The 57,671-nt window shown below is 38.4% G+C and carries 45 protein-coding genes and 1 pseudogene (2 of these 46 running past the window's edge); 21 read left to right on the top strand and 25 right to left on the bottom strand.

Translation table 11 applies throughout. From position 1 onward, the window contains the following. The 3 genes in view from AC012T_RS09025 to AC012T_RS09015 are tightly spaced (at most 51 nt apart) and all read right to left on the bottom strand, a layout consistent with a single transcriptional unit that may run on beyond the window. A protein-coding gene (locus tag AC012T_RS09025; RefSeq protein ID WP_487064986.1) for a glycosyltransferase crosses the window boundary here: on the bottom strand, positions 1-152 show its 5' portion. 853 nt of this gene lie to the left of the window's left edge; only the first 152 of its 1,005 coding nucleotides appear in the window; its start codon is at positions 150-152; its stop codon lies off the left edge, out of view. After that, a complete protein-coding gene (hpsE, locus tag AC012T_RS09020; RefSeq protein WP_487064984.1) occupies positions 152-1,117 on the bottom strand; it encodes a hormogonium polysaccharide biosynthesis glycosyltransferase HpsE in 966 nt (321 codons plus the stop codon). The genes AC012T_RS09025 and hpsE overlap by 1 nt, the downstream gene beginning before the upstream one ends. A 51-nt stretch (positions 1,118-1,168) precedes the next feature. Then, the gene (locus AC012T_RS09015) at positions 1,169-2,791 is read right to left on the bottom strand and encodes a DUF2264 domain-containing protein (protein WP_487064982.1); all 1,623 of its coding nucleotides are present in this window, start codon (positions 2,789-2,791) and stop codon (positions 1,169-1,171) included. A 237-nt stretch (positions 2,792-3,028) separates the two neighbouring features. On the opposite strand from AC012T_RS09015, the gene AC012T_RS09010 reads away from it, so the two are divergent. Continuing rightward, on the top strand, positions 3,029-3,850 hold the full coding sequence (locus AC012T_RS09010) for an alpha/beta hydrolase (protein ID WP_487064980.1): 822 nt from the start codon (positions 3,029-3,031) through the stop codon (positions 3,848-3,850). Positions 3,851-3,892: 42 nt separating this feature from the next. Here the strand turns inward: AC012T_RS09010 and AC012T_RS09005 are convergent, their stop codons facing one another. Together AC012T_RS09005 and AC012T_RS09000 are read right to left on the bottom strand one after the other, a co-directional pair. Then, entirely contained in the window at positions 3,893-4,948 is a 1,056-nt protein-coding gene (locus AC012T_RS09005; protein ID WP_487064978.1) for a J domain-containing protein, read from the bottom strand. Positions 4,949-5,638: 690 nt separating this feature from the next. After that, positions 5,639-7,030, bottom strand: coding sequence for a carotenoid oxygenase family protein (locus AC012T_RS09000; RefSeq protein WP_487064976.1), 1,392 nt, complete (start codon positions 7,028-7,030; stop codon positions 5,639-5,641). A gap of 304 nt (positions 7,031-7,334) precedes the next feature. Between AC012T_RS09000 and AC012T_RS08995 the strand changes: the two genes are divergently transcribed. Continuing rightward, positions 7,335-7,973 (top strand): histidine phosphatase family protein, encoded by a 639-nt coding sequence (locus AC012T_RS08995; RefSeq protein WP_487064974.1) that lies wholly within the window; start codon positions 7,335-7,337, stop codon positions 7,971-7,973. A 675-nt stretch (positions 7,974-8,648) separates the two neighbouring features. After that, positions 8,649-9,623, top strand: a complete 975-nt coding sequence (gene era, locus AC012T_RS08990; RefSeq protein ID WP_487064972.1) for a GTPase Era — start codon at positions 8,649-8,651, stop codon at positions 9,621-9,623. A gap of 55 nt (positions 9,624-9,678) precedes the next feature. Here era and AC012T_RS08985 read toward each other — a convergent pair whose 3' ends face one another. Then, complete coding sequence (locus AC012T_RS08985; RefSeq protein ID WP_487064970.1) at positions 9,679-10,305, bottom strand: DUF3611 family protein; 627 nt, start codon at positions 10,303-10,305, stop codon at positions 9,679-9,681. 443 nt (positions 10,306-10,748) lie between these two features. Between AC012T_RS08985 and AC012T_RS08980 the strand changes: the two genes are divergently transcribed. Further along, positions 10,749-11,222, top strand: a complete 474-nt coding sequence (locus tag AC012T_RS08980) for a TspO/MBR family protein (protein ID WP_487064968.1) — start codon at positions 10,749-10,751, stop codon at positions 11,220-11,222. A gap of 53 nt (positions 11,223-11,275) precedes the next feature. Here AC012T_RS08980 and AC012T_RS08975 read toward each other — a convergent pair whose 3' ends face one another. Continuing rightward, on the bottom strand, positions 11,276-11,944 hold the full coding sequence (locus AC012T_RS08975) for a 2OG-Fe dioxygenase family protein (protein WP_487064966.1): 669 nt from the start codon (positions 11,942-11,944) through the stop codon (positions 11,276-11,278). 345 nt (positions 11,945-12,289) lie between these two features. Continuing rightward, on the bottom strand, positions 12,290-13,408 hold the full coding sequence (locus tag AC012T_RS08970; protein ID WP_487064964.1) for a sensor domain-containing diguanylate cyclase: 1,119 nt from the start codon (positions 13,406-13,408) through the stop codon (positions 12,290-12,292). 138 nt (positions 13,409-13,546) lie between these two features. On the opposite strand from AC012T_RS08970, the gene sfsA reads away from it, so the two are divergent. After that, complete coding sequence (gene sfsA / locus AC012T_RS08965; protein ID WP_487064962.1) at positions 13,547-14,272, top strand: DNA/RNA nuclease SfsA; 726 nt, start codon at positions 13,547-13,549, stop codon at positions 14,270-14,272. Between the two features lie 83 nt (positions 14,273-14,355). Here the strand turns inward: sfsA and AC012T_RS08960 are convergent, their stop codons facing one another. After that, entirely contained in the window at positions 14,356-15,378 is a 1,023-nt protein-coding gene (locus AC012T_RS08960) for a DUF2235 domain-containing protein (protein ID WP_487064960.1), read from the bottom strand. 284 nt (positions 15,379-15,662) lie between these two features. On the opposite strand from AC012T_RS08960, the gene AC012T_RS08955 reads away from it, so the two are divergent. Continuing rightward, positions 15,663-16,145 carry a gluconokinase gene (locus tag AC012T_RS08955; protein ID WP_487064958.1) on the top strand — a complete coding sequence of 161 codons (483 nt, stop codon included), beginning with the start codon at positions 15,663-15,665 and terminating at the stop codon, positions 16,143-16,145. Here the strand turns inward: AC012T_RS08955 and AC012T_RS08950 are convergent. Further along, complete coding sequence (locus tag AC012T_RS08950; RefSeq protein WP_487064956.1) at positions 16,142-17,122, bottom strand: carbohydrate kinase family protein; 981 nt, start codon at positions 17,120-17,122, stop codon at positions 16,142-16,144. The two genes, AC012T_RS08955 and AC012T_RS08950, sit on opposite strands and share 4 nt — an antisense overlap. A 431-nt stretch (positions 17,123-17,553) precedes the next feature. Between AC012T_RS08950 and pedR the strand changes: the two genes are divergently transcribed. The 12 genes from pedR (at position 17,554) to AC012T_RS08890 (ending at position 27,279) form a co-directional block, all read left to right on the top strand. Then, the gene (gene pedR / locus AC012T_RS08945; protein WP_015213071.1) at positions 17,554-17,829 is read left to right on the top strand and encodes a photosynthetic electron transport-dependent transcriptional regulator PedR; all 276 of its coding nucleotides are present in this window, start codon (positions 17,554-17,556) and stop codon (positions 17,827-17,829) included. A gap of 466 nt (positions 17,830-18,295) precedes the next feature. Beyond that, the gene (locus AC012T_RS08940) at positions 18,296-19,009 is read left to right on the top strand and encodes a DUF6391 domain-containing protein (RefSeq protein WP_487064954.1); all 714 of its coding nucleotides are present in this window, start codon (positions 18,296-18,298) and stop codon (positions 19,007-19,009) included. A gap of 95 nt (positions 19,010-19,104) precedes the next feature. Next, positions 19,105-20,100, top strand: coding sequence for a glycosyltransferase (locus tag AC012T_RS08935; protein ID WP_487064952.1), 996 nt, complete (start codon positions 19,105-19,107; stop codon positions 20,098-20,100). Positions 20,101-20,821: 721 nt separating this feature from the next. Beyond that, positions 20,822-22,075 carry a DUF4912 domain-containing protein gene (locus AC012T_RS08930; protein ID WP_487064950.1) on the top strand — a complete coding sequence of 418 codons (1,254 nt, stop codon included), beginning with the start codon at positions 20,822-20,824 and terminating at the stop codon, positions 22,073-22,075. 117 nt (positions 22,076-22,192) lie between these two features. Continuing rightward, complete coding sequence (locus AC012T_RS08925) at positions 22,193-22,315, top strand: hypothetical protein (protein ID WP_487064949.1); 123 nt, start codon at positions 22,193-22,195, stop codon at positions 22,313-22,315. 79 nt (positions 22,316-22,394) lie between these two features. Continuing rightward, a complete protein-coding gene (locus tag AC012T_RS08920; protein ID WP_487064947.1) occupies positions 22,395-22,562 on the top strand; it encodes a ribbon-helix-helix domain-containing protein in 168 nt (55 codons plus the stop codon). Between the two features lie 23 nt (positions 22,563-22,585). Next, positions 22,586-23,011, top strand: coding sequence for a hypothetical protein (locus tag AC012T_RS08915; RefSeq protein WP_487064945.1), 426 nt, complete (start codon positions 22,586-22,588; stop codon positions 23,009-23,011). Positions 23,012-23,304: 293 nt separating this feature from the next. After that, positions 23,305-24,231 carry a phosphodiester glycosidase family protein gene (locus tag AC012T_RS08910; RefSeq protein WP_487064943.1) on the top strand — a complete coding sequence of 309 codons (927 nt, stop codon included), beginning with the start codon at positions 23,305-23,307 and terminating at the stop codon, positions 24,229-24,231. A gap of 130 nt (positions 24,232-24,361) precedes the next feature. Beyond that, positions 24,362-25,402, top strand: a complete 1,041-nt coding sequence (locus tag AC012T_RS08905) for a nucleotide kinase domain-containing protein (RefSeq protein WP_487064941.1) — start codon at positions 24,362-24,364, stop codon at positions 25,400-25,402. A 242-nt stretch (positions 25,403-25,644) separates the two neighbouring features. Further along, positions 25,645-26,205: a hypothetical protein gene (locus AC012T_RS08900; protein ID WP_487064939.1), complete on the top strand. Its 561-nt coding sequence runs from the start codon at positions 25,645-25,647 to the stop codon at positions 26,203-26,205. Next, positions 26,202-26,861: a dCTP deaminase domain-containing protein gene (locus tag AC012T_RS08895; RefSeq protein WP_487064937.1), complete on the top strand. Its 660-nt coding sequence runs from the start codon at positions 26,202-26,204 to the stop codon at positions 26,859-26,861. Before AC012T_RS08900 ends, AC012T_RS08895 begins: the two co-directional genes overlap by 4 nt. Positions 26,862-27,033: 172 nt before the next feature. Beyond that, positions 27,034-27,279, top strand: a complete 246-nt coding sequence (locus tag AC012T_RS08890; RefSeq protein WP_487064935.1) for a hypothetical protein — start codon at positions 27,034-27,036, stop codon at positions 27,277-27,279. A gap of 32 nt (positions 27,280-27,311) precedes the next feature. Here the strand turns inward: AC012T_RS08890 and AC012T_RS08885 are convergent, their stop codons facing one another. Further along, positions 27,312-27,761, bottom strand: a complete 450-nt coding sequence (locus AC012T_RS08885) for a hypothetical protein (protein ID WP_487064933.1) — start codon at positions 27,759-27,761, stop codon at positions 27,312-27,314. A gap of 397 nt (positions 27,762-28,158) precedes the next feature. On the opposite strand from AC012T_RS08885, the gene AC012T_RS08880 reads away from it, so the two are divergent. Next, positions 28,159-30,000 carry a tetratricopeptide repeat protein gene (locus AC012T_RS08880; protein WP_487064931.1) on the top strand — a complete coding sequence of 614 codons (1,842 nt, stop codon included), beginning with the start codon at positions 28,159-28,161 and terminating at the stop codon, positions 29,998-30,000. A 362-nt stretch (positions 30,001-30,362) separates the two neighbouring features. Here AC012T_RS08880 and AC012T_RS08875 read toward each other — a convergent pair whose 3' ends face one another. Then, a complete protein-coding gene (locus tag AC012T_RS08875; RefSeq protein WP_487064929.1) occupies positions 30,363-31,250 on the bottom strand; it encodes a succinate--CoA ligase subunit alpha in 888 nt (295 codons plus the stop codon). Positions 31,251-31,405: 155 nt separating this feature from the next. Continuing rightward, positions 31,406-32,626, bottom strand: a complete 1,221-nt coding sequence (locus tag AC012T_RS08870) for an ATP-grasp domain-containing protein (RefSeq protein WP_487064927.1) — start codon at positions 32,624-32,626, stop codon at positions 31,406-31,408. Positions 32,627-33,114: 488 nt separating this feature from the next. Between AC012T_RS08870 and AC012T_RS08865 the strand changes: the two genes are divergently transcribed. Continuing rightward, a complete protein-coding gene (locus AC012T_RS08865; protein ID WP_487064925.1) occupies positions 33,115-35,100 on the top strand; it encodes a hypothetical protein in 1,986 nt (661 codons plus the stop codon). Between the two features lie 260 nt (positions 35,101-35,360). Here AC012T_RS08865 and AC012T_RS08860 read toward each other — a convergent pair whose 3' ends face one another. From AC012T_RS08860 to AC012T_RS08825, 8 genes are all read right to left on the bottom strand, one after another. Continuing rightward, positions 35,361-36,518 (bottom strand): tetratricopeptide repeat protein, encoded by a 1,158-nt coding sequence (locus tag AC012T_RS08860; protein ID WP_487064923.1) that lies wholly within the window; start codon positions 36,516-36,518, stop codon positions 35,361-35,363. Beyond that, positions 36,515-37,852 carry a tetratricopeptide repeat protein gene (locus AC012T_RS08855; protein ID WP_487064921.1) on the bottom strand — a complete coding sequence of 446 codons (1,338 nt, stop codon included), beginning with the start codon at positions 37,850-37,852 and terminating at the stop codon, positions 36,515-36,517. Before AC012T_RS08855 ends, AC012T_RS08860 begins: the two co-directional genes overlap by 4 nt. Before the next feature lie 78 nt (positions 37,853-37,930). Continuing rightward, positions 37,931-41,182, bottom strand: coding sequence for a CHAT domain-containing protein (locus AC012T_RS08850; protein ID WP_487064919.1), 3,252 nt, complete (start codon positions 41,180-41,182; stop codon positions 37,931-37,933). Positions 41,183-41,354: 172 nt separating this feature from the next. Beyond that, positions 41,355-44,045 carry a CHAT domain-containing protein gene (locus AC012T_RS08845; protein ID WP_487064917.1) on the bottom strand — a complete coding sequence of 897 codons (2,691 nt, stop codon included), beginning with the start codon at positions 44,043-44,045 and terminating at the stop codon, positions 41,355-41,357. 79 nt (positions 44,046-44,124) lie between these two features. After that, on the bottom strand, positions 44,125-46,437 hold the full coding sequence (locus AC012T_RS08840) for a caspase family protein (RefSeq protein ID WP_487064915.1): 2,313 nt from the start codon (positions 46,435-46,437) through the stop codon (positions 44,125-44,127). A 39-nt stretch (positions 46,438-46,476) separates the two neighbouring features. Next, positions 46,477-47,742, bottom strand: a complete 1,266-nt coding sequence (locus tag AC012T_RS08835; protein ID WP_487064913.1) for an IS701 family transposase — start codon at positions 47,740-47,742, stop codon at positions 46,477-46,479. 116 nt (positions 47,743-47,858) lie between these two features. After that, positions 47,859-48,200, bottom strand: coding sequence for a DUF5615 family PIN-like protein (locus AC012T_RS08830; protein ID WP_487064911.1), 342 nt, complete (start codon positions 48,198-48,200; stop codon positions 47,859-47,861). A gap of 3 nt (positions 48,201-48,203) precedes the next feature. Continuing rightward, positions 48,204-48,530 (bottom strand): DUF433 domain-containing protein, encoded by a 327-nt coding sequence (locus tag AC012T_RS08825; protein ID WP_487064909.1) that lies wholly within the window; start codon positions 48,528-48,530, stop codon positions 48,204-48,206. A 134-nt stretch (positions 48,531-48,664) separates the two neighbouring features. Between AC012T_RS08825 and AC012T_RS08820 the strand changes: the two genes are divergently transcribed. Further along, the gene (locus tag AC012T_RS08820) at positions 48,665-51,199 is read left to right on the top strand and encodes a CHAT domain-containing protein (RefSeq protein ID WP_487064907.1); all 2,535 of its coding nucleotides are present in this window, start codon (positions 48,665-48,667) and stop codon (positions 51,197-51,199) included. A 462-nt stretch (positions 51,200-51,661) separates the two neighbouring features. Here AC012T_RS08820 and AC012T_RS08815 read toward each other — a convergent pair whose 3' ends face one another. From AC012T_RS08815 to AC012T_RS08800, 4 genes and pseudogenes are all read right to left on the bottom strand, one after another. Beyond that, entirely contained in the window at positions 51,662-53,017 is a 1,356-nt protein-coding gene (locus AC012T_RS08815; protein ID WP_487064905.1) for a restriction endonuclease subunit S, read from the bottom strand. A 669-nt stretch (positions 53,018-53,686) separates the two neighbouring features. Continuing rightward, the gene (locus AC012T_RS08810; RefSeq protein WP_487064903.1) at positions 53,687-55,423 is read right to left on the bottom strand and encodes a type I restriction-modification system subunit M; all 1,737 of its coding nucleotides are present in this window, start codon (positions 55,421-55,423) and stop codon (positions 53,687-53,689) included. 149 nt (positions 55,424-55,572) lie between these two features. Next, positions 55,573-56,045, bottom strand: a pseudogene (tnpA, locus tag AC012T_RS08805) (IS200/IS605 family transposase). Positions 56,046-56,341: 296 nt separating this feature from the next. Beyond that, positions 56,342-57,671, bottom strand: the 3' end of a protein-coding gene (locus AC012T_RS08800) for a type I restriction endonuclease subunit R (protein WP_487064901.1). The gene runs 1,403 nt beyond the window's last position; 1,330 of the gene's 2,733 nt are visible here — the last part of the coding sequence; the start codon falls outside the window, past its right edge; the stop codon is at positions 56,342-56,344.

Genomic DNA, 57,671 nt, shown 5'->3' with positions numbered 1-57,671 from the left:
TGAGAAATAACTTCTAACGTTGAATCTGTTGAATCAGAATTTATTACTATTAACTCGAACTGACCAAATGTTTGATTTAAAACTGAGTGAATAGTTTCATGAATAGTTCTTTCAGCATTAAATACTGGAATAATTACAGATATAATAGACATTATTTTATTTTTAGTAATCTTTTGATTTTTATCCATCCTAAATAGAAAGGACTAATAAAAGTGGCAAAAAGTCTTTCCATTTCACAACCTGCCACAACTTCACTTTCAATTATTTGACAATGACGAATATAATATGATATTAATTTACGTCCATCATTGAGCAAGTATAAAAAAAATAAAAAAGGTCTTTGCCAATTTGTAAGCAGTAACATTCGCAGGTAAAAGCGGCTCAAACCAATTCCACGCATCAAGGAAATTAAGTAATCTCTTTCTAATCTCCAGGATGGGATAATATGTTCTATTAGCATTTCTGGATTATACCAAATTTCCCATCCGGCTCGATAAATATACAACATAGCTTCTACATCTTCACCAGCTAACATTGATGACCCAACCCTACCTACTAGAAAAAGCTTTTTGGGGACATAGTTTTTCCACAGATGACGACGTACAACCAAACCTGCACCTGGGGGAAAACCTTTTTCACGAGGTTCATACAAGAGGGGTTGGGAACCTCTTTCAGTAATAGCTAGGTAAAACAGGATTGGTTTGAGATCTTCTGGGGGTGGGACTTCAAATAAGCCATGAATTTGACTAGCATATACTCCTGCTTTAGGATGTTCTTGTCCAAATTTATAGGATTCAATCACCCAGTTAGGTGCTGGTAAGTTATCATCATCTAAAAAACCAACTAATTCACCTCTTGCTTCTGTGATGGCTTTATTTCTAGCAAAAGCTAATCCTTGTTCCGGTTCAAATATGTAACGTAAGGGTATGTCGTTAGGCCAATTAGCTTGGTATTCCTGAATCAGCTTTGCTGTACCATCTGTACTATTATTATCAACGATGATAATTTCCCAATTAAGATTTTCAATACCTCTTTGAGTTTGCAGCCGTTCTAAAACTTGAGGTAAACGGCTTTCTCCATTGTAAGTAGGTATAGCTACAGTCAAGTTAGGAGACATATTTACTAATACTTACTCGTTTTTCAAAAACAAAAGGGATCATAGCATACATTAATCTTGAGAATTATTTTTCCGGCACTTTGATATTGGGGAAGCAGTTGAATATGAAGGACGGTTATATAGTGCTTCATAATTTTTAGGACGGAAAGGGCGTTGTGCTATGAATTCTTTTATTTGGTTGATCATTCCATATTCCTTTATTTTTGGTGCTTTCTTTCCTTGTCTTTTTAAAAGTTGTAATTCAATTGTTTGTGTTGATTTTTCACCTTTAATCTGCCACCCAATAGACTTGTTGACTACAGAAAAATCAGAAATTTCAATAGGTAGTTTTTCTGGAGATGAATTCCACAAAGGAATCGACTGATTTACGTAAAAAGCAACTATCAAAGACCGCAGAGACCACAAGCAGCTACCTGCTCCTGAATATGAATCAAGAATGCTCAAATCTGTAGAACAGTAACCTTGTGTAACTGTACCTTTTTGTAGTGCATTTTGCTCTACAAAAAAACGCCAAGTTAAGTCTAATGCTTTGTAAGCAAAACCAGGAGATACTATATTTGGCGCTAATAAAGTTCCAGTTAATAGTGGTGTTGGTGCTGCCATACGATAACATAGACTTCTTCCCATTGCAGGAAATCCATTTTTACTGAAGAAATAACGGTAAAACTTTAAAAACTCTTCGTGGGTTTTTCTAATAAAAACAGGGTCAAACTGAGGATCGATTTGGTCTAGCCAGAAAAGACTATAGTGGATAGCCCAAGCGTTATAATAGTCCACTCCTGTGGGTGGGTCATCAAACCATCCCTCACCTATATAATGCCGTTGTTTATAATCTTTATACATATCTTCAATAAATTTATCATATTTTTTGTTACTTACTCCTAGACTTTCAAGAGATTTATGAATAATGATAGGGAAAAGAATCCAATTACTATCAGGTAATTTTGTGACTATTGCTTGCTCAAGCCAAGCAACAATATTGTGGCGTTCTTGAGGCGAAAAGGTAGTCCAAAGATGGTCACGACTAATCCAAAGCCCAAGAGCAATATCAGATGCTTCTACAGTGCGTTGATTTATATTTTTTATTTCGCCCCAGTACTCTGAATTCTGTATATCAGTACCAGCAACTATACCTTGATGCAAAAGTTGAATGAGATCACTTTTATTACCATTAATATCTACAATATGGCTATTTCCAGATGATATCCATACAGCAGCAAGAGGAAAAAAACGGGCAAATCCTTCTATCGCATCTACATTTTTGCCATTAAAGCTACCCACGCCTGGATAATAAACAAGCGCTCCATTAGGAGAACGATATTTTATAAACCCAGTGGTGAAATATTCAAATATAGCTTGGTAACGCAAAAAGGGAGATTGCTGATTTTGATTTATAAAGGTATCTTTAATTTTTGCATCTATTTCTTCATAGCCCTGAAATGGTTTGCTTGTTTTAGACCACCCAGGAACTGCTCTGCTGGAAAGATTTTTTACTTTTGCTTCAATAAACACTACGCACATAGCTATGATCAGCAAAATTGCTATCCACTTCATAGTCTTTTTTGTAAAAAGGTTCATTTTGTGATTAGTTAAAAGGGAAATCACCTTTTTCAATAATAAATTCTTAATATCAATATTTAATTGATTATTGATTTGATTGAATTGATCATTCAATACGGTTTAGTCAAAGCAATTTTGACATTATATTCAATAACTTAACGTAAAAATGAATTTTTTATGATTACCAAATTTGATATTTGGTAATTTTCTTGCTGAATAAGCTATCTGTATTAAGGTAGCTTACGGGAAGGATCGCTCCGATGAATAACTAGCAACTTGAGTCATCACCATGTTTAGCATAATATCATACTTGTGATCATTACTGAAGTACATCAATTTTACACTGAGATCATGGATAAACAACGACTAAAAAAACTGCTAATTGGTGATTTTACCTGGAAACGGATGCTCAAATCTTTAATTTTTATCTACACTTTGTTTGCTGTCTATGTATATTTTCGGGCAGATAGTATGATCTTTCTGCCTCAACCATCTAGCTATGAAGATACAAAAGACATTATCAAGCTGAAGACTAGGGGAAAACAGCAAATTTCAGCAGTATATTTACCAAACAATCAAGCTAAATACACAATTCTTTACGTTCATGGGAATGCGGAAGATTTGGGAGATATCAAAGAAACATTAAAAAAATTACGCGATTTAGGTTTCAGTGTCTTTGCTTATGACTATCGCGGTTATGGTACGAGTGAAGGAACACCTACAGAAAATCATGCTTATCAGGATATTGAAACTGCTTACAATTATTTAATTGAAGATTTAAAGATTAAACCAGAGAAAATTATTGTTTTTGGGCGTTCAGTTGGGGGTGGTTCAGCAGTAGATTTAGCGGTACGAAAACCGTTGGCTGGTTTAATTCTTGAAAGTGCTTTTACTTCAGCTTTTCGGGTTGTTGTACCTTTTTCGATTTTACCTTTTGATAAATTTACTAATTTGGATAAAATCAAAAAAATAAAATTTCCTGTGTTGGTGATACATGGTAAATCAGATGAAATTATTCCTTTTGCTCATGGTGAAAAATTATTTGCTGCTGTTAATTCACCTAAACTTTATTTGTGGGTAGAGACAGCAAATCATAATAATGTACTTTCGGTTGCAGGAGATAATTATGGAAAGATTTTGCGCGAGTTTACTGATTTGCTTTTAAAAAATTAGAACTTATTTCAAATTACAAACTAAAGCTATAATATTCCCATTTTAAAAAATAATTACTCCCCCTAATTCTTGCATCATTTCTTCTAGCAGTTCTTCCATCATATCCTTTCTCGATGAGCGCAAACTGGGGGGACCTGCGAGAAATTCTTTAATGGTAATTTTTTGCTCTCTAAAGTCTTTGATAAAATCACGAATATCCACAATGATATTAATCTGAGATTCTAAAGTTTCTAACATTAAATTAACAGAGTTAATTCCTTGTTTTGCAGCTTTGCGAGAATCAGAAACCATTGTTCCTTCAGGGGTATTTTTAGCTAGACGTAGTTCTTTTTTTAATTTCTCATATTGAGTTTTAAGAATTTCATTCTGTTGTTCTAGATTGTTACATCTACGAGTTAAATCATCTTCACTATTGCTATCAATAGATTCTCCTAGTTGATGCTGACGTTCAATTTCTAAAAGTCTTGCTAAATCTCCTTCTTGGTAGGCTTTATTGATTTCTTTCATGATCTCTGTATGAGACTTATGGGTTTCACTGTCTTGTACTTTATCTGGGTGAAAGATTTCTGCTAATTTCAAAAATGTCTGCCGAACTTTTCTTGATTCTTCTGTTCTGCTTGCAGAAGTAGACTCTGATTCATTTCGTGATTCCCAATAGTGATGACGATTTTGATTATGTTCATCATCATTTTCTGAATTTTCAAACAATTCATCTAGTTCCGTATCATTATCATCTTGTTTTTGGGCAGAGTTGGGGCTAATTATCCCTGACATCTGAAGATTTAAATAAAGCTGTTCTATATTTTTTTGGGTTTGTTTACCAAATTTTCTGGTAGTAAAAATTTCCTTGAAAAGTGCATGAATTTCCTGGTCGAGGTCTGCCATTTTTTTGAAGCATGGGGTGGCTTGATGAAATACCTCGGTGGCTAAAGAACGCATTTGTTCAACAAAGTTATTTAGTTCTGTGCGTTTTCTCTTGATCTGTTTGAGTAGTGATTGGTGTTCTTTTTCTAAACCTTCTAAATGGATATGTAGTTCAGAAAGTGCAAGTACAGGTGTTGGGTTGGTAGGAGATGCAGACTTGGTTTTTCTAGCCATGACAAAGGTAAGTAAGTTTCAGGTTTACAAGATTGCTGTGAGTGGACAGAAGAAATTATAATTATTTAGGGTTTGCTGTAAAGCCCTGCGGGCATAGCTTCGCTTACTGCGTAGCGTGCCGTTAGGCATAAAAGTTATCTGTGTTCGCGCAGCGTGACGTAAGTCATGGGCTAGGAGTCAGAATTCAGGAGTTAGGAGGAAGAATTAGAAGAAGAGAAGAATCGTCTTGAATCTGGTCAAGTGATAGGTAAATGAACAGTTTCAACGCTTATTCCTTGCAACTGATTCACCTTTTTAACCTTCAAACTCTTGATATATCTAAGTTTTAGCTTTATTAAGCAAGCCCTATTTAGTGAATTGATATTTTTACTTTACTATTTTTTGAACAGGTAATTGTGTTAATTAAATTTAATCTATCTAATGGTTTATTTTATCTCTTGGGATGCTATTTTATCAAAGGAAGGCAGAGCCTTCGAGAATTCATTCCCATACAGAGTATGGGAACGAGAAGTGATGAATTAGAGTAAGTATTCAGGATAGAGAATACAAAAGTCAGGAGAATAAAGCTTTTTTAGTCAACTTTGATGATTTTGCTAAAATCTCACTTCTGTCTATTCTTGATGTCATAAGCATTCTGAACCGCAGGTCTGCGTAGCGTCTCCTGACTCCTGACTCCTGAATTCTTACGAATTAGATAGAATTTCTCAACTGTGATTCTGATATCCAAGCACCGTGGAAACCATAGGGTATTCGTTGGGGAATGATGACTCGTGCGACGGGTTCGCTGGTGACATCTTGAGCATTTATTACTATTAATTCGGAAGTTTCTGAATTTTGATCATAAATAAAGGTTATAAGCCAGCCATCATCTTCTGTAGTTGCATGAAGACGGGGTGCAAATACTGCTTCACCGCCATAGCGTCCTTGTCCAAATTCATGGGTTTGGGATTTGCTATTACTGAAATTGTACTTAATTACCCCTTCAAATAAAGGTACAGGACTGTTGGCCATTTTTCCAGCGTAGCCATATTGGGTTTTTCTTCCTAAAGCATTTTCGTTAATGCGAGGAAATTCGGCTGGTACGTCATCTAGCATTTCTTCTTTGACTACACCTGTGCTGAGGTTAAAGCGCCAACGGTGTAGTAGGGGTATGTCTGCTGTGGGATCTGTTGATTGAGTCATTAAGAGGTTTGTGGAACTCATGCGACAAGCAATAAGTACTACTTCGTCACCATCTTCGTAGGCGTTGAGGGTGTGAAAGATGTAGCAGGAAGGAGTTTCAAACCAGCGAATATTGCTGTTGTCGCCGTGACGTGGGACAATGCCAAAGCGACTGGGACGTTGGCTCTCAAACATCATCATCGGTTCTCCCTTTTGCATTCGTTCTGGACTAAATGTCAAGGGTAAATCCATAAAGATGGTGTAATTTTCAGTAATGGCGAAATCATGCATCATTACTCTCATTGGGATGTCAATGGGGACGGTTCGCAATAACTCTCCTTGGGCTGAAACTACGCCATATTGCAGGTATGGTGGGGCAAATGAGTAGCCAAAGAACATCATTTCCCCTGTCACTGGGTCTACTTTAGGGTGAGCAGTAAAAGGAGAAACGAGTTGATTATTGTAAGTATATTCACTAATGGTTTCTAATTGAGGAAGTTGGATATTATGCGGCGCACCCCCTTCCCACAGTGCTAGAAGTTGTCCTGCGTGCCATACTAACGCAGTATTAGCTGTATTTTTACCAGGCCCGTGAGGGTTATCCATTTGGGGTGGTTCTAACAATCCACTCCAGACAGCTTTACCTGCTTCATGTTCAATATTCCAGCCTCTGGTGCGGACAAAGCGATTGCGATAAGTGGCTTTACCGTTGCTAATTTGCACGCCATGTAACATTCCATCACCGTCAAACCAGTGATACTGTCCTATAGGTGAATGCTGGGGGTTAGGGCCATTACGGACAAACATCCCAGAAAGATCAGAGGGTAATTCACCGATAACTTTTAGGCTGTCTGTGGTGATTTCTTGGCGCACTGGGGCAAAATTGCCATCAAGATAGGGATTTACTGCGGTTACTACCATTGTTAATATTGAGTTTTATTACGGTACTTTCTTCTTTAATATAATTGAGCAAAGTGTGCGATCGCTATACCCCCATAGGCATCGTACTTTCTCCTGGACAGTAATACGACGTGAGTTCGACATAAGAGAATTTGTGGAAAACTCGCCACAAGTAGGAGTCTCAAACCCTTATTCTCTCGCTCTTAAAAATCATAACTCCGTTCGCGTAGCGTCTCCGCAGGAGAAACTCCTAACACCGAACTCACGTTAATACGGTTATTCTGAAGATTGAGACTGCTAAATTCAACCTCAGTGAGAATATACCGTGAGCCTAACTCTTTATCTACTCCGTCATGGACAAACAGAATCTAGTCGCATGAATGCATATTGCGGTGCAATAGACTCAGAACTCACCCCTGACGGGATAGAAATGGCAAATGCTTTTGCAGTTGCTTATAGTTCTACCCACTGGAAGGCAGTTTTTTCTAGTCCTATGCGACGAACCATAGCGACAGCGAAACCTCTATGTACAGCCATAGGAATGCAACCTGAACTGCGAGATGGTTTAAAGGAAATTAACTATGGTGAATGGGAAGGTAAAACCCCAGAAATTATTAGCCGTGAATATCATGATGATTATATCCGTTGGTTAGCCGACCCCGCTTGGTATGCTCCCACTGGTGGAGAATTAGCGGTAACAATTGCTTCTCGCGCTATGCAAGTAATTGAAGAAATTAAGCATCTTTACAACGATGGTAATGTTTTAATTGTTGCTCATAAGGCAACTATCAGAATCATTCTTTGTAGTTTATTAGGAATTGATGTGGGACGCTTTCGTTATCGTTGGGGGTGTCCGGTTGGGTCTTTAAGTATTGTCCAGTTTACAGATCATGGGCCAATGTTACAGGCTTTGGCTGACCGGACTCATTTAGATGATAGATTGCGGAATTTACCCGGAACTTAATAGTTATAGCTGTTTTTGGGTGAATGCAATCGAGGGTTGGGAAACCCATTGAGTCAACTTAACGTAAAAGCCTTGTAAAAACTGGGTGTCATTCCTCTGATCCTTTCGTTCCCATATTCTGTATGGGAATGAATTCTAGAATACTCTACCTTCCATGAAAGTAGAGGCAGAGCCTCTCTTGATATCATTCCCAGTTAAAAACTGGGAACGATATAACGAGATAAAACTTAAAAGTTCAGTGGTTGAACAAAATTAAATTCATTGCTGGAGATTCTTAACGGGGAACAAATATCTGTCTAGGGAAATATTATCTGTTTTTCTAGATTTATATATACTCAAAAAGATTAAAAATTAACTTTTGCAAAAATGCTTTTGGGTTGATTTGAGAAATCCGGGTTTAGCATTTAATTGTACCCATAGGACAAATTTAGGTTTTTTTGTAATCTTGTAAAACTTCTTATCTCAATCAAAAGGAGTACATTTAAGGTGAGTTAGTTTGAAAACTATGGAAGTAGTGAAACAATAATTATGGGCTTTTTGGTTTTTGATGTTTGAAAAAGTATATTATTTAAATAGGTAGCGTAAATTTAAGATCAGAAAATATCTGGAATTTCCAGGTGATTTTATGTTTATTTTCGATTACAGCAAGAAACCCATTTATCCCAATCGTGAAATATGAAGGTGGAGTCTAAGGTGAGTAGTATTGATAATTATACATTCTCTTTTGCAGGAGAAGTGACAATTCCCCAAGCTCCTCCTGAATTTAAATCAGGTTTTATCGGCATTATTGGTCGTCCTAATGTCGGTAAATCTACTTTAATGAATCATTTAGTCGGTCAAAAAATTGCAATCACATCACCAATATCCCAAACTACACGGAATCGGTTACGGGGCATTTTAACTACGGAAGCAGCACAGTTAATTTTTGTAGATACCCCAGGAATTCATAAACCTCATCATCAATTAGGGGAAGTATTGGTAAAAAATGCCAAGCTGGCAATTGAGTCAGTAGATGTGGTGTTGTTTGTAGTTGATGGTACAGTGGCTTGTGGTGGAGGCGATCGCTATATTGCTGAATTACTCAGTCGTAGTCAAACCCCTGTGATTTTGGGGATAAATAAAATCGACGAACAACCCTCAGATTTCCAAAAGCTAGATGATAGTTACACCCAGTTAGCAACTGAACATCAATGGCAAATGGTCAAATTTTCTGCCAAGACTGGGGTAGGATTACCAGAACTGCAAGAATTATTAATTGGTAATTTAGAAACTGGCCCGTTCTACTATCCACCTGATTTGGTTACAGACCAACCAGAACGGTTTATTATGGGGGAATTAATCAGGGAACAGATTTTGCTGTTGACCCGTGAAGAAGTACCTCATTCAGTTGCGATCGCAATTGATCTAGTTGAAGAAACCCCAGCTATTACCCGTGTCCTCGCTACCATCAATGTTGAAAGAGACTCCCAAAAAGGAATCCTCATTGGTAAAGGTGGCACAATGCTCAAAGCGATCGGTAGTGAAGCTCGTCAACAAATTCAAAAGCTAATTACCGGCAAAGTGTATCTAGAATTATTTGTCAAAGTCCAACCAAAATGGCGACAGTCAAGAATCAGGTTGGCAGAATTGGGGTATCGCGTGGAAGAGTAAGAGATTAGGGATATGGGGAGGTTAATAACCCAATCACTAATTACCAATCACCAAACTAATGCTGATGGACTCGCTCTAGCAAGAAGATAGAACCCACAGTTCCCACAAAATGAGCCGCAATAGCATTGACATTTGCCACTGCGACAAACACATCCATAGCGCGAATAATTCTGTAAGGGTCGGTAATTGCTACTCCTGGGGGTTGGGATACAGATTTGGCTACCAGCACACTCACTGTAGCTCCTGCACCAAAGATGCTTAACAACATCCCTACTAAACCGACCATGATTCCCAGTCGGATCGCTCTAACTGTTTCTGCCTTACTAGGATGCAAGGTTGGATTAGAATTTGCGAGGCGTTTACCGAAGCGTGTATAACGAAAATTCCAAAAAATACTGAAAAATAGCACTAAAATTCCCCAACCACACCAAAATATGCCAACTCCTAAACCAGTATTTTGTTGTTGAGCAAAATCACGACCAGTAATAGTAAATAACAAAGCCAAGCCGCAAACCATAGACAAAGCCAATTGAATCCAGAAAGTCATCCAACCGGTGAGACGAATAGTTTTGGCAAGATCTTGTACTTTTGGTTTTAGTGCCAGGGATGCTTGGTGCTGGTTGTGCGATCGCTTTTTGGAGTCTGATTCGTGCGATCGTACTTCGGGTTCATCAGTGTGCATATTCATTACTGGTTGCACGGTATATCTTCTATTTGTAAAGGTTAGTTCCATTAGCCGACTCCATACCCCCATCTCCAGACATAATTAGGGCTAGAAGTCAGGAGTCAGGAGTCAGGAGGAAGAATTAGAAGGAGATCAGAAGATTCTCAAATCTGGGTAAATGAATGGTTTTTGATGATTTCATCGCTTATTTCTTGCACCTTTTTCTACTTTTTCAGCTTGTAACTATTGATATATCTAGGTTTTTGGTTTATATGCCTAACGGCACGCTCTTCGCGTTCAGCAAGCCCTAATTACTGCCAAATATTCAAGCGCAAAGCAGAAGACAGGAGGAAGTAAAATATTCTCCTTTATCTTCCATAATATGTACAATTCACCACATCATTAACTGATAATATTACTGTATCAGTCCTCTTGAAAATCAGCGCCAAGGATCGGAAACTATGATTAAATCTTGGATGGTAATCGGGGGTGTGGCTTTTTTAGTAGCCTTAGGGGCTAACCAGATTACACCAAGCGATCGCCAGTGGTTCAAGCACTTAAAAAGACCCAAATGGCTTACGTTTGAGTCCGCAATTCCATTGATTTGGACAGTAATATTTATTTGTGGCGCTTGGTCAGCTTATATTATCTGGGAACATAGCCCAGGTACTGGTGTAACTTGGTTAATGATGATTTTATACCTACTTCTGGAAATATTTACAATTGCTTACACACCTGTAATGTTTCGATTTCGCAGTTTAACGGTAGGTACAATTCTTGGGGGTACAGGTTTTATAATCTGTCTTTTAGTAACCATAGCCGTCTTACCTGTTTCTGTTTGGGCTGCAATATTACTAATTCCTTATTTACTGTGGAGTCCCATTGGCACATATACAACTTGGGAAATGATTCATCTCAATCAACAAGATGCTTAAAATCATTCAATTGAGAGTTCATAATTGCTCTAAAATCAGGGAAAATTTACTATCTATTCAGAGATTAAACTGGGAGAAGTAAGTACAAACACATCCCTAGTTCCTGGTGCTGGATTGAGAGATTTAATGGGAGTTGTAAAGTGGAAAAAGTCATGGTCATTGACTACAACTAGTTCTCCTGGTTGCAAAATTTTGTTAAAAACTGGCTGATCTTTTTTAGCAGCATATAAATGTGTTTCTCCACCTTGAATATTTTCTCTAGAAACAGAAAATATGCCAATAAAATCACTTCCATCTTGATGAATGCCTTCAGGTGCAGGATTTCCTAAATGACCTGGTGAACAAGCAGTTCTAATTTGATGAATACCAATTTCGGCTTCTGGGTGTAGTTTACAAGCATCGCTAAAAGCTAAAACCAGGTTCTTAAAAATATCTAGTTCTACAAGTGCATCTTCTAATTCTGCAAAATCTCTTTTTATATCACCCAATAAGGGATTATAATCTCGGCTTTGAAATAGGTATCCATGTGGAAGTTTAATTAACTTATTTTCAGAAACCGTAACCCGTGATAACCTTCTTGAGCGATATTTACCTTTAATATAAGGATCAACAGGTAAGTTTTGAAAAAATGGCTGAAAACCTTCAGTATTGATCGAATTTACTTTTCTCAGGGTAAACAGAAAAGCATATTCTAATTCCGTAGCATATGAGACTTTTTGCATAGGACTTTTTTCCTTGCATTTTAAAATCCTTCCCAATTTTTTAATGTGGAAGGCCTGTAATATCTATTATATGCAACTATTATTTAACTGTCGTAAATTTAACTACAAAACTTGTTAAGTTACTGAAACATTTCATCAAGCCCACCTACTTAGCTGTACCTGACCAATTATCGTTAATTCATTGAACCTGAGTTCGACATAAGATAATTTGTGGAAAACTCCCCCCCAGTAGGAGTCTCAAACCTTTATTCTCTCGCTCTTAAAAATCATAACTCCGTTAGGCGAAGCCGTGCCGTAGGCATAGGAGAAACTCCAAACTCCAAACTCCAAACTCCAAACTCAGGTTCATTGAGGGTTTTCAGATTTGGCTAATTTTCTTTGATGGATATTCAGATGAGCTAATGCAACCAGGTCATCTAGTGAAATAGTCTGACTGGAATCATAGGGATAGACACCTATATTTACAGATAGCGGAAATGGTAACTGTTGAGTCTGATTAAATTGGTGGATATTAGTTTCCATTCGTTGCTCTATCACTTCACAAGCAAGCTGGTATCCCTGTACGAGGACAACAAATTGATCTTCTTCTATCCGTCCTAGTGTATCAGAATTGCGTAAACTCCGTTTGAGCAAATTTGCAGCGATAACAATAGCGTCTTCAGCAAATTCATAACCAAAGGTTTCATGAATGTAAGTAAGTGTACTCAGTTCAATAAACATGAGACTGGTGTACATTTGCGATCGCTTGGCTAATCGTAGCTGCTGTTCGGCCATCAGGTAAAAGCCGCGTCGATTATGCAGTCCAGTCAGTTCATCGGTGTGTGAGATGCGGCGAATTTCAGCCTCAATAGCTTTGCGTTCTTGGGTTTCTTGTAGTAAAGTGATTTGAGCAATTTCTAAGGCTGTAGTGCGATCGCTCAACTTTTTCTCCAGTTCTGCATACATAGCCACATTATCCATTGCGATCGCTGTACTATCTGCAAGTAATTGCAGCAACTTCACCTCTTCATGAGTCGGTTGATAGTGTTTTCCCCAATAAGTACCAATAGCACCAACAGCATCAACACCTCCTTGCGGACAAATGGCAACCATAGCCATACTTTTGATAAATGTGTTTTCATAAAAATAATGGGAACTCCTTTGATCAACAGATACATCTTCAATAATCCCTGGTTGACAATTCCTCATTACCCAGCCACTAATAGTTGTATCCATTGGAAATCGCTGACCTTTCCACATCGGACTTATAGCATCTTCATCCACGTAGTAGGAAAAGCCATTGTCGGATAGCACAAAAGTAGCACCATCAGAACCCGTCAGTTTTCGTACTGCTACTAGTACAATTTTTGTAATCTCTTCTAAAGAATGTACTGAACAAAGTTCTTGAACTATTTTCAGTAAATGTTCCATTGAATGCACATAGTACTCAGTAGCAGTAAGTGCAGAATTATATTCGTTGCTCATAATATTTTTTAACGAGTATTTTTATAGTTACCTAATGTGAGTCACCATATCAAAATATTCTATAAAATTATGATGATATTTATTTTTAGTTTAATCGTATTATTACTAATATCTTAAATAAATATTTAACATAATTACATGATTGATTGCCTTTATAACTATCCAGTACTCTACCCTGGTGTATTGTTAAAACGCTACAAACGTTTTTTTGCTGATGTTCAACTTACTTCTGGGGAAATGGTGACAGCCCACTGTCCCAACACAGGGCCAATGACTGGAGTGTCTACTGTTGGTAGTCCAGTACAAATTTCTAAAAGCGATAATCCTAACCGTAAATTAGCCTACACCTTAGAGTTAATTCAAGTACAAGAGCCAGAACCGACTTGGGTAGGTGTGAATACAGCCTTACCCAATAGAGTGGTAAAACTAGCTTTAGAAAAATATCTTTTTCCAGAACTAAGTGAATATACACAAGTTAAGGGCGAAGTGGTTTATGGAAAAGATAAAAAAAGCCGTGTAGATTTTTACCTAACCGGAATTGATCAACAACGTCCGATTTATTTAGAAGTTAAAAACACTACTTGGACACAAGGAAATTTAGCATTATTTCCCGATACAGAAACCACAAGAGGACAAAAACATTTACGTGAATTAATGGAGGTGTTACCCCAAAATCGTGCAGTCATGCTGTACTTTATCAATCGGGGTGATTGTCCAGAATTTGCTCCCGGTGATAGCACAGATCCTATCTATGGTCAGTTGTTACGACAAGCTATAGCCCTTGGTTTAGAAGTTTTGCCCTGTCGTTTTGATATTTCTCCAGAAGGTATCCGTTATTTAGGTTTGGCAAAATTGAAAATTTAATGTAAGAGAATATTTGAAAAGTATGAAAAAGCAGTTGAGTAAATTTTAAAGGAAAATTTCCCCTATCTTTACCATAAAAATTATTATGGTTTCCAGTTATCAAGTTGCTCTTGGAATTTCTTCAAGTTTCCAGGTCTATAATTGAGCGAAGAATCATGCCAACGCTTCTTTACACTGTCATGCAACTCTGAAAATTGATCATCAACGTTGCGTAAAATAGTTGGCAAAATTTTATCAAATACTTTTTGATCATGGTGAAAAATAGTTTGATAATTTGCTTCAATTCCATCTTCAACATAGCTTCTATCTAAGTCTAGACCAATTTCAGATACTTGATCCATTATCCACTGTAGAGCCGCATCCGATAAACCTCTGGTTGATTGAGTTCCTCCTCCAACACAACCATGAACACCAGGAAACCATAGTTGTGTTACTTGCTGGGGATGATGAGGTGTCATAGGAGTTACATCAAATGCCTTGCGGGTTTCGTCAATTGCCACTGCATGAAAGGCTTTTTTAATATAGCGGTTGAGCTTAGTATCAAAAAACTTATATTTCTCATTAATCCAGTTATCTATGGGGATATAAGGAATCAGATCTGGAACACCTAAGGAACCTACAGTATCCCAACATCCTAAGACTTCAATAGGGACATTCTCTCCATATTGTTTGCGAAAATTAACTGATTTTTCACCATTAGGTCGAGCATTTTCATCTCTATTTCGATAAAGTTCATAAGCTTCTGGAATCTTCCGAATGTATTGTCTTTTCAATAATCCTGAACAATAAATTAATCCAGCCAAGCTACGTGCAGTATAAGCACCACGACTGAAACCAAATAAATAAATTTCATCACCGTTTTCATAGTTGAGACATAAAAAACGGTAGGCTTTCTGAATGGCTTGGTCAATGCCCCAACCAAAAACACCTCCTCCAATCTGATCAACTAAGTTACCAGTGCCAAGACCTTCATCATAAAATAACAGTTGGTAAATGCGCTCATTAGAGACTGGTTTAATAGCTTGAGCCATTTTGACCACATTCGTTGGATATGGAGTTTCTAAGGTTTGCCAAGTTCCATCACAGCAAATAATAATCCGTTTCATTTGCATTCACTCTTCTAGAGAATACTGAATTTTAATCAAGCTAGATTTTCTGTATATTACCGCCTTATATGGTAAATATACTGCAAAATACACGATATTTAAACTTTAGTACTTCTTCTTACAGGGATGGAAATACGTATAGTTTTTAATGATCTCGATACTTAGACAGAATTAATTACACAAGTTATTGTTCTATTCTCTTCCCTCACTGATAAGTTCTCAACTCAAATAGGATTGCTATATAGTTTGGGCAAAGGTTAATTGTTGTTTCTGGCTGTAATTTAATGATTATTGTTTTAATGGGTGTTTCTGGATCTGGTAAAACTACTATTGGTAAACTTTTAGCAGAATCACTAAACTGGGAATTTTATGATGGTGACGCTTTCCACTCACCACAAAACATTGAAAAAATGCTGCTCGGTATTCCCCTCAATGATGCTGATAGAATGCCTTGGTTACAAGATTTACAGACCAATATTAAAATTTGGTTGCAAGAAAATAAAAATGTAGTTTTAGCTTGTTCTGCTCTTAAAGCCAGTTATCGCCAAATTCTCTTATGTGATAGTCGCATCCAGTTAGTCTATTGCCAAGGATCTTTCGATATTATTCAAGAACGGCTGAAAAAGCGGCAGAATCACTTTATGAATAAAAAACTCCTCAAAAGTCAGTTTGATGACCTTGAAGAGCCAGATAATGCTATTTATGTTGATATTTCCCAGCCGAATGAAGTGAGTGTAGATAAGATTAGAAAGGCTTTAGGATTTTAGGCGAGTTGATGAGAAGCTAGAAAAGCATCAACTTCAGCAGGGGTAGGTTGGGATGCGATCGCACCTGGTTTAAGAGTAGTCAGCGCCCCCACAGCACTGGCATAGGTGACAACTCGTTTTGCAGTTTCTCCATCCCTCAAACTTTGAATTCCAGATTGACATAATTGATGGATAAACCCAGCCAAAAAGCTATCTCCCGCACCAGTTGTATCAACAACAGATATAGAAAATGCAGGTAATTTGCCCTCGTTTTCACCTAAACAATAGGAACAACCATTTTCACCATCTGTTACTAAAACACCTTCCAATGAATTCAGGCGATAAGTAATAGCTCCTGGATCTGTGGTATCAAATAACCATTGGGCTTCTTCTTTAGTTAATTTGAGAAAATCAAATCTCTTCAATAACGCCTGAATTTTTGACTTAGCTGTATTTTCATCTTGCCAAAATACTGGTCGCCAATTTACATCCAGAATAATTTTCAGATCATATTGTTCTGCTAAATCTAAGGCTCGCAAAACAGCTTGCTCACTTTCAGGATAGGCCAGTTCTAAAGTTCCTACTACCAAAAAGTCTGCTTCATCAAACAGCGAATTTGGCAGTTGTTTAGCTTGAAGACGGGTATCAGCAAATTCTGAAGAATCATATTTACCAAATCCGGCAAAAGTGCGATCGCCCCCCGAATCCCTAATCACATAAACTTGTCGCGTTGGTGCTGTAGGATGACGTTGCACACCCGTCGTATCCACGCCTACATCTTGTAACAGCTTCACCAGAGTAGTACCAGGTTCATCCTCTCCCACCGCACCAATAAATCCTGCTGGCGTTCCCAACTTTACTAAAGCACAGGCCACATTAGCAGGCGCTCCACCTGGATAGGGAGTCCAAGACTGCACTTCTTCCAACTTTAGCCCCAATTGATCAGCTAAACAATCAAACAAAACTTCGCCAAGGCACAAAACACGGGGATTACTCATCTCATTTTTGATTTACGACTTGGGATTAAGAATATGTTTGACCTCTCTCTGGGCTAAAGCCGTAGAGATTTTCAAGCAGTTCAAAACTCTTAAAGGTGTAGTCAATTCACCTCTAGACATTCACAAGAATATTACCTGTTCACATCCCGAAGGGCTGGTCATAGAATACAATAGCAATTTTTATGCCTAAATAGAGTGTATATGCTTTTAAATTCCTAAATTTATTACCTCAGTAAACAAGGGAATTTTCATACAAAAACGTACCATTTAATACAAAATATTTAATGGGCTAGATGAAACTCCAGATCAAATCCAAAGAAAATATGGACTTTAGTATTACTCGGAACATTTGTAATGTCTGCCTCTGAGAGAATCTTTTAGAATTAGAAAGAGCGATTGAGTACATATACCAAGGGAGAAATAAATAAGTCATGGCTGCTAATGAGTCTCAGACCCCTGTTAGTCTGTCAGACAGAGAACTGCAAATTATCGACTTAGTGGCCGCAGGCTTAACTAACCAAGAAATTGCAGGAAAACTGGAGATTAGCAAACGTACAGTAGATAACCATATCAGCAACATCCTCACCAAAACTAAAACGGACAACCGAGTCGCTTTAGTTCGCTGGGCTTTACAATGGGGTAAAGTTTGCTTAAATGATGTCAATTGCTGTACCCTCCCCATCCATAACGATGAAACCATTGGTTAGTCGATTGCTATTACTCCCATCTGGTATGCTGAAAAGTCAATTTTGAGGTTTACTGATTGTTCTCCTCCTCACTCCTATTTTTCAGTGTGAACCTCTACCACAAGTTCCGCAACTTTCACTTAAGCGAAAGTTGACGCTAAGGAATCAACTTTCTTTCCACTATCGGAACTTGTATATCAGAATTCCTCTTAGAATTCAGCACAACAGATAACCGAGGAAAAGCTCAAAGAATCAATAGACTTTATTCAGAAGTCAGGGAAGGCATAAGGGGAAAAGGGCATAATTGTTCTTGAATAGAGTGACCTTTAGAATCCCCATCTTTAACGTAAGTAAGATGGTGAGAATGTCAATCTTTCCCCCTTGCCTTCATCTTTTTCCAAAAATTATCCACAAAAATTAGCAATAATACAGCGGTGCAAACGCTACATTGGAAAGAAATCTATGTTGCTTTATCAGCTGAGGGAAAATGAATACTACTAATTCTTCTTTTCCAGATGCCTCATCTCCCTTTAACTTTTTTAACCTTGACTTTATCGCACCATATTCTCAACAAGACGCGGAATTACTTAAACAGCTATCCTTTTTGCCTGGGTTACAAGAAATTCTTATGCTGCGTCAGGTTCATGCCCTAGAACACGCTACTGTTTGGGTTCTCAGTGAAACTAAAAGCGCCTATTCCCCTCCAGGAAAGCCGACTAATGTGCAATTGGATAACGAACTATTAGGTGGTTTGTCCACAGAACATGGATTTTATCTATATGGTGACGTGAATATAAGTCATTTGCGACGCGCGGTAACACTAGCCCAACATCGTCTCACCAGCGGAGAATGGGATTTAGCCGTGCATCCCCGTTGCGGTACAAATTTATCTGTAGCAATGCTTTTAACTGCTGGACTGGCTATAGGTGTGCATTTATTGTTACCATTTCGACCGTTTGAACAACTGATAGGCTTAGGTTTAGCGGCCACAACAGCATCTGAACTTGCACCCGATTTAGGTTTTATAGCCCAACGTTATCTAACAACAGCTATCCCATTTAACCTAGAAACTGAAAATATTACCCGCACCCGTGACTCCTGGGGACGTGAAGCGCATTTTATTAAAGTAAAATGGTGTGATTCAGGAGTTAGGAGTCAGGAGTCAGGAGTCAGGAGTCAGGAGTTAGGAGTTAGGAGTTAGGAGTTAGGAGTTAGGAATAAAAGTCTTTTTCTGTGTGGTTTTTACCGTAAATTTTGTATCTTCTTCAAGTGAATACTGCTTATATTAATTTTCTGATGAGAAAACTTTATTTTTTAGTTCCTGGTACAGATAAAAAATTTTCCTGTGGTGGTCTTTGGGCAGAGTTAAAAACAGTTGGTTTAGCTCAACAGATTTGTCATGCTGATGTTGTTACTTATCGTCAACGCGAAAAAGATAAACTATTTCTTGATGATCTACTCAAAGAAAACAACTTAAATGATGTGATATTTATCATTAGTTGGGGATTTGATATCGCTAAATTAGCGCCCAAACTACAAAAATATAATGTTATTTATCATGCTCATACTGCTGGTTATAATTTCAATTTACCGTCAGATATTCCCATCATTACAGTCAGCCGTAACACAATGGGATATTGGGGACAAAAATCACCTAATTCATTAATTTATTATTTACCTAATCAAATTGCCGATGAATTTACAAATTTGCATCTTGAGCGAGATATTGATATTTTAGTTCAAACTCGAAAATCTTCTGAATATTTAATCAAAGAATTAATTCCTGCATTGCAGAAAAAATGTAATGTCTTTGTCGTTGATTCTTATATCGAAGATTTACCAGGATTATTCAACCGAACTAAAATTTATCTTTACGATTCTGCTGAATATTGGGCGCAACAAGGTGTTAGTGAAGGTTTTGGATTACAACCAATGGAAGCCCTCGCTTGTGGATGTCAGGTTTTTTCTAGTATTAATGGGGGACTTTCTGATTACTTAGATCCTGGCTTTAATTGTTATAAAATTGCTGGATATTCTCTAGAGTATGATGTGCAACGTGTTCTTAAATCTCTAGCATCTCCAGTTTCTTTAACTTTATCATCAGAAATTTTATCGGAGTACCGGAGTGAAAATATTATTAAGAGATTTACATTAATTTTAACAGAAATAAATGATTTTTTTGATTACAAAATCTATTCGTCTTTAAAGATTCCAGATTTAACAAAATGGCGTTTAACAAAACTATTTGTCAAAAGAGTATATGGTAAACTCAAGCAAAAATATTTTTCGTAATTCAAACATCCTCTTACGCAACTGGCTTGCTTTATAGGGTGTGGTTCGGCAAGCTCACCAACCACGTCAGACTTCATAAATCCTGTAAGAGACTTATAACTAAAAAAATATCCCGTCGTTGTGACGGCAGGGGGGCAGGGAGCAGGGGGAAGAAAAGTCGCTTTGATTTGGTGAAATTGGATCATCTTTTTTGTGGAGTTCTGTAAGTAAAAAGGTATTTAATATCTGACGCACCATAGTTGTCAGTAAAACCCTGACAGCGCAAGGATTTTCCACTAAATTTTGTCTGAGTAACCAGATCCCCGATTTCTCAAATCCCCAACTAATTTGGGCTTGTGGATAGAAATGTCATGAAATCTTGATATATATCTCCCCGAAAACTGATTATGTCATGGTTTCCTGACATAATGATCCCCAAAGAGCTGATAAATACGTCAAACAGACGAAAAACCGTCTTCAGACCCCTTGCTCACTAGGCATGATTACCGGTTAATATCTATTTAACGAAAGCACGCCGCTGATCCCGAAGAAATGCTAATGACGGCAAGACTAGGAATTAAGCAATTCGTGTATCTCCATTTAAAAACAAACTAAAACACTTATAAACTGGGCAAAACCAGGAGTCAGGAATAAGAAATTCATCTGGGATAGATGACATTTTATAAACCATTCTATAACCCAGGGATATCATTTACCTTTACCACTACTGGAGGCCAAATAAATGGCAAAAGAACGCCCCCCGCTAGAGGAGATGACATTACGGCAACTTCGTAAAGTTGCTAGTGAATATAGCATTTCTCGCTATAGCCGAATGCGTAAATCTCAATTGTTGGCATCAATTCAAGAAGTCCAGCGCAACAAAGTTTCGCTCAGTCCATCTCGTTCACTGGAGGCACAGGAGACCGTGGAAGCAGCAAAGTTTGAATTAGGTCAGGAAGATCGTACTGGTGGTTCTCTCGCTGATGTAGATGAGGCACTTGCCGATTTACCAGCGGGTTACGGTGATAGCCGTATAGTTCTATTACCCCGTGATCCCCAATGGGCTTATACATACTGGGATATTCCCAATGATCACAAAGAAGAACTACGCCGTCAAGGTGGACAGCAACTAGCGTTGCGGATTTATGATGTTACTGACATTAATATCGAACATCAAAGCCCCCACAGTATCCAGGAATATCCTGCTGATGAACTAGCCAGAGAATGGTATTTACCAATTCCTGTGAGCGATCGCGATTACGTCATTGATATCGGTTATCGTACCGCAGACAGTCGTTGGTTGGTATTAGCTCGTTCTGCAAGAGTTCACATTCCTCCCGTCTATCCTTCCGACTGGATTGAAGATGTCTTCATCACCGTAGACTTTGAAGAAGAATTGCGCGGTACGACTAAGTACGAACTAGTTCCTCCAGCTAAGAAAATTGCCACCACATCTGCCGCTGCTGGATCTGCAAATGGCAACCCCATTTATGACCAAATCTTTGGTTTAGCAGAATCTGCTGAAGCTCAACGAGTTGCAGGTTCTCTCTTCGGTTCCATGCAACAAGTACCCAGTTCTGCACGTCCAGAACAAGCTATTAGTTCCTATGTCTTCCCATCTGGTGTGGGTATGTGGGCAGTTCCTACCGTATCTGGTTTAACCATGTCCGGTGTGGGTATGTCTGGTGTTGGCTTCTCCGCTTCCGCAGTACCTGTACGTCCTCGTCAATTCTGGTTAATTGCTGACGCTGAATTGATTGTATACGGTGCAACTGAACCAGATGCAACTGTAACAATTGGTGGCCGTCCCATTAAGCTCAATTCAGATGGTACATTCCGTTTCCAAATGTCCTTCCAAGATGGTGTAATTGATTACCCAATTTTGGCTGTTGCTGCTGATGGTGAACAAAGCCGTTCTATTCACATGAAGTTTGAGCGGGAAACACCATCTCGCAATACCAATACCAAAGAAGAAGCTGTTCTTGAATGGCTTTAGTAAATTTTGAATTTCCCCATTGAATTTTACATTACGCCATAACTGCAATTTGTAATCAGCCCCGCTATAGTCATCCTGTAGCGGATTTTTTGTATGATATGTACTTAAAAACCTGCTTTGCGAGCCGCAACATCTGTTGATACTAATAGTTATGAGGGGATTAGTGAGCGATCGCTGACAGATACTTGTCTAATTGGCTTATCTGTTGTTATGTTATCTATAGCTTCTGAAGTTATCTAAAGTTTCTAACAGCTTCTAAAATATTTGGTTTTTGACTGAGCGAGAATGTAACCTTAAGTTATCTATAGTTTCTGAAGTTATGGGTCAAACTAAAAAGGCAAAAATTACATTTACTTGCTCACATGAACTACGGGAAGAGTTAGAAAGTATCGCAAATGCCGAAGATCGTACATTATCCAATCTTGTAGAACGGATGATTACACGAGCAATTAAGAGCTACAAACCTCAAGACCAGAAAGCAAGTTAGCCGCACGCACAGCAAAAATCGGCATGACCAACCCACAGCCAGTAGACACCAACACCCGTTTAACCAACATCGACTCACACCTACAGCAATTAGATGATGAGTTTGAGACTGTCAAACAGCTTCTGATATCAGCCGCTTCCTATGCTGAATCAGCCAATAATCGCATTGACAGACTATCAGAAAGACAAGATATCACCCAAAGACAGCTTGACGGGTTATCCGTAACAGTTCAAGTCATGGGCGAAAAAGTTGACAACTTTATTGTCAAAGCAGATGAGCAGTTTGACCGCTTAAGCCACAAAATTGACGATTTTGTGGATACAACCAAAGCACGTAATGCTGTAGTAAATAATGTAGTTCTCGAATTACGAGATAGCCAACAATCAACAAATGCTGCTATAGAGAGGCTAGAGAGGATTTTAGAGCAATTGCTGAAGCAAAAAGATTAAAGAAGACAGTGAATTCATTTACTGTCATTTTTTGGTATCGGACAGTTAGCAGGTAAGATATTACAGAGGATGATATAGCCTTTCCCACTCTAATTAGATACAAAATTACCTCTCCCCAACCCTCCCCTTACCAAGGGGAGGGTGCGCGACAGCGCGGGTGGGGTGTATTTAATGAGCTTGGGAATTGCTATAAGGCAAGAAATTCAATGATTGATTTGTTAGATCCAGTAATAATCCCCGCTATAGTAATTCTGTAGCGGTTTTTTTGTGATCATAACCGCAGATAAACACAGATGAACGCAAATAAATTATTTTTGATATCTATTCCCATAATTAGCGCTGCTTTATTATTAGGTTGTCAGGATATGGTAGCTAATTCAGCACCAAAAGCATCCACTAATTGTCCTGGCAATAATTCTCAGTTTAGTATTGAATTTTTTAAGACTAATAATCAAGGTGAAAGATATTCTAAAGGCATTAATCATGTGATTATTTTTAATCCTAAATCAGCAGAACTAGATTTTAAAGTTAATGTTGGTTTAGCTCATAAAATATATGCTAAAGATGGTAGAGGAAACTTTCGTAAAGAATATATACCCAAACAATTTAGTCAATTAATATTAGATGGCAATTCTAAATTAAATGGTAAATCACCAATTGCAGCCATTAATGCTGACTATATAGATACTGTTAATAAACCCCAAGGTTTAAATATTTCTCGTGGGATAGAGTATTCAGGTGCATTTAAAAATAAACGTTCTTCATTTGGAATCTCAGGAGGAAACCCCAGGGAACGTAAAGCTACTATTGATACTGGCAGAAGAGGAGCGAATATTCTTAATTACAATTTAGTGGGAGGTAATGGCAGATTCTACCGTCAGGGTCAGTTTAAAGATATTTGTAAAGCCTTGGGAGAATTTGCTTGTAAAGGCGCAACTAATCGCTCTATGGTAGCAGTTACTAGTAAAGGTTATGTGATTTTGTTAGTTAATGATGTGAAAGCTAATTCTAGTATTCAAACTTCTGCAATTAATAAAGAGTTGCTACCAAGTCAGTTTGATAATGTTTTAGAAGGAATTTCTAAAAATAATTGTTTAGGAAGAATTCAAGAAGGGATGTTATTTGATGGAGGGATGTCTCCGGGATTGTTTTATAACAATAAAATCTATTTGGAAAACTTTGGGCCAATTGGTTCGGTGTTTTTGATTTATAAGAAGTAAAGTTACATTAAAAAAAGGTAGCAATGCAACAAAAACTTTGATAATGTTGGTTTTTAGGCTTAAATAAACTGCCTTAACCAATAATTTAGGCAAAATTAAAATTAATGATGATAAGTCAGGAGAAGAGTGTATGCAAGTAAGACAAGAGATTTTTGATACCTATTGGCGATTTGCTGCTATGCGTCAAGAAGTATTTTTCAACAAACTTAAAAATGTACCACCACCTTGGACGAGCGATCCTATCCTTAATACTTATAAATTTTGTAATGCTTATCGAGTAAGTGATCGCGTTTCTCAATATCTGATCAAGAATGTAATTTATGATGAGAATAGAAGTCAAAACGAAGAAGATGTGTTATTTAGAATCCTACTATTTAAAATATTTAATAAAATAGAAACTTGGGAATATTTAGAAACCAAATTAGGAGATTATATTACACTCGCCAACTTTAATTTAGATGTATATTCCCAGATATTACAAGAGGCTATGGATTTGGGATATGTGATTTATACAAGTGCATATATGTCTTGTGCTAGTAAGGAGTTTGGTTATGATAAAAAACACCAGAATCATTTGGCATTAATTGATAAAATGGTTTGCCAAGATAGGGTGATTAATCCCATAATCAAAGCTAAAAGTTTGGCAGAAATTTTTCATATTCTTGAATCATATCCATTGTTAGGTAAGTTTATGGCTTACCAATTAGCAACAGATATTAACTATAGTGAAGTTATCAACTTTGATGAAAACAGTTTTACTATAGCAGGTCCAGGAGCAGAACGTGGTATTAACAAGTGTTTTCTTGATACAAATGGCAAAAATTATGCTGATGTCATTCATTGGATGACAGAAAATCAAGAAAATGAATTTCAACGTTTGGGGTTAAATTTTCAATCGCTTTGGGGTCGTCCGCTACAAGCTATAGACTGTCAAAATCTTTTTTGTGAAACTGATAAATATTGTCGAGCCGCATTTCCTGATTTGAAAAGTAATCGCAAAAAGATAAAAGCAAAATTTACTGCAACTCCTCAACCAATTGATTATTTTTATCCTCCTAAATGGGGTATTAATGATAAAGTTAAAGAAACTTTAGCCCAGAGATTACCATCATTAGAGATTCCTAATTTACAAGAACTGAATAATCGTGCTAAAATAATTGCCGTTCAATAATATCTTTTTCTATTAGCTATAAGAATAATCTAATGAAAAATACTATAATCTAGCCATGAGTCGTCATATTAGAGATGACTTTCGTTAAATTTATGTCTATCGATAGTTTATAGAAAAAAAGCTATCAGTTTATAACTCAGAGAGTGTTGTGCAGATAACAGTCTGTTTTCTAACCAGTCTGCGGTTGTTCAATAGAAATTTGTTAAGTTAATTTTCTATGTGCTTCAATCTAAGGAGATATTATGAAGAGTAAGACCAGTTTAAAAGTCATGTTAGATCAAGTAATTTCATCTGAAGCATTAAATGCTTATCAACGCTTGCAAATGAAACATGATGAAATCTATCATCCTGAAATCATTGCACTTGGCGTTTCCCGGCGAATGAATCATATCACGCTGCATCTCGTTAAATATCTTGGAATTCTTTCCTCCACGCCTGTTTCAGCAGAAGAAAACAAGAAGGTATTTATTGATTCATTTATAATGATTATTTCAGCAAGTAACCTATTAGCAATTCCTTTAGCAAAAGAGTTAGAGATTGATAACATCAATATAATTGATGTTAACTTTATTGATGAATATATTCGGCTTCTAGCTCAACTTGCTAAGGCTTGTGAAGCAACAGATCACCAAGAAGATTACCCAATTCGAGCTACCTGGAATAAGAACATAAAAAGATTTTTTTCCCTCCTTGTGCGTGAATCACACTCACGAAGCATTCCTATTTTGGAAGAATCTAGTAAGCGTTTAGACTTTGTGGAAAGGAAACATTCACTTAACGATATCTTGCGAGGGCAAAGATGAGTTTTTGGTCATCACAAACTTTGAGATCTCGTCTTCCTAATTTAATTGAACCGTTTAATAGCGATCAAATTCAGTCTGCATCATACGAATTATGTTTGGGAGAAGAAGTTTATATTTCAGCCCTTCCTGATACACCTTTGAAAGAACGGAAAAAAATTATTCTTGGCGAAAAAGAAACTGTTCCTATTCCGCCAGGACAGTTTGCATTTCTAATAACTTCCGAAATAATCCAAGTGCCTAATAATGCGCTTGCGTTTATTTCGATGAAATTTAAATTTAAATCACATGGGCTGATTAATGTTTCAGGTTTCCATGTAGATCCTGGTTATAGTGGGAAATTAATTTTTGCTATTTATAATGCTGGACCTCTTAATTTTTATGTAGGAAGAGGTGAGAGAGTTTTTTCTATATGGTATACAGACTTAGATCAAGATGATGAAAATCCACGAAATAAGATAGGTTATGATTCAATTCCTACTGACTTCATGAATAGTCCTGATTTAGTTTCTTCTCTTCCTTATTTAGTAAAACGTTTGGATGATCTGGAGAAAAAAATAGATAATTATTCTATTAAACAGGCTTTTGTTTTTACTATTGCTATTGGTATTCTACTCGCTTTTGCCAAAATAGTATTGGATATCTTCATAAAGCTATGATGGAAGATAATTAAAAATTTTGAATAATTAAGAGCAAGCAACCATTTATATAAATTGCTAAAACAGGAATAGAGAAAGCCAATGAACTCACAGCAAAAGCTTTGATAAATCAACAACTTATTGGATTGCTCTACCAAATTCTAATGATGAATTGCATCTGAAAGCTAGAAGTGTGACTGAATCTTTATTGCCTAATGTAAGTATAGTTACAAGTGAAATGGTATTTAATGAATTGTTGAATGCTTTTTCTAAAAAAGGAAGTTTTTTAAAAGTAGCAGCAGTTAGTCTAATTAATAAATCTTTTAGCAACCCTAATATTGAGATTGTTACCCAAACGAGTGAACTGTTTATCAGCGCACTTGAATTGTATAGTGAACGTTCTAGATTAAGATTGGGGTCATACAGAAAATTAGTATAATAGCTTTAATTTTTATGCTTAATTAGGTAAATTTACCATCTAATTTCACCACAATTTTGTAGAGCATTTTCAAACTTCATTTTTCTTGATTGTTGACTGGCTTTATCATCTAGATAATGTACCTCAAAATTAAGAACTATGGCATCACCAGAATTATATCCAGTGATGCGATCTAAAAAATCAGGTGGTGGAAGGTCAGTGCCTAGCTCAGGATTTACTTGGCAGCAATTCGGATTTTTGCGGATAAACTCATCAAAATTTTCGTACTTAATGTATTTGTAATACTGAGTTCCTTTATGAGCAGTTTCTATTGGCATACTTTCCCTGCTGTTGTGATAATTGAATGCCATTTGAATTTTTTCTGTGTCAGTTAAATAACGCATTTGCTTAAAGCAAAGTTTTGAATGATTTAGACCAAAAAATAAAGCAGCAATGAAGACCATCGTACTACAGGCAGTGGTTAGCCACACCCTAATATCCATACTTGTTTCTGATTGTTGTATCCTAATATAGGAATTATATTTGATTTTTGAAAAAATACCTAGGGTGTGTAAAGCCCTTGCAGAAATGGCTATGCTTAGAGCGACAGCGTAACGTACAATTAATCAAATTTACAGTGCGTTACGGCTTTGCCTAACACACCCTACAAATATTTAGATTGTTTAAAAACTCAAATACTATTGCTATAGCAATCCTAAATAGTTTATGAGAAAAAACCATATTCATGAAGTTTGGAAAAGTCAAAAATCTGACAATGTGTAGATAATATTTGCTCATTTGATATAGATGGTAGCTAATTGAGGTGGCACAAATTATGTATCTGTAACACTCTCAGTCACACTAGAATTAGAATTGTTGTGATGTACTCTATTAGCTAAAGTGTCAGATTCCCTACCTCTGCGCGAGCATTATCTCGCTTTAATTGATGAAATTGTTGAAACCACTCTCAAGGGTAAGATTAGCTCTGTAGAGCAAGTATATCAAATGCTGCTCAAAGGTATTACTTCCGGTACAGGGGAAGTGTTTGAGTTAGCTTTGAGCGATCGCTTGACAACCCTGCAAACCCAAGTAGATAGTGAAAAAGACGAACTAAAAAAGTCTAAAGCTACGCGTGGTTTAAGAGCAATTAAAACCATTCAAACACAATGGCAACGCTGGCAAGAGCAAAACAAAGCCACGGAAGCTATAATTCTCGCAGTCCGAGAAATTACCATTGCCAGTAATGATGAGCGTTTAGCCGTATTTTTGCGTTTAACTGACCCTAATTTAAAATATCAATTAAATTTATCCCAATTACAGCAATTAGCTAAATCCTTACAGCAATTTGGTGAAGCTAATTCCGATTTAGCGCAAATATCAACAGGAATTACTCGTGGTGTCGCTTCTTGGCAACGTATCCAAGAAAATCTACTGAGTTGGATGTATGAACAAAAAGGTTCTCTAGGATTTGGTGGTGTACCCGGAGAAAGTGGTCCTTGGGCAAGTTGGGCAAAGTTAGTTAAAAGCGAATTCCCCGCAGCATTTTTCCGCACCTTAGCACTTGAAGAATCTGCAATTGAATTTGTTCAAAAACAACAAAATATTACCCTCGGTGATTGGGTAGAATTAGCAATAGTTTTACAATTTTTACAACGAGGTTTAGTTACTTGGTTTGACCAACAAGCTTATGATATCCAAGCTGGCCCCAAATTATCAATTTCTACATTTTTGACCTTTGCGGTAATTTGGAGTCAATTAGCAAATGCTTTTCAAACCCAAGGAATAGTTTACAGCAATGGAGCTTCACAAATTATGCTCCAGATTTTAAGAACTTTTGCCCAGCGTCCTTATTTCCCTCTCTACGGTGGGATTTTTGCTTCGTTTTCTGGTAGTTCTTTGCGAGATGCCTTAGATTATTTAGATGAACCTCTGCGTTCGGTGGAGAGAACTCAGGAAAAAGCCAGAATTTTGACACTTTTAGGATATTCTCAACGTGCTTTAGGCAAATATCCGCGCTCAATTAATTTTCATCAGCAAGCTTTGGAAATAGCGAGAAATGCTAAGGATAGTTATTGTGAAATTGCTAATCTTAATCATCTCAGTCGTACCTATGTCCAAGAAAAAAATTATGCCGAAGCGATTAACTACAGTCAAAGGGCATTAATTTTAAGTAGACAAGCCGGTGATAAAACCGGAGAAGCTAACGCGCTGGTAAATTTAGGTTATAGCGAAGTTATGCAAGCCCAGCAGTTGGAAAATATTGAACCAGAAGTTTATGAATCAGCAATTAATTATCTTGAACAAGGTTTAAAGTTAGCCGAAAAATTAGGTGATGTTCAAAGTCAAGCTTTATGTTTTAGCAGTTTAGGTATTGCCTATTTAGTAACTGGACAAAACGAAGCAGCAATTAAATATTTAGAGGTAGGTTTTAAAACTGCACAAGTTTCTGGTGATTTGTATCTTCAAGGTCGTAATTTAGCTTATTTAGCCGAAGCTTATTATCACCTCCTTAATTTTGAAAAGGCTGTTTATACTGGTGGGTTGGGAATGTATCTGCTAGAGCAAATTTCTTCCCATGAATGGCGACAAGCCGCAGGTTTATTGACCATAATAAAAGGACAAGTTGGAGCAGATAATTTCCAAGTTTTACTTCAACAAAATCGCCCGAAAATGATTTCTGTTATCGGTGTTGATGGGTATGATTATATTCCCCAATTACTAACCAGATATCAAGATTCATAGTTTTTTTCAGATCTCCAACTTCTTAGACAAATCGGGGATCTTTTTGTTTATGTTTGCCAAAAATATGAGGTGAGGTGTTGACTTCAGCCTCAAAATCTGATATTATTAATCTTGATAAGGAAGAACTATTTCATAAACATTAAGTCACTATAGCAATCCTAAATAAGATATGAACACCTCTTTTTTTCCACCTCTGCGCTCTCTGCGTCTCTGCGGTTAGTTTTAAAAAATCCGTTCATAAATCAAATAGGATTGCTATATAAATATAAGTTATTAAAAACCCTTGGTAGAGACGTTACAGGAACTGTCTCTACGTTCTGTTACTAGATGTCTAATGTTGGTGGGCATTCCCCAATTACGAATTACGAATTACCCATCACCTTTTTCAATAGTTCGGGAATTTGAGAAGGACGTTCAGCTATAGGAATGTCTGCTGATTGGAAAGCTGCTAATTTATTTTGTGTTGTGCCAAAAGTGGAATCACGTCCAACAACGGTTGCTAGGGTTCCTGTTGACCGCCAATGTTTAGTTAATGGTGCGTGTCTACCGGCAATGTAGGCAATGACTGGTTTATCAATAGCTTCAGCTATATATCGTGCGGCTGCTTCTTCACTTCCACCGCCTGGTTGACCGACTAAAACGATCGCTTCTGTAGTTTCATCCTCATCCAGAATTTGCAACCATTGCAGGAACGATGAACCCACAATTGCATCACTACCAATGCTGACACTAATGGACTGACCTAAACCAGCTTTGGTTAATTCCCAAGCCACTTCATAAGTAAGAGTGCTGCTGCGGCTGACAATCCCCACTGATCCAGGTGTGTAAAATTCGCTTGGTTGAGTTCCTAAGAGAATTTTGCCAGGAACGATAATTCCAGGACTGTTGGGTCCAACTATCAAAATTTCACGAGTTTCTGTTTTGCGGAGTAATGCCACCATATCCAAAGGTGGCACACCAGCGGAGATAATAATGATCTGTCGAATATTAGATGCGATCGCTTCCAATGCAGCATCTAATACTTGATAAGGGTGTACACAAATAATCGACGTGTCAATTGACCCAAATTTTGCTGTCACCTCCTCTACTAAGTCAAATACTGGCAGGTCGTACATTTGCTGACCACCACATCCCGGATTGACACTAGCCACCAAATTAGTGCCATAAGCTTTCATTTGAGCAATATGAGTTGCTGATATAAATTCACAAAAACCCTGAATTAAAACTTTACTGTCTGGTGTTAAGTTCATATTTAGTTATTGAAAATAGGGAATAGGGAATAGGGAATAGGGAACAGGGAACAGGGAGAGGAATATTGATCCTGCCCGTTCAATTTTGGATTTGCAATTTTAAATGGTTCAATCCAAAATCTAAAATCTAAAATCTAAAATTTTCCTGCCTCCTATTACTGCTTTTTGTACGCAGGTAACTTAGCCAAACGAACTGCTTGTAAGACGGCCTCATCTAAATTTTCTACGACTATCAGCATTTGGGTATCGGGTTTGAGCGTAGCTAAATACTGTCTGGCATTCTCAAAATCAGAACCAGCAAGGCGTACAACTAATCTGGGTAAGGTTCTGGGCTTAATTTTGCTGCCATTAGACAGAAGAGATTGGAGTTCTTTTGGGTCTAATTGTATAAAGTTGGCAATGACTTCTGGCATTTGGGAAACCTGGGGAATAGTTCCCAAAAAGTTAATGAGAATCACTTTAATGGTGTTGTCAGCAGCTAAGATTTTCAGACCTGTTTCTAAGCGATCGCAAAAAGTAGTTAGTGAGGTATCAGTGAGGAAAGAATGTCTTAAGTTTAAAGAAATACCAGGTTTGCCACCCGCATTAGCAACTGCGTCTAAGGTTGTCAACACAGAACCAGTCCCATTGCCTAATATACCGATTTTTCCGTGTATTTCTAACCCATCCCAATCACCGACGATGCTGTTAATCTTGCTACCTCGATGATGGGAGAGCATTTTTGCTGCCATTTGGACTATTTCTGGATGACGTTTAATTGCCCTTTCGTTGACTCTGATTTTGCCATTGAGAGCCATAACTTGCCCAGAAGTGCTGACTGCTAGAGGATTTATCTCTATTAAATCTAGGTCTTTCTGCACAAATAACTGGTACATTTTTTCTACAATATCGCTTACCGATTGCATCAGCGCACCTTGTAAGCCCATTTTCAAGCCTAGTCGTCTGGCATAAAATGGTGAAAATTCCTGTTCTACAACCACATATTGCATTTTATCCCCAGGGGATTCCCAATCAATATCCGGTTCTTTGCAACCTAAAAGCACTGGACGACACAGGGCTGTATCTAAAACAACGGCAAGATACAACTCTTCTTTGGCATCATATTTGGATTCTGCCAGTAAGACTTCGGGCAATTCTCCCCAAATTGGTAAATTAAAGATATTTTGAGCAGCTGCGATCGCATCAATGGTGGTTTCCACAATTCTCACTCCACCAGCTTTGGCTCTTTCATCTGCGTGTACTTGCGACTTTAGTACAATAGGGTAGCGAATTTTTAAGCGTTTTAAATCTGTAGGATGGTCAATTCTCTGGGATGGTAATACGGGAATGCCCATCTTTCCAAACCATTCTTTAACTTGGTATTCCAATAAATCCATTGACACACACCTTGTATTAATAATTCCAAAGCAGGTTTGCAGTGCTGTCTTATAGGTTTTACAGCACCTTGATTGCATAAGCAAGCTTTGGTTGACTAAAAAAATTTATTTGGCACGAATTAATTTTATCGAATTCAGCAAGAGTGGTACATTCATTTCTATAAGCCTAACCGCTGCTATTTGGTTGATGAGAACTAATCCACCCCCTGGATAAACTTGCCAATCTCTAAGAATTACTGAAATATTATTGTATATTTTTCCTTAGATAATTTATACTCGCATTTGGATTGGCTTATTGCTCATCTCGCCGTATAAATATGTAGCATCCCTATTATGCTGTTTTTGGTTACAGATTTAACTCGGGTTGCAAAATTTGGATCGGTGGTTAAAACTATGTATCTGTGTGTAACCAACGCAAGTACTTTATTTCATACGCTCAAAGATAATAAAAACTATAAAACTATATAGAAAATTAGCAATAACACCCTATGAAAGTAGCATTCCAAAAAGAAGATTTACAGCTTCTAGCCAGTATTTTGCAAGAACAATTACTACTGGAAATTACATCTGGCGAAGTCTTACAGGTCAAATGTGCTGTCCAAAATGATGAACTGATGATTTTAACTCAACATCCTTTTGGCGTAGCAATTGATACGAATCAAGTATTAGCGGTACTTGAAGAAGCACTCCATTGGCAATCTCAATATGATTCACAAAGGGTGCAATTTTATATCAGAGTTTCAGGAGAAAAGCTCCCTTACGCCAAACATTCCATAATAGTGAAGGCAAAGGATAGACAGGAATATCAGAAAACTTTTAGTCAAGAAGAAGAAATGGATAGTAGCAGCTATCTAATTTTTCCACCACTTAATCTTCCTGACTCTGCATCTAGTGTACAAGAAGACTATTCAACAGAAACAATACTTAGCTCATCGACTACAGAAGATGATGATGTTTCAGAAGCGGAAAACTACATATTAGATACATCATTCAGTTCAGATACATCATTTAGCTCAGATACATCATTTAGTTCAGATACATCATTTAGCTCAGATACATCATTTAGTTCGGATACATCATTCAGTTCAGATACATCATTCAGTTCAGATACATCATTTGGCTCAGATACATCATTTCTGGATGATAGTGAGAATGAGTCATTAGAAGAAGAAAAGTTTGATCCCTTTGCAGATGGACAAAATTTATCTAAGAGTAGAAACCTATCTCTTCCACCTTTACCCATCCTTGTCGGTGCAGTATTGGGAGTGACAGTAATTTTTGGTGGTGGTGCTTTCTTTTTGACTCGTTCTTGCGTGATTGGTCAGTGTCAAGAATTACAAACTGCCGAGCAATTTAAAAGTGAGTCTGAGCAATTGATGCGTCGTGCTAAATCTGAGCAGGAATTATTAGCAGTGCAACAGAAATTAGATACAGTAATTTCTGATCTAAAAATAATTCCTCAATGGTCACCTCGTCACCAGCAAGCGCAGGAACTGAGTGCAAGTTTTTCTGAACAGTCAACAAAAATTAACCTGGTGGTAAAAGCTTTACAGGCAGGATCTGTAGCAGAGCAAAAAACTAAAACTCCAGCAAATAGCCTAGAAGAACTACGCACCAGACAAAGTTTATGGCGGCAAGCGATCGCACCATTAGAGCCTATCAAACCAGAAAATCAACTCTATGGGCTGGTAAAGGCAAAATTACCAAATTATCAACGCAATTTACAAACATTAAATCAGCAGTTACTCCAGGAAGAAACATGGCTGAAAAAACTAGACACAGCTAAAACCATAGCTGATTCAGCCATCCAACGCGAAACAAAAGCTAAATCAGGTAATGATTGGCAAAGGGTAGAATCTGCTTGGCAAGGGGCTATTAATGCCTTGAAAAGTATCCCTTCAACGAGTACAGGATATCAAGAAGCACAAAACTTGTTGAGGGATTATAAACCAAAATTTATCTTGGCACGCGATCGCTCTAGAAAAGAAATGCGTGCAGCTACACTCTATCAACAAGCTATCAACCTGGGTAATCAAGCCAAAGTCTTTGAGCAAAAAAATCAATGGCAGGCAGCAGTAGCATCTTGGCAACAAGCAGGGCAGACGGCAGGGCAAATTAGCCAAGATAGCTTTAACTACAATCAAGCACAATCTCTAATTCAAGCCTATTCGACTGCTCTAGCAGAGGCACAACAAAAACAGCAACTCTATGGGAATTTAGCCCAAACTCGTGCTGATCTGAGCAGTACCTGTGTTAATGGAATGCGGTTCTGCACTTTTACCATAGATAACCAAGGTATTAGCGTCCGCTTAACCCCAGAATATGACCAAACACTACAAAGTGGTAATCCTGATTTACAAACTCATTTCCAAAGCCTGAGAGAAGCTTTAGGAGTGATTAGTGACAATGCTAACCTGCGTCTAGTTCTCTATAACTCCCAAGGACAGGAAAGATATATGAAGCAGCCTCAATAGATGAGACAGGGCTTCTAGCTGAGGCTAAGAAGCTATTGTTCTTCCAATATTGTCACATTGAATCTCACTATCTTGACTTCGCATAACGGCAGTCATGGACGACAGACTCAGTTTAATTTAACGTGAGTTCGACATAAGATAATTTGTGGAAAACTCGCCACAAGTAGGAGTCTCAAACCCTTATTCTCTCGCCCTTAAAAATCATAACTCCGTTCGGCGAAGCCGTGCCGTAGGCATAGGAGAAACTCCTAACACCGAACTCACGTTGAATTAGCTGAGGTTTTATTGATTTTTTTGATTTGGCGTTGGAGAACGTCTGCACGTCTGTTATCTCCAAGAAAGATATAACCTACTCTAGCTTGGCTAAAATGTTCCAATGCTTTCTTATAGTCATCTATCGCAGCATAGACTTGTCCTAAACTATACTGAGCTAGTGTCCAATCTTCCATATCTTCTAGTCCCTGGACCGAATCAACTGCTTGCAAATAATTGGTTTCTGCAAGACGGATAAGTCCAGTTTGCCAATAGAGATCGCCCAAAGTACGATAAATGAGAGCAGACTGTTTTCCCTGTTGCAACAAAGATTCTAAAATTGCGATCGCATCACCAGTTAAGCTATAAGTCTCAAATGTATTATCTGGTAGTTGATAGGCTTGAATTACAGACTGCGGTAAAACGTAGTTGCTATAAAAATTTGCCAGCGTTAAAGCGTCTGCTTCGTTATTTACAGAACTGGAAGCAATTTTGGCAGTTTCTGATTTTACTGCTTCTGCCTCAGATTTACGCAGGATTCTAAATTCCAGATTGGTAGCTTTTTGCTCAGAATTGTAATTATCCTCCTGAGAGGATTTCCCCGTATTGGTGCGGACGATGATAGAGTAGGGTACACCCGCAGCCAGAGGTTTACCAGCATAAACAAGCTGAGTTTCCTTGGTTTTAGTCTTCCACATTAAGCCTGTTGCACCTGTCACCTCAATGGTGTATTCTGTCACTCCAGAAACTTGATGCCAACGAATTAAGGGAGTATGACTGAGTAGGAGACTATGACGGGGAGTAATTAAATAGGGAATAGCAGCATCAATTCCGCCAAGAGTTCCCTCAGCTTGAGAACCTCTATAATCTCGATTCACCCAGGTAAGACAAACTGAACCCATACCTGATGGTACTCCAGCTTTGACAAGGACAGGCTTACTCCAATCAGGACACCTGACATAAACTTTGACTCCTCTATCTGGCAAGATTTGATCACCTTCATGTAAATCAACAGCTTGACGAACTGGAATCCAATCTGTGCGTTTTTCCCGCTGTATTCTTACCTTACCCGTGCCGGAAATAGAATAAATTTTAGCAGTTTGAGCGATAACCGAAACAGGAAAAAACGCCACCAATGCAACTATAAAAACTGATAATTTAATCATTTAGTCTCCTGGGGTATCAAACGCTTCTGAGCCATTGTTGCCCATTCATCCTGTTCAGGAATGGTAATATTGGCGTATTGGTTGCAAGTTTTCCACTTTAACAAAGCTTCTTTTTTATCACCTTGGGCTTCCATGACTTGGGCTAAAAGACAATAAACATCAGCAATATCATACTTCTCTAACTTGAGAGTAGATTGCAAATCAATGGCTTCTAATAACTTGGCTTCAGCATCTGGATAGTTTTTTTGCATCAATCGCGCCCAACCTAGATTTTTAAGAACAGTATGTTTTATTTTTGAATCTAGAGTTTTATCTGTATATAATTTAATTAGTAGAGAAACTGCCCCTGAATAGTCCTTTTTCAAAATATTCAGCCGTGCTAAATTATTAGTAGCCGCAGGAATTCCTCCTTGAATAGCTAATTGATATTCTGGACGAGCTTTTTCAATTATTTGCATATCTTCGTAAAGATTTCCCAATTGAAAATGTGCTTGGGCATCATCAGCATTTAATTTAATAGCTCGATTAAATTGTTCTTCCGCACTACTCCAATCACCGTTTTTCCGGCTTTCTATCCCTGGATTAGTATAAAAAATTGTAGCAATTTGTGGTAAATATTGGCGAAAACTGAACAATCCCAAAACTACTAATAGAGAACCAATTGCACCTAATTCATGCCAATATTTTTCAGGAATATTAATTGTTTTTAGTAACTGTCTGAGAGATTCTTGACCAATTTTTGTGAGTGCGCCACCAGCAACAAGGAGAGTAAGAACACTTTGGGTACTGACTGCAAAAGCACCAAAAGCATCAGGTACGCCAGTTAGAAAGCGAGGGGCAATGTCACCCATCAAGCCCAAAGAAACCGTCAAACAGGTAACAGAAACCCCGCTACAGAGCCAATCAAAGCGATCGCTCCATTGGGTTTTAGGAACTTCCAGAAACCACCACCAGGCTTGCTCTTTGGGATGAAAACTAGCACGTAAATTAGCAGATTCAATCAAGGGTGCAATAACGTTAACCTGTTTTCTCAACCTTTCATCAAGCTGATTGATTTTTTCTAAGCTTTCACCAGATGGAAGAGGAGAATTTACAGAATTAGCGAGTATCTCTAAGACAGAATTAACCCGATCTCGTGCAATCAAAACTCGGAGAACTTGAGCAGGAGAAAGTTGATTTTTTATAGCAGGTTTAGAATCAACAATTTCAGGAGGAACTTTTGCAGATAGTTCTTCTGGTTGAGAAAGAGGAGTTAATGGTTCAAGAGTCTGAACTACATCCTCAAGAGCAGCATGATATTGTTGGATTGCCTGTTCCAGATTAATATTTGTCATTTCTTTCTTTGCCTCCTCTGCGTCTCTGCGGTTAGATTTTATCTTTAAATTAATCATCTAAAGATGTCTTCTGTACACTTACAACCCATTGCCAATCAAAATAAAAGGAGACCAATAATAAGGATGACTGAGATTACGAGAAATAGGTGCATTTTGTCTACTTTTCCCTGGTGTATAATTTACACTACTTCGCTTCTTACCACTGCTCTGGTTTTTACCTGCAATCATAGTCAATTGTGCTTGACGTAAGGCTGCCGTTTTCGTCATCTTCCCAGTAGCGAGATTTTGATAAAACAGCCGCATTAATTGGCTGGTGCTGGCATCGTTGACTAACCACAGAGAAGCAATTACCGATTTAGCACCACTTCTTAGAAAATAATAACTGATTCCTGATACTTCTATACCTTCTTGATCTTCTCCACCCCGCGCTGTTTCACAGGCTGATAATACCACTAGATGAATTCCACCTAAATCAGTCAGATTCTTGATTTCTGTAATATTTAATTTATTCCCATTTCCCAATAGCAGAAAAGAGTTTTCTGGATTACCAGAGACAAATTGACCGTGGGTGGCAATATGCAAAATGCGATAGTCAATCAAATCTTTAAAAGCATCTTTGGAAAAGTCTTTATTGAGTCGAGACAAACCAGGATAAATACCATTTGGATTACTGGCTGTGCGAATAATGGCGTTAATTTCATCTTTGACATTGGGGAGAGGATTGAAGTTAGGAACTGCATCGGAAAGTCCTAATCCCAATACAGGATCATCCTCGATTTTGGATGAAAGTTTATCATTTGTATTCGTTAATCCCGAAGTTAAAATAGTAGAAGTGTTAAAAGATTCGACTAAATATTTTTTTCCGTCAAACAGCGCCGCCATAGGGATGTAGCGGGTGGAACGGTCAAGAGAAAATACCAAATTCTGAATATTATTAGCGTCTAGTTCTGCTCGTAACGGTGCAATTAGCCATTGATAAAGTTTTTGGCTCACCTGCTGCAATTCTTTTTCGTCCCCTGGTTGTTCTAACAATTGGCGAAACTTCACAACTGTAGTAGCTAATTCTTTGCGACTAACAACTACGAGTTTGCTGTTAAATACAACTCCCTGTTTACCAGCTTGAGTTCCCCAAACTAGCCAAAGTTTGTCATCTAAAACTAAGGGATAGATTAACACCGTCTTGGGTTGGGCTGTAACCACCTTTTGGGCTGCAACCGTGAGTTCTTCCTGTGCTAGTTGAGCAGGATCTTTACCCCGTTGTTGCCTTGCTATAGCTAAAAGCCGGTCTACTTCCTGGTTAAATTTCTGATTGGCAGTATCTCGTAAATTGCGTAATTGGTCGCGTTCTGGGCAGTAGGGGGGTTTACGTTCGCATTCAGTTAGTTTTAGTCCTACGTTAATCACACTGTCATAAGGCGGAACTACGCGGGATTCTGATGGATTGAGGGGACTACCCTGAGTTTCGCCACCTGCTCTAGTATCTCTGGTAAAGTCGCGTAATTCTTGGATTTTTAATAGTTCTAAGACTTGTTGAGCCTCTAGTACCCTTCCTTGGGAAAGAAGTAAATCAGCAAGACTGCGATATGTCTCTGCTACGGTTTGGGTGTAGGATTCTTGTTGCTCACGGGGTAACTTGCGTAAGTCCTGACGGATGTTTTCTCGCACATTGACGGATTGTTTGTAGAAGACAATAGCTAATTCTGGTTGCTGCTGTTTTTGTAATGTTAAGCCAATATTACTGAGAGTAAGACCTTGCCCTTCGATATCGCCGACTTCTCGTAGAATAGCTAAAGACTGCTGATAGAAGTCTATTGCTTTTGGGTATTGCTCCAGGTTAAGGTAAGCATTGCCTAGACTACCCAGGGAGTTAGCTTCACCATTGCGGTCTCCGATTTCTCTAGCAATAGCTAAAGATTGCTGATAGAACTCTATTGCCTTTGGATATTGCTCCAGGGAATAGTAAGCATTGCCCAGACCCATCAGGGAAGATGCAACCCCATTGCGGTCGCCGATTTCTCGTTTAATAGCCAAAGACTGCTGATGGAACTCAATTACCTTTGGGTATTGCCCTAGCTTAAGATAAGTATTGCCCAGATTATACAGGGAATTAGCTTCACCATTGCGGTCTCCGATTTCTCCTGTAATAGCTAAAGATTGCTGAAAGAACTCTATTGCCTTTGGGTATTGCCCTAGCTTAAGATAAGCATTGCCCAGACCCATCAGGGAATTAGCTTCACCATTGCGGTTGCCGATTTCTCGTTTAATAGCCAAAGACTGCTGATAAAAGTCTATTGTCTTTAGGTATTGCCCCAGGTTAAGGTAAGCATTGCCCAGATTATTCAGGGAAGATGCAACCCCATCGCGGTCGCCGATTTCTCTAGCAATAGCCAAAGACTGCTGATGGAACTCAATTGCCTTTGAGTATTGTCCCAGGAAATAGTAAGCATTGCCCAGATTATTCAGGGAAGATGCAACCCCATTGCGGTCGCCAATTTCTCCTGTAATAGCCAAAGACTGCTGATAAAAGTCTATTGCCTTTGGGTATTGTCCCAGGTGAGAGTAAGCAAGTCCCAGATTATTCAGGGAAGATGCAACCCCATTGCGGTCGCCAATTTCTCCTGTAATAGCTAAAGACTGCTGATAGAACTCTATTGCCTTTGGGTATTGTCCCAGGTGAGAGTAAGCATTGCCCAGATTATTCAGGGAAGATGCAACCCCATTGCGGTCGCCAATTTCTCCTGTAATAGCTAAAGACTGCTGATAGAACTCTATTGCCTTTGGGTATGCCCCCAGATCGTTGTGAGCATTGCCCAGATTATTTAGGGAATTGGCTTCCCCATTGCGGTCGCCAATTTCTCTAGCAATAGCCAAAGACTGCTGATAGAACTCTATTGCCTTTGGGTATTGTCCCAGGTGAGAGTAAGCAAGTCCCAGATTCTCCAGGGAACTGGCTTCCCTATTGCGGTCGCCGATTTTTTGTTGAATAGCCAAAGACTGCTGATAGAACTCTATTGCCTTTGGGTATTGCCCCAGGGAATAGTAAACAAGTCCCAAATTCTCCAGGGAAATGGCTTCCTTATTGCGGTCGCCGATTTTTTGATAAATTGCTATTGCTTGTTGTAAAGATTGGATTGCAGCTTGGTATTGACTGCGTTGATATTGCTGTCTTGCTTGCTCTGAAAGCTTATCTGCCTCCGCTTTTCGGTCTTGAGTTGTCTGTGCTTGGGCAGTAGTGGAAAGGGGATAACTGGGAATGGGCAAAAAAGAGGGAATCAGCGTCAGCAGCAGAGGCGACGTGAGCCAGCTAACTAGTCTAAGTCGCAATGACATTACATTTAATATTGAGGTAATTACTGAAGATTTTGCTTTTAATCAATATTGTAATTAGATAAATCTTAGAAGCGCCACTTTTCAATTACTTTGGCATTGCTGAATCAGGTGTGGAAGTAGTTTGCAAATCCGGCTTTTAGAGAACTCCACAAAATGACTTCTGTACACTACTCTACAGCCCATTACCAATCAAAATAAAGGGAGACCAATAATAAGGATGACTTAGATCACGAGAGATAGGTGCATTTTGTCCGCTATTTCCTGGTGTCAATCTCACACTACTCCGCGTCTTACCACTGCTTTGATTTTTACCTCTAATCAAGGCAATTTGAGCCTCGTGGAGGGCTTCAGCTTTAGTCATTTTCCCAGATTTGAGTCGAGCATATAAAGCATCCATGAGGGTTTGAGTACCACCATCACTAACTTCCCACAGAGAAGCAATGGAAGCTCTCACTCCTGTTCGCTGGAGTTGATAACCAAACCCCAAGATTTCCAAACCATTACCCAAATCTCCACCCAACGCAGTTTGACAGGCACTTAGTACCACCAAAGTAACATCGGGTAACTTCCACTCCTCAATCTCTTTTAAGTTAATCCGATTACCATCACCCATGAGAATAAAAGAATTTTCCGGCGCACCTTTGACGAAAACAGCATGAGTTGCCATGTGAACAATGCTGTAGTTCTTAATTTGGGATAAAATGGCATCCCGGTTAAAAGCTTTGTCAAACAGTTTGGTAGTGTTAGGAATTGCTGCACCTAATCCCTCAACTTCTGTCTTAGCAAAGCGTAATCCTTGGAAATTGAAAGTTTGTCCTGCTACCTGAACATTGTAGTTACCTTGTGTAAATGCTCCTGCTAAAACACGAGGATCATGAGTAGATTCAGGCTCAAGTTTGGTCAATGCTAGGGCGGTGAGGTAGTTGATTTGATAGCGTTCCGTCAGCCATTGCTTACCATCGTAAAGTGCAGCCAAGGGAATATAACGCATTTGTCCGTCAGGTGCATAGATGATTGATTGAACATCTGCTTGTTGGAGTTCACTTTCTATTGGCTTAATCAGTTGGCTATAAAGCTTTTGGGCAGTTTCCTTAACCTGAGAATTTGGATCTTGTAAATCTTGACGGAAAGTTTGAATCATTGTTTCTAATTCCGTCCGCTTGATTGCCACAGAACGACGGATTGGTGGTTTACCTGGGGGTAGTAATACCAATTCCAAGCGATCGTCCAACACCAAGGTATAGAATAGGGCGATACGTTTTCCTAACCGATTTAATCGGATTTGCAGTTCTTTATAAGCGGATAAAGTCTGATTTTGTTGTGGAGCGGTTTGTTGTATTTGTTGCGATAAAGCTATCACAGCAGGACTTTTGAGAAACTCGCTCATTTGTTGGTTAGTTTGCGCCTGGATTTTTTCAATTTCCTGAATGCGTTGCTGTTGACTAGGAGTGCGAGTTTGCAATTTGCGGAGGTCGGCTAGTTCAGTACCAAGACGAATAAATGGAGCTTGAATTGCTGTGTAATCTTGGATGATTTTTTGTTCTTCTGGGAATAGTTCAATCTTCTCTTTGTTCTTCTCGTTTTGCACATTACGAACATAGTCCTGTAGTTCTTGAACTTTGAGCAAGTCTAGAACTTGTAAAGCTTCCATGACTCGATTTTTTTCAAGTAGCAGCGATGCTAGACGGCGATAGTCATCTGCTACGGTTTGGGTGTAGGATGCCTGTTGTTCACGGGGTAATTTGCGTAAGTCTTCTCGGATACCTTCTCGGATATTCACAGATTGTTTATAGAAGACAATAGCTAATTCTGGTTGCTGTTGTTTTTCTAGTATTAAGCCAATGTTACCCAAGGTAAGCCCTTGCCCTTCGATATCACCGACTTCTTGTTTAATAGTTAAAGACTGCTGATGGAACTCAATTGCCTTAGCGTGTTGCCCCAGGGAATTGTAAGCATTGCCTAAATTACCTAGAAAAATACCTTCCCCATTGCGATCGCCGATAGCTCGAACAATAGCCAAAGATTGCTGATAGAAATCAATTGCCTTTGGGTATTGCCCCAGTGCAGAGTAAACATTGCCAAGATTACCCAGGGTCAGACCGTCCCCATTGCGATCGCCGATAGTTCGAACAATAGCCAAAGATTGCTGATAGAAATCAATTGCCTTTGGGTATTGCCCCAGTCTAGAGTAAACACTGCTCAGATTACCCAGGGAAATGGCTTCCCCATTGCGGTCGCCGATATCTCGAAAAATAGCCAAAGACTGCTGATAGAAATCAATTGCTTTTGGGTATTGCCCCAGGGAATTGTAAGCACCGCCCAGACCCATCAGGGAATTAGCTTCCCCATAGCGATCGCCAATTTCTCGAAAAATAGCCAAAGATTGCTGATAGAACTCAATTGCCTTTGGGTATTGCCCCAGGGAATTGTAAGCAATGCCCAGATTACCAAGAGAACCAGCTTCCCCATTGCGTTGGCGAAGCCTCTCTTCTGGAGAATCACCGATTTCTCGAAAAATAGCTAAAGATTGCTGATAGAACTCAATTGCCTTTGGATATTGCCCCAAAGAACCGTAAGCATTACCCAGAACCATCAGGGAATTGGCTACCCCATTGCGATCTTTCAGTTGTCTATAAATCGCTAACGCCTGTTGCCAAGATTGGATTGCTGCTTGGTATTGGCTACGTTGAAATTGCTGTATTCCTTGATTTAACAACTTATTTGCTTCTGTTTTGCGGTCTTGACTCGTCTGTGCTTGGGCAGTAGTGGAAAGGAAATAACTGGGAATGGGCAAAAAAGAGGGAATCAACGTCAGCAACAGAGGCGACGTGAGCCAGCTAACTAGTCTGAGTCGCAATGACATTACATTTAATATTGAGGTAATTACTGAAAATTTTGCTCTTAATCAATATTGTATTTAGACAAATTTAGAAGCGCTACTTTTAAATTACTTTTTGGTCAACAATTTCAAACGTAATTGATAAAGCTGCCATCTGTTGAGTATCAAAAAGGCGAATATTTGTTTCTGTTTCACCGCGTCTCCCTTCAGCCAGGTCATCTAATAAACTAGCTATTGCTTCTTCTGCTTTCTCAGCCACCTGACCACTACTTCTTTTTTCGCTCCTTTGTTCCATTACCAATGTCTGTAATGGTTTCAATGCTTTGTGAATTGGTGCTGTACTCGCCACAATCAACACCTCTACAATCCCCAAAGGTTTAACAAAAGACAGCTTTCCTCCGGTTTTCATTTCTGCTTCACTTGGGATTTGAATTGTCTGCCCTGCTGGAACAAGTGCAGCATCTTTACCATCACTCAAAGGAAACAAAATATCAATATCCCCATCTGGACTAAAGATTAATACACCAATATGTAAATCACGATTTTCTTGATTTTCAACAGCTATTTGTACGGGTTTGTTAATCTCAATTTGAGCCAGAGAACCATTTTCAGAACTGATAATTTGCAGATTTTTTGTAGATGAACTTTTATCCCCACGCACAGTAAAAGACTCTGCTAACAAAGCTTGATTATCTGCAACTGTCAACCTAGCCGTCACGTTTAACCGAGATGAATTGGTATTCAGGGTCATTTTCATCAATCGAGCCGCCAGCAATAGTTTAAACTTTGTCTGGAGGCGATTTACTGCATCTTCAATAGTTTCATCTCTCACTCCAAATGAACCAGGAATTGGTTCAAACCCAACCGAGAATAAACCCACACTATTTACATCTGGTAAATCTGCAAATTTTCTGGTTTCCAAATCTTGACGATAAGCTGGCAGCATTCGTCCCAAAATATAATGTACTTCCTGCTCTAACAACGTCACTACTTCAATGCGGGGAATTGATTGTAATGCCTGTTTTGCTGCTTCTGTATCCACTGATTTATCTAAGCCAATCCGTAATTTTAAATCAGCAGGAATTGCCCGAATTTGTTCTTGCAACACCGCTCCAGGAGCAATTTTGACACCTGACTTAGTTTGTAGTAATCCCGTGGCATTCAGGCTAGATCGTGACTCAATTTTTACAGTTCCTTGCAGTTGCCCTTGATTATCTACAATATTAAAGATTGCCCCTTTACCTAAAGCTTCTAAAACTTGTGGTTCTGCACCAGTTAAAAGTAACTTCACAGCATTTCCTTTAACTTCCGTAATCACCGCTTCTGCGGCTAATTTCTGCATAGGAGTAAAATACATCGGTTGTTGTTCATCGTTACTACCAGTTTTTACTTCAAAATCTGGATTTTGTCGGCGAGAATTTGCCATACTTTGCAGAAACTGCTCAGTTTTCCCAGCCGCAGCTATAACAACTTTACCCATGCCCTGATTACTCGTTTGTTGCCACAACTGACGAGTCAAGGAATATGTAAACACACCTGCATTTACATCTTTAGCAAATGTGGCATCAGCCGCTTGCTGATTACGTCCAGCAGCGAAAATAACGGCACCATTAACAATATTTTTTTTGCGTAGTTGAATCCATTCTGCTTGAGATAATTTTAAATCAGTCAGCCAACGTTGCTGATACTCCAATTCTTCTTCACTTGATTTGAGTCTTGTAGTTTGGTTCTCACCCCGCAGTTTCAGAATTTCTGCATCACCAGGACGCGACCTAAAAATTAAATTTCCCCGCACTCCACCACCAGAATAGCAACTATCAAGAATGAAAGTCACATTTTTAGTTTTGCGTCCCAATGCTTCCCGCAATAAAAAGATAGTACCTGCTGTAATATCATCAACTTCTCCACCTTTTTTTGGAAAACCTGGAGGTAAGTCTGCATCAACAGGAACGATAGTTCCATTAAACCCATCATCGAAAACTTTATTTGTGTCAATTACAGTCGAACCATGTCCTGAATAGTGAAAGACAACTACATCATCAGGAGATTTTACCCATTTAATCAAATGTTGCTCAAATTTCTCTAAAATATTTTGGCGTGTTGCCTTTTCATCAGTCAAAATCAGAATATCATCTGGATGAAATCCAAACCGATGTATCAACAATTCTCGCTGAAGATATACATCGTTCACCGTACCTCGCAACTGATACCATATTCCGTACTTTTCTAAGTCTTGGGCATTATTTCCCGGATAGCTGTTGATACCAACAAGTAAGGCGCGTTTGCGGCGAGTATCCTGTGCTAAAACCTGGCCATAATTAAGGGAAGCTTGATGAATGGCAAGTTGATTTACACCCAGAATGGTGAGGGATGCACCGATAGATTGGAGAAACTGACGACGCTTGATGATAGGCATAGTTTCGATACTGTGCAGTTAACGGGACTTAAAGAAAAATCAAGCCCAAATAAAGCCAAAACTGGCTTTATGAGCGGCAAATACGTCACGATTAACAGTCAACCATTCAAAAAAACGAAAAGAAATAGCAGTTCTAAAGGCTTCTAAAGCCTCAGTAAAAGTGTTCAAAGGTTTAGTTGCCCACCTACGCCTCAAACCGCCAGTCAACTGATGCCAAAGAATAAAAGTATAGGCACAAAAGACCAGGATAAAATGTCGTATGAGACTGGTTTTATCTCGGACTTGATATTCTTTCAAGCCTAAAAATCCCTTGGCTTCTCGATAAAAAACCTCTACCCAATTACGTTGAGAATAGGTGTTGACTATCCATTCTGGAGTGACAACAGATGCAGAAACATTGGTAATAAAGTAGTCAACGTCAGTGGCTTGGGAGAAATTATTAGCATTCATGACGATAGCTATACTTCGCTTTCCCTCTAGACGTGATAATTCTACTTCACAAGTTGCCACCCATACCGTTCTGGGCTTATCTAAATTGAGTTTAATTTCGCTAAAAGCCTCTTGGGGTAAAGTCTTTGCCAACTCATCTAGCCTAATTGTTTGTTGCTTATTCTCTTGCTCACCGATTGTGACTTTCCGATTTTTGGCTATTCCTCCTAAATACTTTAATTTCCGATTTTCTAGTTCTAATAGGAATGATGTATTGTTACCATATCCCGCATCTACAATCACTATTCCTGGTTGATATCCTCGCTCTCTAGTTTGGTCTATTAACTTAATTGCTATCTCTGTTTTTTTCTCAAATAGAGGGTCTTGTTTCCCTTCGGGTAATGAATCAGCGTGTTGATATAACTCTATATCTAATGGTAGGCTTTTTCTCCCATCATATAAATGAGTTGTTACCACTACTATTCCATTATCTGTCTTGCCAATTTCTCCAATATATTGTCTTCCCACCCCCTCGGTAAAATTACCACTTTTTCTATGACCTGAGTCATCTATTATCAAGCTGAAACCCCTAGTGATTCTGGTCTGACTACATTTGTTCATTACCTGCAAGCGTCTCTCATTTATCTGGCTCGCAGACCAAGGAGCTTCTGTTAAAAAGTGGTGTAATCTGTGGTAATTTACACCTACAGCGGTTTCTGCCATCTGGAACAGGTTTTTGCGCTCGCTTTCTCCTAATAACCCCCCTAAATAATGTCTAAATTCCCTTTTTTGGGCTTTATGATTAAATAAATCATCAAACCTTTGACACCATTTTTCAAAGCATGGGGGCATGGCTGTGGGTGTTGTCTCTTTCATGGGGGTTAGTTTGATGTGAAAGCTTTGCTATCTCTGCATCATAACCTCTTTTGGTCTCTTTTTTTGCCTAAGTCCCATTAAGAAAAGTAGAATCCTTATGGTAAATCTTTAGTTTTTTAAGTGACTGGACGTACCACACGAATTAGTTTTTTTCGTAATGATGCTTCTGCTGTTACAGCGTCATTAATTCTTGCTGCAAATTGTTCCCAGTTACGATTATTGCTACAAACAACAATTCCAAAGTGGTCATCATCACGACGATGCAAACGGATAAAATCATATTTATTAATAGTTAATATTGCCCGTTCTTGACTGATGGCAAATGCTAATACTTCATCATCAGGTATGCGTTGATCTGCTTTTCCTGCTTCTTGAACTGTTAAAACATCATGCCCTAAATTCCGTAATAATTCCACAACTGGAAAAGGAAACTGCTCATCTGCGTAAAAACGTGCCATTGACTATGCTGCCTCATTACGCTCAATTGCCAATTCGATTTCATCAGCATGAGCTTCTGCATATACCCAAGCATGAGCTAAATCCGTAGCTGAAATGGTGGGATAGCTGGTTAAAAGGTCAACATCACTATATCCAAGTCGTCGAGCTTCTACTAATACCCAGACAGGAATACGAGTATTAGCAATGCAAGCTTCTCCACCACAGACTCTAGGGGTTTTCTCAATTCCTTGCCAATTGCTACCAAGACTTTGAGCAAGTAACTGTATAATCTGGACTTTTTCACTAGGTTTAAGGGCAAGGAGTTGTTGTTCTAACTCTTTGAGTATCATGGATATCAATCCTCTAATGCCTTGTCAGGCTACATTTACAATTTTAATCTGTTGCAGTGCGTCAACTCAAGCTACTCAAGATTTACGATATACTGAAAGCAAAATTTTAAGTAATTACCCTAGTATTAAATGTAATGTCATTGCGACTCAGATTAGTTAGCTGGCTCACGTCACCTCTGCTGCTGACGTTGATTCCGTCCCTGTTGCCCATTCCCAGTTATCTCCTCTCTACTACCGCACAAGCACAAACAACTCAAGACCGCAAAACAGAAGCAGATAAGCTGTTAGAACAAGGAATTCAGCAACTTCAACATAGCCAATACCAAGCGGCTATCAAGTCTTGGGAACAGGCGTTAGCCATTTATCAACAACTCAAAGACCGCCAAGGAGAAGCCGATTCTCTGAATAATCTAGGTGCTGTTTACCATAACCTGGGACAATACCCAAAGGCAATTGAGTTCTATCAGCAATCTTTGGCTATTAGACGAAAAATAGGAAACCGCAATGGGGAAGCCGCTTCTCTGAATAATCTAGGCTTTACTTACTATTTACTGGGGGAATACCCAAAGGCAATAGAGTTCTTTCAGCAGTCTTTGGCTATTAAACGAAAAATAGGAAACCGCAATGGGGAAGCCTATTCCCTGGGTAATCTGGGACTTGTTTACAATTCCCTGGGACAATACCCAAAGGCAATAGAGTTCCATCAGCAGTCTTTGACTATTTTTCAAGAAATAGGAAACCGCTATGAAGAAGCCAATTCCCTGGGTAATCTGGGACTTGTTTACAATTCCCTGGGACAATACCCAAAGGCAATAGAGTTCCATCAGCAGTCTTTGACTATTTTTCGAGAAATAGGAAACCGCAATGGGGAAGCCAATTCCCTGGGTAATCTGGGCGTTGTTTACCATTCCCTGGGGCAGTATCTAAAGGCAATAGAGTTTAATCAGCAGTCTTTGGCTATTTTTCGAGAAATCGGTGATCGTGAAGGGGAGGGTCTGACTCTCAGTGACATTGGCTCAACACTAGAAAAACAGCAGCAACCTGAATTAGCTATTGTCTTCTACAAGCAATCAGTCAATGTGCGAGAAAACATCCGTCAGGACTTACGCAAGCTACCTCGTGAGCAACAAGAATCCTACACCCAAACCGTAGCAGATACCTATCGCAGTTTAGCTGATTTGCTGATTTCCCAAGGACGATTACTAGAAGCCCAACAAGTTCTAGAACTATTAAAAATTCAAGAATTACGTGATTTTACTCGCAATGCTAGAGCAGGTGGTGAAACTTCTGGAATTGCTTTGTCCCGCATTGAAGAAGATATCCTCAAAAAATATGGTACTCTCATCGCCTTTGGACTGAAGCTTTACGAATGTGAGCAGCAAAAATGTAACAGCCTCAGCCAACTGCGTGACCAACTCGATACATTAACTAAAAAATTTAATCAAGATACTAATACTTTTCGGAAAACTCTCCAAGAGCGATTAGCCAAAGATCCCGCACTCCTGGAACCGGAACAAGTCCGCAATACTGCCGCTAAAATCGTGACTGCTGAACCGGACACAATTCTGGTTTATCCCCTAGTTTTAAAAGATAAAATCAGGATTCTACTAGCAACAAGGGCAGGGGAAAAAGGCGTAGTTTTCCGCACTTTTGAAACACCTGTTAACCAACAACAACTCTGGAATAAGGTTTCCCAGTTTAGAACCCAACTAGCTAACCCAAATGATGAAAAAGATTTAAAAGCCACTAGTCAAGAACTCTATAACTGGTTGATTAAACCGCTAGAAGGGGAAATCAAGGATAAAAATGTGCGTCATTTGGTCTTTTCCCTTGACCGTTCCACTCGCTACATCCCAATGGCTGCACTGTTTGATGGTAAACAATATCTGATTGAACGCTATGGAATTTCTACAATTCTCAATGCCGGTTTAACAGATGTGAAAGACCGTTTACCGAGCAAAAAACAGGATATCCAAGTTTTGGCAATGGGTGTTTCTAAAGGTTTTCCGGGATTCAATGCTTTGTCGAATGTGCCGCTAGAATTGGCTAATATTGTGCAGAAATCGGGGAAAGAAAACACAGGCATTTTTCCTGGTTCAGAATATCTCAATGAAAAATTTATTTTTCGGACTTTGCGAGATCATCTTTCTGGTAATAAGGTGTTACATATTGCCACTCACGGTAAGTTTGAATCTGGTCGTCCTGAAAACTCTTTTCTGCTCTCTGGAACTGGTGACAAATTAACTGTTGAGCAGATTCAAACTCTCCAAAACTACATGACAGATACCCATTTAGTGGTGCTTTCTGCCTGTGAAACAGCTTTAGGTGGGGTGGATGCTGATGGGATTGAAATGTCTGGCATTAGTTTCTATTTTCTCACCAATGGAGCTAAGGCGGTGATTGCTTCGCTGTGGCTAGTTAATGATGCCAGCACCAGCCAATTAATGCAGCAGTTTTACCAAAATCTCTCTACTGGGAAGATGACAAAATCCGAAGCCTTGAGAGAAGCTCAAATCGCCATGATTCAAGGTAAGATCCAGAGTAGTAATACTAACCGCAGTAGTGTAAATTATACGCCGGGACGAAGTAGAAATTCTGAATCCATCTCCCGTAACCTCAGTCATCCTTACTATTGGGCCCCTTTTATCTTGATTGGTAATGGTTTGTAGATTTACCTAAGCTTAAATCGTGCTGACTAATAAGTTTAAAGCTTCTAAAGCAGTAGCGATCGCTTCCTTGACTACAGGTAACTGTCGCATCTCTGGACGCAAACCAGCACGACGTACCAACTCCTACTCTTGAAGATACAAGTTTTCTTGACGAAATCTATCTGCTGTCCACTTAACCCTTCTGACCGCAAACTCCTCCCTACTTTCAGCTACTTCAGATAAAACCTTTGTGGTTAATGGCAATCTCTGGAGGTGTCTTTTCACCCAGGCACTGGTAGGATGTTCTAGAGAATTAGCGATCGCAGTTCTACTAATCCAAACGGAAAGTTAGCTTCAATTTATCCGCTTGACACAGCACCGTCTTCACACTCACTCATAAATGCTGTCCTATCTCTTTGAGAGTAAGTGATTGGTCATGCCAAAGAAGTCTTAATGATTCTTCGTTAGCATTTACTAATCTGGTTATTCTAAGCCTGGTAAGGTTAGTTGTAGCGCGTTTGTTTGTGGCTGGGTGGCTGGGATAGGAAGGTTTTCCGCTTTATCTGTAGATTTTGGTTGTGGCTGTTGTGGGTGATTTTCTGCCGATAATGCGGATATTTCTACATCGTTGCAGTCTGAGGATGTGAGTTCTCCACGAAAGGCTCGATGTAGCAGGGTTTGAAATAAATGTTCTGCTTGGCGTTCTGCTTCTCGTTGTTGGCTGCGAAAGCGTTCAAATTTTTGGACTATTTGGGCAAATTTTTCTTGTAGGGGGAGAGGAGGAAGAGGTATAGATTGTTCTGAGAATTCTTCTCGGTTTATTTTAGGAATATTTGTTCTAGATTCAGCTAATTCTGATACTAAATTAGAAAAATAGTTACTTCTAAAAAAATGTAATAGAAAATATTGATTACAGGAAAAAGACTTAATTCTAATTGGATATACATCAGCACTACAAAGACCATGTATTTGAGGAAATGCAACTTTTCTCAACTTTGGTCGAATTTTTGAAAAAAGTATATGTTCAGGGTTAATTAAGAATTTACTACTAATAAGTTTTTCTTGCCCGACTGTTTGTAAATTTAAAATGTTCCCGGTAATAGATTCTATATTTGCAGCACCAATATGTAAAAGGTTACAAAATTCTGGCAGTTTAGGATCTACCATTTCTGCATCAATGGTACATACATCATCAAAAGGAATCAAGTTCCAGTCTTTAGAATTTGTTTCTAAATTACCAAACATTTCCAGAAAGACGGATTGGAGGAAGGTTTCGCTAAGTTGTAGGGAGTAGCGACGGGTTCGACGCAAGCGATCGCATTTTTCCAATATTGCTGCAATTCGCTTTTGTTCTGGTAATGGTGGAACTGCTATTTGTAACTCCTTGACATCAGTAACATTGACTCTCTTAACTGTTGTTCCCATCGAAACTTTTAAAAGTTCTTCTTGACAAAGAGGAGAATTAATATAAGCTGTTAAATAAATTGGATTAATTTTACTGAGATCACACCTTATGATCATTGTTCTCTGACCAATTGCATACTCTCGGTTATCTTTAATATAAGATGCAACCCCAAATGAACCTTCTCTGGCAAAAACAATATCTCCTTGTGCTGGTTTATTTATATCAGTAAGATTTTCGTATTCTTCACGGGAAACATAAACTGTTGTGCCAAAAATAAAAAATCCAGGCACTAAGTCATTTGTTTTAATTAAAGGAATACCTTCAGGAACATAAGTAGGCGTATAATGTTTACAGTCAAATATATTTGTAATTTCTGCTAGTTTTTTCCATTTCCAGCCTAATGGTAGTTGTGAGTTATTCGATTTGATAGCCATCTTATTTGGATAAAAATTTGTAATTTTTCTAATTTTACTGCTATAAAATATGATGAGTCACTTGTTGCACATCATCAAAAATCTTACCATCTACCATCAATAATGCCAGGGAATAAATTCCCTGTCTAAAAGCTCAAGTCCGTTAAAACGGACTAGAATGAGATTACCAAAAAATCGGGTTTAATTGCAAAATAAAATTGCCATTATTCCCCAAAAAAACAATCAAATCAACATCCAAATTATATTCAGTCGGTTTCAACCGACTTCAGCTATGAGACAGGGAATTTATTCCCTGGCATTGATTGGCATTGATTAGCATTGATTGACATTTATTCCCTGGCATTGATTGGCATTGATTAGCATTGATTGACATTTATTCCCTGGCATTGATTGGCATTGATTAGCATTGATTGACATTTATTCCCTGGCATTGATTGGCATTGATTAGCATTGATTGACATTTATTCCCTGGCATTGATTGGCATTGATTGACATTGATTGATATTTATTCCCTGGCATTGATTGGCATTGATTAGCATTGATTGACATTTATTCCCTGGCATTGATTGGCATTGATTAGCATTGATTGACATTTATTCCCTGGCATTGATTAGCATTTATTGGCATTTATCTCCCAATATTTTTGACAATGAATACATCTGAATAAATCTATAACAACCTCTCCAATTCTCGCACCTCAGCGCCCATAACATCCTCCAATTTTAACAACCTTTCTAACGTCACCTGGGGAACATCATAAAAAACCTCATCCTGTTCCACCTGACGATAACGACTAGCAGATAAATCATATTTATTCCCTTTTATCTGCGCCTTTGTAACCCAAAATTGACGATTCAGGCGATTAATTTCATTTTGCAACGGTGAGATTTTTTCATGTAATAACGCCAACTTTTGTTTATCCGTTTCCAAAGCCTGACGAGTTGCTTCATCATCAGCCGGTGCAATAGCATTTTCAAAAGTTAAGCGGTTAATTTCCTTATGTAATAACAAACGTTCCGCTTTTAAAGGTGCAATTTGCTTTTTCAATTCCGCTAAACGTTCCTCATTTTGTTTAGTAACATCAGCATTAAACCGATTTTTCCAACAATCCAAAATATCAGGAATATCGTTTTCAGTCACAGGTTGACGCTTATCATCCAGAGAAAAGCCATCATGCTCCATATCATAGAACCAAACGCGGTCAGTTGTTCCCCCACGAGTAAACAGCAACACCGCCGTAGACACCCCCGCATAAGGCTTAAACACCCCGCTAGGCATAGAAACTACCCCATCCAAGCGATTTTCTTCTATAATCTTTTTGCGAATCTCCACGTGCGCTTTACTAGAACCAAACAGCACCCCGTCTGGGACAATAACCGCACATCTCCCCCCCATATCTAAAACCCGCAAAATCAAATGCAGAAATAACAACTCGGATTTTTTGCTTAAACCTGCCAATTTTGGATGTACATCCCCCGCATCAACCGCACCCTTAAAAGGTGGATTCATTAATACTAAATCGAGGGTATTTTCATCATCAAACCTTTTAGAAAGAGTATCTCTAGCAAAAAACCGAGGCTGTTCAATACCATGCAGTATGAAATTCATAGAACCGATGCGTAACATCGTCATTCCCGAATCATTATCATAAGCTGTAAATGCCTCTGTTTGCAGAAATTCCGATTCTTCAGGTGTGAGTAAATCACCAACTAAATGTTTATTACCTTTTTCATCAAATAATATTTCTGGACTGGTGTATTTTTCTAAAATATACTGATAAGCATTAACCGGAAAACCACAAGTACCCGCAGCTAAATCACCAATTCTATCAGTAGGTTTAGGTTCTACCATTTCCACCATCATGCGGATAATATGACGGGGTGTTCTAAACTGGCCATTGCGTCCAGCGATACTTAATTTATTTAATAAATACTCATATAAATCACCCTGAACATCTTGATTTTGTTCAGAGATTTTCATTTCATCAATGGATTTACAAGCCTCAATTAACAAACTGGGTTTATTAATTTTAAATTCCGCAGTTTGCATATACTCACTAAAGGAACTTTGATTTTTATCGGTTTCTTTCTCTTTTTCTTCCTCGTTGTCAGAATTACCCATTTCTTTCAACCAGGGGAAAACCTTATTTTTAAGATGATTTAAAGCATCCTCAGCTTTCATCTGTGTCCAATTTCGCCAACGCATTTCTGCGGGAATTTTGGGCTGATAATCTTCTTTGCGGCGTTTGGCTTGACGTTCGTTTAAATCTTCGGCTTCGTCTAACCGTTTCAAGAAGAGGAGAAATGAGAATTGTTCGATAGCATCCATTGGGTTGGATAAGCCTCCTGTCCAGAGTTTATCCCACAGGAGGTCTACTTTTGATTTTAGGTTCGGGTCGGTTAGCATTTTTAATTAGCGTTTTTGATTCAATTTAGCCATTCATTCATTTAGCCAGCCATTCATTTAGCCGGGGAATAAATTCCCCGTCTGATAGCTAAAGTCGGTTTTAACCGACTAATTTTTTAAATTTAATCCGTTTTAACGGATTTTAGCTTTTAGCCAGGAAATTTATTTCCTGGTATTATTGTTAGTTTAGTTTTTTATTTTCCGGTGGTTTATCTAAATCTGTTTCTTGTTCTAATAATGGAATTGTCGTTTTATTTAGATGATGTATTTTTTGATTATCTACATAATCAATAGCTTCTTGTAATTGTTTACCTCCTAAAGAAAAAACTCCATATCCTTCCTGCCAAGCAAATTGTTGTGTTTTACCTAAAGTATGATTATAATGATAGGCACTACTACCTTTTAAGGTTTTAACAAATTCAGCAATAGACAATTTGGGAGGGATAGAAACCACAAAATGAATATGGTCTTCAATTCCACCAATAGCATGAATTATACAACCTAAATGATCCGCCTTCCCAATTAAATAACCATAAAATTTTTCCTCTATATCATTAGTAATTAAAGGCTCGCGTTTTTTCGTAGCCCAAACAATATGATAATACAACCGCCACAAAGCCATAATGAATTTTAAAACAATACTAATAAATGTGTAATTATCCAGCAATTCCAGTCAATTCAGCCAGGGAATAAATTCCCTGTCTCAAAGCTCAAGTCCGTTGAAACGGACTCAGATTATATTACCAAACAATTGAATTAAATTAAAAATAAAATTTCTATTATTACCCAAAAATCAACAAAATAATAACATAAAAACCCAATTTAGTCGGTTTTAACCGACTTTAGGTATTAGACAGGGAATTTATTCCCTGGCTATTAAATCTAACTCAATCAATAGATAAATAAACAAATCACAATTTAAGCCGCCAACAATTCCGTAAACGCCAACAAATCATCCACCTCATCATCAGAAAAAAACCTATCAACGGCATTTTTCCCAAACCTAGCCAAAGCCCCCTCATACAAATCAGCTACCTCTAACCTCCGCTTTTGTAAAAACACACTCTGCACAGCCCTTAAAAAATTAATCTGATTAGCATTATATTGATGTTTGGCAATAAAATCCTCAAATTGACGCTTCACCACCTCATCATAATCAGGTATGGCATCCAAATCTAATAAATGCCGCAAAAACGCCAACAAACTATTAGCCTTTAACCCGTAAGCCTTGCGAATATTAGACTCAGAAAGCTGAATATTACCACCTCCTAAACCTTGGCGTAAAGTCCTCTCTAACTCAATTAATTGCCAATCTGTAACCGCTTCACCTTCCTGAATAGCCTTAATAGTAGGATGATCATCTACAATTACATTTATTTTCTCCTCAACTCGTTTTTTATATTCCTCCACATAAACTTGTTCACCACCTTCACCCACAGTAATAAAACCGCGAGTAGCCACAAAATCAGCTAAATCTAACTCTAAAAAAATACTATGGCGTTGTCGGCGATTTTTCATTTCTTCAGATAAAGCCTCTATTACCTGATTCAATTCTTTCACTGTTGCATCTTTCAAACGTGAAGATAAACACAACTTAATTGCATTTTGTTTTCGTTTATCTTGATGAACAAAATCAGGTAGACGACTCACATCTTCAGCAATAGATTGTACAGTATCCGGTTTTGCCCCTTCCGTTTGAATTTCTAACTTTAATCGCTCAATTTTACTTGTAAAAGTTGCTGCTGCTATCTCTACACCTGGCACAAATCGCAAAAGAGGAGCAACTTTAAACCGTAATGACTTCAATTTATCTTTAGTAATGTAATTCCAAAATAAATCTGTCCAAGCTTCTGCAATATCCAACATCTTCTTTTTGACAGTAAATGAATCTGTAGGAATTTGGGTTATTTGTTCACGTAAACTTACAATTACCGCTTGACAATCGGGTGATTCTTGGTCATGTAAATATAACTCCAGCAAATCCAGACGAGTGTTAAAAATGCGTTGAAGTACCGGAATAGTTTGGGCTACTTCTGTTTGTGCTTTAGCTGCAAATTCATTTTCCCAAAAATCAATAATTAAAAATTCCTGCTTTGTCCGATTTGGCAACCATTCCAACTTTTTACAAGCCTTTTGATTGCGTGTTCCCCGTCCAATCATTTGCCAAAGTTTAATCTGTGATTGCACGGGTTTCATAAACACCAAATTCATGATTTCTGGTACATCTATTCCGGTATCTAGCATATCC

Source organism: Anabaena sp. EIM26 (genome assembly GCF_057568715.1).
Note: the sequence above shows the minus strand (reverse complement) of the source record. Positions and strands in the feature narration are given on the sequence as shown.

Excerpts from the sequence above, each read along its gene's own strand:
- hpsE (WP_487064984.1), bottom strand. The coding sequence starts at position 1,117 with ATGTCTCCTAACTTGACTGTAGCTATACCTACTTACAATGGAGAAAGC.
- AC012T_RS09010 (WP_487064980.1), top strand. The coding sequence starts at position 3,029 with ATGGATAAACAACGACTAAAAAAACTGCTAATTGGTGATTTTACCTGG.
- AC012T_RS09005 (WP_487064978.1), bottom strand. The coding sequence starts at position 4,948 with ATGGCTAGAAAAACCAAGTCTGCATCTCCTACCAACCCAACACCTGTA.
- AC012T_RS09000 (WP_487064976.1), bottom strand. The coding sequence starts at position 7,030 with ATGGTAGTAACCGCAGTAAATCCCTATCTTGATGGCAATTTTGCCCCA.
- era (WP_487064972.1), top strand. The coding sequence starts at position 8,649 with ATGAAGGTGGAGTCTAAGGTGAGTAGTATTGATAATTATACATTCTCT.
- AC012T_RS08985 (WP_487064970.1), bottom strand. The coding sequence starts at position 10,305 with ATGCACACTGATGAACCCGAAGTACGATCGCACGAATCAGACTCCAAA.
- AC012T_RS08980 (WP_487064968.1), top strand. The coding sequence starts at position 10,749 with ATGATTAAATCTTGGATGGTAATCGGGGGTGTGGCTTTTTTAGTAGCC.
- AC012T_RS08975 (WP_487064966.1), bottom strand. The coding sequence starts at position 11,944 with ATGCAAAAAGTCTCATATGCTACGGAATTAGAATATGCTTTTCTGTTT.
- AC012T_RS08970 (WP_487064964.1), bottom strand. The coding sequence starts at position 13,408 with ATGAGCAACGAATATAATTCTGCACTTACTGCTACTGAGTACTATGTG.
- sfsA (WP_487064962.1), top strand. The coding sequence starts at position 13,547 with ATGATTGATTGCCTTTATAACTATCCAGTACTCTACCCTGGTGTATTG.
- AC012T_RS08960 (WP_487064960.1), bottom strand. The coding sequence starts at position 15,378 with ATGAAACGGATTATTATTTGCTGTGATGGAACTTGGCAAACCTTAGAA.
- AC012T_RS08955 (WP_487064958.1), top strand. The coding sequence starts at position 15,663 with ATGATTATTGTTTTAATGGGTGTTTCTGGATCTGGTAAAACTACTATT.
- AC012T_RS08950 (WP_487064956.1), bottom strand. The coding sequence starts at position 17,122 with ATGAGTAATCCCCGTGTTTTGTGCCTTGGCGAAGTTTTGTTTGATTGT.
- pedR (WP_015213071.1), top strand. The coding sequence starts at position 17,554 with ATGGCTGCTAATGAGTCTCAGACCCCTGTTAGTCTGTCAGACAGAGAA.
- AC012T_RS08940 (WP_487064954.1), top strand. The coding sequence starts at position 18,296 with ATGAATACTACTAATTCTTCTTTTCCAGATGCCTCATCTCCCTTTAAC.
- AC012T_RS08935 (WP_487064952.1), top strand. The coding sequence starts at position 19,105 with ATGAGAAAACTTTATTTTTTAGTTCCTGGTACAGATAAAAAATTTTCC.
- AC012T_RS08930 (WP_487064950.1), top strand. The coding sequence starts at position 20,822 with ATGGCAAAAGAACGCCCCCCGCTAGAGGAGATGACATTACGGCAACTT.
- AC012T_RS08920 (WP_487064947.1), top strand. The coding sequence starts at position 22,395 with ATGGGTCAAACTAAAAAGGCAAAAATTACATTTACTTGCTCACATGAA.
- AC012T_RS08915 (WP_487064945.1), top strand. The coding sequence starts at position 22,586 with ATGACCAACCCACAGCCAGTAGACACCAACACCCGTTTAACCAACATC.
- AC012T_RS08910 (WP_487064943.1), top strand. The coding sequence starts at position 23,305 with ATGAACGCAAATAAATTATTTTTGATATCTATTCCCATAATTAGCGCT.
- AC012T_RS08905 (WP_487064941.1), top strand. The coding sequence starts at position 24,362 with ATGCAAGTAAGACAAGAGATTTTTGATACCTATTGGCGATTTGCTGCT.
- AC012T_RS08900 (WP_487064939.1), top strand. The coding sequence starts at position 25,645 with ATGAAGAGTAAGACCAGTTTAAAAGTCATGTTAGATCAAGTAATTTCA.
- AC012T_RS08895 (WP_487064937.1), top strand. The coding sequence starts at position 26,202 with ATGAGTTTTTGGTCATCACAAACTTTGAGATCTCGTCTTCCTAATTTA.
- AC012T_RS08885 (WP_487064933.1), bottom strand. The coding sequence starts at position 27,761 with ATGGATATTAGGGTGTGGCTAACCACTGCCTGTAGTACGATGGTCTTC.
- AC012T_RS08875 (WP_487064929.1), bottom strand. The coding sequence starts at position 31,250 with ATGAACTTAACACCAGACAGTAAAGTTTTAATTCAGGGTTTTTGTGAA.
- AC012T_RS08870 (WP_487064927.1), bottom strand. The coding sequence starts at position 32,626 with ATGGATTTATTGGAATACCAAGTTAAAGAATGGTTTGGAAAGATGGGC.
- AC012T_RS08865 (WP_487064925.1), top strand. The coding sequence starts at position 33,115 with ATGAAAGTAGCATTCCAAAAAGAAGATTTACAGCTTCTAGCCAGTATT.
- AC012T_RS08860 (WP_487064923.1), bottom strand. The coding sequence starts at position 36,518 with ATGATTAAATTATCAGTTTTTATAGTTGCATTGGTGGCGTTTTTTCCT.
- AC012T_RS08855 (WP_487064921.1), bottom strand. The coding sequence starts at position 37,852 with ATGACAAATATTAATCTGGAACAGGCAATCCAACAATATCATGCTGCT.
- AC012T_RS08850 (WP_487064919.1), bottom strand. The coding sequence starts at position 41,182 with ATGTCATTGCGACTTAGACTAGTTAGCTGGCTCACGTCGCCTCTGCTG.
- AC012T_RS08845 (WP_487064917.1), bottom strand. The coding sequence starts at position 44,045 with ATGTCATTGCGACTCAGACTAGTTAGCTGGCTCACGTCGCCTCTGTTG.
- AC012T_RS08840 (WP_487064915.1), bottom strand. The coding sequence starts at position 46,437 with ATGCCTATCATCAAGCGTCGTCAGTTTCTCCAATCTATCGGTGCATCC.
- AC012T_RS08835 (WP_487064913.1), bottom strand. The coding sequence starts at position 47,742 with ATGAAAGAGACAACACCCACAGCCATGCCCCCATGCTTTGAAAAATGG.
- AC012T_RS08830 (WP_487064911.1), bottom strand. The coding sequence starts at position 48,200 with ATGGCACGTTTTTACGCAGATGAGCAGTTTCCTTTTCCAGTTGTGGAA.
- AC012T_RS08825 (WP_487064909.1), bottom strand. The coding sequence starts at position 48,530 with ATGATACTCAAAGAGTTAGAACAACAACTCCTTGCCCTTAAACCTAGT.
- AC012T_RS08820 (WP_487064907.1), top strand. The coding sequence starts at position 48,665 with ATGTCATTGCGACTCAGATTAGTTAGCTGGCTCACGTCACCTCTGCTG.
- AC012T_RS08815 (WP_487064905.1), bottom strand. The coding sequence starts at position 53,017 with ATGGCTATCAAATCGAATAACTCACAACTACCATTAGGCTGGAAATGG.
- AC012T_RS08810 (WP_487064903.1), bottom strand. The coding sequence starts at position 55,423 with ATGCTAACCGACCCGAACCTAAAATCAAAAGTAGACCTCCTGTGGGAT.